Origin of the sequence: Planomicrobium sp. CPCC 101110 (genome assembly GCF_007859395.1) — a bacterium.
Lineage (GTDB): Bacteria > Bacillota > Bacilli > Bacillales_A > Planococcaceae > Planococcus.
This window is the reverse complement of sequence record NZ_VOHD01000002.1, coordinates 1-50,920: the sequence shown is the minus strand read 5'-3', so window position 1 is coordinate 50,920 and position 50,920 is coordinate 1. Positions and strand designations below refer to the sequence as shown.

Annotated in this window: 47 protein-coding genes, 1 tRNA gene and 1 rRNA gene; 5 read left to right on the top strand and 44 right to left on the bottom strand. The window is 45.2% G+C overall.

What is annotated here, in order from left to right:
- Positions 1–614: 614 nt before the first annotated feature.
- From lysS to tilS, 11 genes are all read right to left on the bottom strand, one after another.
- On the bottom strand, positions 615–2,099 hold the full coding sequence (gene lysS, locus FQV30_RS00290) for a lysine--tRNA ligase (protein WP_146498158.1): 1,485 nt from the start codon (positions 2,097–2,099) through the stop codon (positions 615–617).
- A gap of 287 nt (positions 2,100–2,386) precedes the next feature.
- The gene (gene folK / locus FQV30_RS00285; protein ID WP_146498157.1) at positions 2,387–2,875 is read right to left on the bottom strand and encodes a 2-amino-4-hydroxy-6-hydroxymethyldihydropteridine diphosphokinase; all 489 of its coding nucleotides are present in this window, start codon (positions 2,873–2,875) and stop codon (positions 2,387–2,389) included.
- Positions 2,872–3,237 carry a dihydroneopterin aldolase gene (folB, locus tag FQV30_RS00280; RefSeq protein WP_146498156.1) on the bottom strand — a complete coding sequence of 122 codons (366 nt, stop codon included), beginning with the start codon at positions 3,235–3,237 and terminating at the stop codon, positions 2,872–2,874. The genes folK and folB overlap by 4 nt, the downstream gene beginning before the upstream one ends.
- Entirely contained in the window at positions 3,237–4,049 is an 813-nt protein-coding gene (gene folP / locus FQV30_RS00275; RefSeq protein WP_146498155.1) for a dihydropteroate synthase, read from the bottom strand. Before folP ends, folB begins: the two co-directional genes overlap by 1 nt.
- 135 nt (positions 4,050–4,184) lie before the next feature.
- Positions 4,185–5,126 carry a cysteine synthase A gene (cysK, locus tag FQV30_RS00270; protein WP_146498154.1) on the bottom strand — a complete coding sequence of 314 codons (942 nt, stop codon included), beginning with the start codon at positions 5,124–5,126 and terminating at the stop codon, positions 4,185–4,187.
- Positions 5,127–5,260: 134 nt separating this feature from the next.
- Positions 5,261–6,205 carry a peptidyl-prolyl cis-trans isomerase gene (locus FQV30_RS00265; protein WP_146498153.1) on the bottom strand — a complete coding sequence of 315 codons (945 nt, stop codon included), beginning with the start codon at positions 6,203–6,205 and terminating at the stop codon, positions 5,261–5,263.
- A complete protein-coding gene (hslO, locus tag FQV30_RS00260) occupies positions 6,189–7,070 on the bottom strand; it encodes an Hsp33 family molecular chaperone HslO (protein ID WP_146498152.1) in 882 nt (293 codons plus the stop codon). The genes FQV30_RS00265 and hslO overlap by 17 nt, the downstream gene beginning before the upstream one ends.
- 17 nt (positions 7,071–7,087) lie before the next feature.
- Positions 7,088–7,855, bottom strand: coding sequence for a type III pantothenate kinase (locus FQV30_RS00255; RefSeq protein ID WP_146498151.1), 768 nt, complete (start codon positions 7,853–7,855; stop codon positions 7,088–7,090).
- Positions 7,856–7,971: 116 nt separating this feature from the next.
- On the bottom strand, positions 7,972–9,981 hold the full coding sequence (gene ftsH, locus FQV30_RS00250) for an ATP-dependent zinc metalloprotease FtsH (protein WP_146498150.1): 2,010 nt from the start codon (positions 9,979–9,981) through the stop codon (positions 7,972–7,974).
- 122 nt (positions 9,982–10,103) lie between these two features.
- Complete coding sequence (gene hpt, locus FQV30_RS00245; RefSeq protein WP_146498149.1) at positions 10,104–10,655, bottom strand: hypoxanthine phosphoribosyltransferase; 552 nt, start codon at positions 10,653–10,655, stop codon at positions 10,104–10,106.
- Positions 10,656–10,665: 10 nt separating this feature from the next.
- Entirely contained in the window at positions 10,666–12,078 is a 1,413-nt protein-coding gene (tilS, locus tag FQV30_RS00240; protein WP_146498148.1) for a tRNA lysidine(34) synthetase TilS, read from the bottom strand.
- A 118-nt stretch (positions 12,079–12,196) separates the two neighbouring features.
- Here tilS and FQV30_RS00235 point away from each other — a divergent pair.
- Positions 12,197–12,270: transfer RNA gene (locus FQV30_RS00235), tRNA-Met, on the top strand.
- 48 nt (positions 12,271–12,318) lie between these two features.
- Here FQV30_RS00235 and FQV30_RS00230 read toward each other — a convergent pair.
- From FQV30_RS00230 to FQV30_RS00220, 3 genes are all read right to left on the bottom strand, one after another.
- On the bottom strand, positions 12,319–12,783 hold the full coding sequence (locus FQV30_RS00230; RefSeq protein ID WP_146498147.1) for a DinB family protein: 465 nt from the start codon (positions 12,781–12,783) through the stop codon (positions 12,319–12,321).
- 119 nt (positions 12,784–12,902) lie between these two features.
- Positions 12,903–13,331: a S1 domain-containing RNA-binding protein gene (locus FQV30_RS00225; RefSeq protein WP_146495057.1), complete on the bottom strand. Its 429-nt coding sequence runs from the start codon at positions 13,329–13,331 to the stop codon at positions 12,903–12,905.
- Between the two features lie 115 nt (positions 13,332–13,446).
- Complete coding sequence (locus FQV30_RS00220; protein ID WP_146498146.1) at positions 13,447–13,857, bottom strand: septum formation initiator family protein; 411 nt, start codon at positions 13,855–13,857, stop codon at positions 13,447–13,449.
- A 290-nt stretch (positions 13,858–14,147) separates the two neighbouring features.
- Here FQV30_RS00220 and FQV30_RS00215 point away from each other — a divergent pair, with 290 nt between their 5' ends.
- The 3 genes from FQV30_RS00215 to argF are packed head-to-tail and all read left to right on the top strand — an operon-like array spanning position 14,148 to position 19,253.
- Positions 14,148–15,218: a carbamoyl phosphate synthase small subunit gene (locus tag FQV30_RS00215; protein ID WP_146498145.1), complete on the top strand. Its 1,071-nt coding sequence runs from the start codon at positions 14,148–14,150 to the stop codon at positions 15,216–15,218.
- Positions 15,211–18,306, top strand: coding sequence for a carbamoyl-phosphate synthase (glutamine-hydrolyzing) large subunit (locus FQV30_RS00210; protein ID WP_146498144.1), 3,096 nt, complete (start codon positions 15,211–15,213; stop codon positions 18,304–18,306). The genes FQV30_RS00215 and FQV30_RS00210 overlap by 8 nt, the downstream gene beginning before the upstream one ends.
- A complete protein-coding gene (argF, locus tag FQV30_RS00205; protein WP_146498143.1) occupies positions 18,303–19,253 on the top strand; it encodes an ornithine carbamoyltransferase in 951 nt (316 codons plus the stop codon). The genes FQV30_RS00210 and argF overlap by 4 nt, the downstream gene beginning before the upstream one ends.
- Positions 19,254–19,305: 52 nt before the next feature.
- Here the strand turns inward: argF and FQV30_RS00200 are convergent, their stop codons facing one another.
- The 18 genes from FQV30_RS00200 to metG all read right to left on the bottom strand — a co-directional run bounded on the left by FQV30_RS00200 (position 19,306) and on the right by metG (position 39,410).
- Entirely contained in the window at positions 19,306–19,596 is a 291-nt protein-coding gene (locus FQV30_RS00200; RefSeq protein WP_146498142.1) for an RNA-binding S4 domain-containing protein, read from the bottom strand.
- On the bottom strand, positions 19,593–21,062 hold the full coding sequence (yabN, locus tag FQV30_RS00195) for a bifunctional methyltransferase/pyrophosphohydrolase YabN (protein WP_146498141.1): 1,470 nt from the start codon (positions 21,060–21,062) through the stop codon (positions 19,593–19,595). Before yabN ends, FQV30_RS00200 begins: the two co-directional genes overlap by 4 nt.
- Positions 21,063–21,068: 6 nt before the next feature.
- Positions 21,069–22,646, bottom strand: coding sequence for a putative polysaccharide biosynthesis protein (locus FQV30_RS00190; protein ID WP_146498140.1), 1,578 nt, complete (start codon positions 22,644–22,646; stop codon positions 21,069–21,071).
- A 42-nt stretch (positions 22,647–22,688) separates the two neighbouring features.
- Positions 22,689–26,222, bottom strand: a complete 3,534-nt coding sequence (gene mfd / locus FQV30_RS00185; RefSeq protein WP_146498139.1) for a transcription-repair coupling factor — start codon at positions 26,220–26,222, stop codon at positions 22,689–22,691.
- A 140-nt stretch (positions 26,223–26,362) separates the two neighbouring features.
- Positions 26,363–26,926 carry an aminoacyl-tRNA hydrolase gene (gene pth / locus FQV30_RS00180; RefSeq protein ID WP_146498138.1) on the bottom strand — a complete coding sequence of 188 codons (564 nt, stop codon included), beginning with the start codon at positions 26,924–26,926 and terminating at the stop codon, positions 26,363–26,365.
- A 105-nt stretch (positions 26,927–27,031) separates the two neighbouring features.
- Complete coding sequence (locus FQV30_RS00175; RefSeq protein WP_146498137.1) at positions 27,032–27,679, bottom strand: 50S ribosomal protein L25/general stress protein Ctc; 648 nt, start codon at positions 27,677–27,679, stop codon at positions 27,032–27,034.
- A 91-nt stretch (positions 27,680–27,770) separates the two neighbouring features.
- Positions 27,771–28,733, bottom strand: a complete 963-nt coding sequence (locus FQV30_RS00170) for a ribose-phosphate diphosphokinase (protein WP_146498136.1) — start codon at positions 28,731–28,733, stop codon at positions 27,771–27,773.
- A gap of 15 nt (positions 28,734–28,748) precedes the next feature.
- Positions 28,749–30,119: a bifunctional UDP-N-acetylglucosamine diphosphorylase/glucosamine-1-phosphate N-acetyltransferase GlmU gene (glmU, locus tag FQV30_RS00165; RefSeq protein WP_146498135.1), complete on the bottom strand. Its 1,371-nt coding sequence runs from the start codon at positions 30,117–30,119 to the stop codon at positions 28,749–28,751.
- A gap of 196 nt (positions 30,120–30,315) precedes the next feature.
- On the bottom strand, positions 30,316–30,600 hold the full coding sequence (spoVG, locus tag FQV30_RS00160) for a septation regulator SpoVG (protein ID WP_146498134.1): 285 nt from the start codon (positions 30,598–30,600) through the stop codon (positions 30,316–30,318).
- Positions 30,601–30,740: 140 nt separating this feature from the next.
- Positions 30,741–31,118, bottom strand: coding sequence for a RidA family protein (locus tag FQV30_RS00155; RefSeq protein WP_146498133.1), 378 nt, complete (start codon positions 31,116–31,118; stop codon positions 30,741–30,743).
- Position 31,119: 1 nt separating this feature from the next.
- The gene (gene purR, locus FQV30_RS00150) at positions 31,120–31,947 is read right to left on the bottom strand and encodes a pur operon repressor (RefSeq protein WP_146498132.1); all 828 of its coding nucleotides are present in this window, start codon (positions 31,945–31,947) and stop codon (positions 31,120–31,122) included.
- Positions 31,948–32,003: 56 nt separating this feature from the next.
- Entirely contained in the window at positions 32,004–32,867 is an 864-nt protein-coding gene (ispE, locus tag FQV30_RS00145; RefSeq protein ID WP_146498131.1) for a 4-(cytidine 5'-diphospho)-2-C-methyl-D-erythritol kinase, read from the bottom strand.
- Positions 32,868–33,011: 144 nt separating this feature from the next.
- Entirely contained in the window at positions 33,012–33,275 is a 264-nt protein-coding gene (gene veg, locus FQV30_RS00140; RefSeq protein WP_106534684.1) for a biofilm formation stimulator Veg, read from the bottom strand.
- 163 nt (positions 33,276–33,438) lie between these two features.
- Positions 33,439–34,317: a 16S rRNA (adenine(1518)-N(6)/adenine(1519)-N(6))-dimethyltransferase RsmA gene (gene rsmA, locus FQV30_RS00135; protein WP_146498130.1), complete on the bottom strand. Its 879-nt coding sequence runs from the start codon at positions 34,315–34,317 to the stop codon at positions 33,439–33,441.
- Positions 34,314–34,874: a ribonuclease M5 gene (rnmV, locus tag FQV30_RS00130; protein ID WP_146498129.1), complete on the bottom strand. Its 561-nt coding sequence runs from the start codon at positions 34,872–34,874 to the stop codon at positions 34,314–34,316. Before rnmV ends, rsmA begins: the two co-directional genes overlap by 4 nt.
- A gap of 109 nt (positions 34,875–34,983) precedes the next feature.
- On the bottom strand, positions 34,984–36,288 hold the full coding sequence (locus tag FQV30_RS00125; protein WP_146498128.1) for a G5 and 3D domain-containing protein: 1,305 nt from the start codon (positions 36,286–36,288) through the stop codon (positions 34,984–34,986).
- 87 nt (positions 36,289–36,375) lie between these two features.
- On the bottom strand, positions 36,376–37,143 hold the full coding sequence (locus tag FQV30_RS00120; protein WP_146498127.1) for a TatD family hydrolase: 768 nt from the start codon (positions 37,141–37,143) through the stop codon (positions 36,376–36,378).
- A gap of 299 nt (positions 37,144–37,442) precedes the next feature.
- Positions 37,443–39,410, bottom strand: coding sequence for a methionine--tRNA ligase (metG, locus tag FQV30_RS00115; RefSeq protein ID WP_146498126.1), 1,968 nt, complete (start codon positions 39,408–39,410; stop codon positions 37,443–37,445).
- Positions 39,411–39,743: 333 nt separating this feature from the next.
- Between metG and FQV30_RS00110 the strand changes: the two genes are divergently transcribed.
- The gene (locus FQV30_RS00110; protein WP_146498125.1) at positions 39,744–40,022 is read left to right on the top strand and encodes a transition state genes transcriptional regulator AbrB; all 279 of its coding nucleotides are present in this window, start codon (positions 39,744–39,746) and stop codon (positions 40,020–40,022) included.
- Between the two features lie 42 nt (positions 40,023–40,064).
- On the opposite strand, the gene rsmI is transcribed toward FQV30_RS00110, so the two are convergent.
- The 12 genes from rsmI to rrf form a co-directional block, all read right to left on the bottom strand.
- The gene (gene rsmI, locus FQV30_RS00105; RefSeq protein WP_146498124.1) at positions 40,065–40,934 is read right to left on the bottom strand and encodes a 16S rRNA (cytidine(1402)-2'-O)-methyltransferase; all 870 of its coding nucleotides are present in this window, start codon (positions 40,932–40,934) and stop codon (positions 40,065–40,067) included.
- Positions 40,931–41,200, bottom strand: a complete 270-nt coding sequence (locus FQV30_RS00100; protein ID WP_146498123.1) for a GIY-YIG nuclease family protein — start codon at positions 41,198–41,200, stop codon at positions 40,931–40,933. Before FQV30_RS00100 ends, rsmI begins: the two co-directional genes overlap by 4 nt.
- Positions 41,187–41,924, bottom strand: a complete 738-nt coding sequence (locus FQV30_RS00095) for a tRNA1(Val) (adenine(37)-N6)-methyltransferase (protein ID WP_146498122.1) — start codon at positions 41,922–41,924, stop codon at positions 41,187–41,189. Before FQV30_RS00095 ends, FQV30_RS00100 begins: the two co-directional genes overlap by 14 nt.
- An 87-nt stretch (positions 41,925–42,011) precedes the next feature.
- Positions 42,012–42,371, bottom strand: a complete 360-nt coding sequence (gene yabA, locus FQV30_RS00090) for a DNA replication initiation control protein YabA (protein WP_146498121.1) — start codon at positions 42,369–42,371, stop codon at positions 42,012–42,014.
- Positions 42,372–42,381: 10 nt separating this feature from the next.
- Positions 42,382–43,194: a PSP1 domain-containing protein gene (locus FQV30_RS00085; RefSeq protein WP_146498120.1), complete on the bottom strand. Its 813-nt coding sequence runs from the start codon at positions 43,192–43,194 to the stop codon at positions 42,382–42,384.
- A 3-nt stretch (positions 43,195–43,197) separates the two neighbouring features.
- Positions 43,198–44,190 carry a DNA polymerase III subunit delta' gene (holB, locus tag FQV30_RS00080; protein WP_146498119.1) on the bottom strand — a complete coding sequence of 331 codons (993 nt, stop codon included), beginning with the start codon at positions 44,188–44,190 and terminating at the stop codon, positions 43,198–43,200.
- 108 nt (positions 44,191–44,298) lie between these two features.
- A complete protein-coding gene (locus FQV30_RS00075) occupies positions 44,299–44,628 on the bottom strand; it encodes a cyclic-di-AMP receptor (RefSeq protein ID WP_146498118.1) in 330 nt (109 codons plus the stop codon).
- Positions 44,629–44,750: 122 nt separating this feature from the next.
- Positions 44,751–45,398: a dTMP kinase gene (gene tmk, locus FQV30_RS00070; RefSeq protein WP_146498117.1), complete on the bottom strand. Its 648-nt coding sequence runs from the start codon at positions 45,396–45,398 to the stop codon at positions 44,751–44,753.
- An 83-nt stretch (positions 45,399–45,481) separates the two neighbouring features.
- Positions 45,482–47,605 carry an RNA degradosome polyphosphate kinase gene (locus tag FQV30_RS00065; protein ID WP_146498116.1) on the bottom strand — a complete coding sequence of 708 codons (2,124 nt, stop codon included), beginning with the start codon at positions 47,603–47,605 and terminating at the stop codon, positions 45,482–45,484.
- A gap of 58 nt (positions 47,606–47,663) precedes the next feature.
- Positions 47,664–49,196, bottom strand: a complete 1,533-nt coding sequence (gene ppx, locus FQV30_RS00060; protein ID WP_146498115.1) for an exopolyphosphatase — start codon at positions 49,194–49,196, stop codon at positions 47,664–47,666.
- Between the two features lie 70 nt (positions 49,197–49,266).
- On the bottom strand, positions 49,267–50,691 hold the full coding sequence (locus FQV30_RS00055; RefSeq protein ID WP_146498114.1) for an aminotransferase class I/II-fold pyridoxal phosphate-dependent enzyme: 1,425 nt from the start codon (positions 50,689–50,691) through the stop codon (positions 49,267–49,269).
- A 154-nt stretch (positions 50,692–50,845) separates the two neighbouring features.
- Positions 50,846–50,920: ribosomal RNA gene (gene rrf / locus FQV30_RS18400) — 5S ribosomal RNA — on the bottom strand; the annotation flags it as partial.

Genomic DNA, 50,920 nt, shown 5'->3' with positions numbered 1-50,920 from the left:
ATGTATTAGGCACGCCGCCAGCGTTCGTCCTGAGCCAGGATCAAACTCTCCATTATAGAAGCTTGATTGCTCATGCTGGCGCTCGCCGTCCCGAAGGACGCACGAATCGCTTGATCTAGCCAGGCTTGATCAGTAGTTGTTTGCTCAAGCCGCCAAAGCGGCTCTCGCAGAAATTTTATTGCCGCGTTCGGAACGCGTCAATAAACTTTTGTTGACGTTTTGCTGTTCAGTTTTCAAGGTTCATTTTTCAGTTGCTTTTCTCAGCAACTTTATTAGTATATCTTTTCTCGTTTTACATGTCAACAATAAATTTGAGGTAATTATAGATTTATTAATCTAAGGTTATACCTGCCTTTATAGCAACTTTGTTATTCTATCATTTCCAAGAAATAATATCAACAACAATTTTCATCTGGTTCACCGCTTCTTTCAGCGACCTTAATAATACTAAAGCATCGCCAATTTCTTGTCAACTTATTTTTCGTGTTTTTTTGAACACTTCATTATTTACTAAATGTAAGGACAAATCCATTGCACATAGCCTCTTCTGTTTGTCGTTTCTTCATCATAAAAAAAAGACTTAAAACATGAAGTTTTAAGTCGTTAGCATGATCTCAGTCGCGTGGGCGCATTTGCGGGAACAAGAGAACGTCTCTAATAGAAGCAGAATTAGTCAATAACATAATCAATCGGTCAATACCAATTCCCAATCCGCCTGTTGGAGGCATGCCATATTCTAATGCTTCGATAAAATCATCGTCCATTTCATGCGCTTCATCATTCCCGGCAGCCTTTTCAACTAATTGGGCTTCGAAACGTTCACGCTGATCAATCGGATCGTTCAACTCAGTGAATGCATTTGCATGTTCACGGCGCACGATAAACAATTCAAAGCGGTCTGTGAAGCGCCCGTCTTCCGGATTTTTCTTGGCCAAAGGAGAAATCTCAACAGGATGGCCATAAACAAACGTCGGCTGGACTAATTGTTCTTCCACTTTTTGTTCGAAGAATTCATTTAGAATATGCCCAGTTTCCATAGTAGGCTTGATTTCAACATTGTGTTCTTTTGCTAGGTTTTGAGCTTCTTCTTTTGTCAGTGGTTGCCAGAAGTCTACACCCGTATATTCTTTAACAGCGTCAGCCATATGTAGTCGTTTCCAGCCTGGCGCTAGATTGATCTGGTCTTCCCCGTATTGGACAGTAGTAGTTCCCAGAACTTCTTGAGCTACATGAGCAATCAAGTTTTCAGTGAGTGCCATGATGTCTTTATAGTCGGCATACGCTTCATAGAGTTCCAGCATCGTAAATTCCGGATTGTGGCGCGTCGAGATTCCCTCGTTACGGAAGACACGGCCAATTTCATATACTTTTTCTAACCCGCCAACAATCAAGCGCTTCAAATGAAGTTCGATTGCAATGCGAATGTAAAGTTCCATATCTAATGCGTTATGGTGTGTAACGAATGGACGTGCAGCTGCTCCTCCGGCAATAGAATGAAGCATCGGTGTTTCCACTTCCAAAAAGCCTTGGCCATCTAAATATCTGCGCATCGATTGGATAATACGGCTGCGTAAGATAAAAGTTTCTTTACTTGACTCGCTTGTGATTAAATCCAAGTACCGTTGACGATAGCGCTGCTCTACATCTTTCAAGCCATGGAATTTCTCAGGAAGCGGGCGAAGTGATTTTGTTAAGAATTCAATTTCTTGCACTTTAACGGATAATTCTCCGACATTAGTTTTGAATACCGTCCCTTTTACTCCGACGATATCACCTAGGTCCGCACTGTTGAAGTAACCATAAGCTTCTTCGCCAATCGCGTCTTTTCGTACATAGATCTGAATTCTGCCTTTCAAGTCTTGAAGGTGCGCAAAGCCTGCTTTCCCTTTTCCGCGTTTTGTCATGATGCGGCCGGCAATTACAACTTCACGCGCCGTTTCTTCCAGTTCTTCTTTTGAAAGTTCGCTGTACTCGTTAACGATGTCTTCTGATGAGTGAGTGCGTTCGAACCGCGAACCAAATGGATCGATTCCATTATCTCGGAACGCTTGCATTTTTTGGCGCCTTACTACTATTTGATCATTTAACTCTTCTGTCATTTCCTACACTCCTTTATCTTTAAAAGCCACGCTCATTGGTGTATTTCTCTATTGTACACAATTTCTGTAATGTCTACATAAAAAAGCTGCCGCGAATTTGTGACAGCTTGCTTCTTTATCTCAAGCTGCCTGGCTTACCACTTCGAGTTCTGCCGATTCTCTCTAGCGCCTCTTCAATAATAGCTGTTGTTTCCGCTTGGTTGATCGTGGCGATGCCGCCAATTCAAAGCAGCCTCTCATTCGCAATAATTTTTATGTTCTTCCGTTTTCAGCACTAGTGCTGCTATTCAGCTCTTTCGAACAAATGAATCGACTCCGTCATATGTCTTCCATAAACGAACGTCTTGGCCCTCGAGCCTTTCAAATCCCCCAAACTTAGGATTGAGTTCTAACAAAGGCACAAGGACAAATGCCCGCTCGTGCATCCGGGGATGCGGAACAACAAGCCGTTCCGATTTCATATTTTCTTGGTTATAAAGCAGAATGTCAAGGTCTATCGTCCGGGGTCCCCAGCGCAAAACACGTTTACGGTCAAGGCGCTGTTCGATTTCTTGGCATATATCAAGAAGTTCAAGCGCGGGAAGATCGGTCTTGACGTGGACCACCATATTCAAAAAAGGGGATTGTTCGGTGAACCCGACCGGTTCCGTCTCGTAGAGAGAAGAAATACCCGCAACTTCAATCGATGGGTGTTCCACCAAAGAGCGGACAGCTTGCTTTAACATTTCGAGGCGGTCACCCATATTCGAACCGAGGGAAAGATAACTGTCGTTCATGCAAATTCTCCCCGCGTCAGTTCGATTGCAACTGATTTATAATGGCCTGGAATCGGCGGATCCGGTTTAATCAACAAAACACGGATTCCCTTGACTAATGGAAAACCTGCAAGAATAGCCGCTGCCACATCCTCAGCGACTGCTTCCACTAACTTTTTCGGTTCCCCTTCAATGATTGAGCGGCACGTTTCATATACCTCTCCATAATGGACAGTGTGTTCCAGTTCGTCCGTTTCACCGGCCCGCTTCAAATCAACCGCAAGGGAAACTGTCAGCCGGAATCGCTGGCCCAACTTTGTCTCCTCCGGAAAAACGCCGTGGTATCCGTAAAACTCCATATCATTCACATGAATAAAATCCATTATGCCATCTCCTCATAGTTTGTTTTGCCGAGCAAGACATCCATCATGCGTATAGCTTGAAACGTTTCTTTCACATCATGGACTCTGACGATTTGGCAACCTTTCTCAACCCCGTAGCAAACCGTTGCCAGAGAACCCGCCAACCGCTCAGAAACCGGAACATTCAACACTTTGCCGATCAACGATTTTCTGGAAGTCCCCAGCAAAACCGGATAGCCTAATGCGACAAATTGCTCAAGCAATTGCATCATCTCAATATTATGAGCTGTTGTTTTCCCGAACCCAATACCTGGATCAAGCCAGATCTGATCGGATTTCACACCTGCCCCCAATGCAATTTGCACACTTTCTTCCATATCTTGGCGAACCTCTTTCCAAAAATCTACGTATGACGTATCGTTACGGTTGTGCATCAAAATAATTGGCACCTTATACTTGGCGGCGACTTCCGCTATGGCTGGTTCGTGCTTTGCCCCCCAAATATCATTGATGATATGGGCCCCCGCTAAAACCGCCGCTTCTGCCACTTCCGATTTGTACGTATCTATGGAAATTGGCGTATCCAGTTGGTCCACTAGCGCTTTTATCACCGGTACAACTCTGGATATTTCTTCTTCTGCCGTTATCCGGATATGGCCAGGACGCGTCGATTCTCCACCGACGTCTATAATATCCGCACCTTCTGAGACCATTTGTTTTGCATGGGCAAGAGCTCGGTCTATAGCGGTATAGTTGCCGCCGTCAGAAAAAGAATCGGGTGTAACGTTTAAGATTCCCATTATCAATGTTTTGCCATTCGTATTAATGTTCATTATTTGCACCACCTGTTTGCATTTATGTATTTCCCGGGAAATCGATTGTTCTATTGTCTGTTCCATCTTAACGCTAATGGACTGGATTTCGCCATAATAAAAGAGCATGCTTCAGCATGCCCTTTTGGATCACCATTAATTGTTTTCTTCAAATTGGTAAAGAGGCGTACTCAAGTAACGCTCCCCGTTTGACGGAATAATCGCCAATACTTTTTTGCCTTTGCCGAGACGCTTCGCCACTTGCAGTGCCGCGTAAATTGCCGCTCCTGAAGAAACACCGCCTAAGATACCTTCTTCACGTGCAGCTCGACGAGCTGTTTCGTAAGATTGGTCATTGGTTACTTGAATAATTTCATCGTAAATCTCTGTGTTCAAAACAGCTGGGACGAATCCGGCGCCGATTCCTTGGATTTTATGGGGGCCAGGTTTTCCGCCTGAAAGCACCGGAGAATCTGAAGGCTCTACTGCTACGATTAAAATATCTTTGTATTTTTCTCTAAGCACCTGTCCAGCTCCCGTGATTGTGCCGCCTGTTCCAATTCCTGAAACAAATGCATCCAATTGATCGCCCATCGTTTCAACGATTTCCGGACCTGTCGTTAAACGGTGCACTTCCGGGTTTGCTTCGTTGTTGAACTGCTGCGGCATGAACCAGCCATTTTCAGCCGCTAATTTCTCAGCTGTTTTGATCGCACCGTTTGGACCATTCATTCCGTCAGTGCCAGGCGTTAAAATGAGTTCCGCCCCGTATGCACGAAGCAAGTTGCGGCGTTCCATACTCATCGTTTCCGGCATAACCAAAACAGATTTATACCCTTTTGCCGCTGCAATCATCGCAAGGCCGATTCCTGTATTTCCGCTTGTCGGCTCAATGATCGTGTCGCCTTCTTTTAAATTTCCGGACTTTTCAGCCGCCTCAATCATCGCTAACGCAATTCGGTCTTTTACGCTGCTTCCCGGGTTGAAATACTCTAATTTCAAATAGACTTCCGCATCTTCCGGTCCTGTAAGACGGTTCAATTTAACAATAGGTGTTTGCCCAATCAATTCGGTTATAGTATTTCCAATACGAGTCATTATTCAACACTCCTAATCCCCACTAATTTTATCGGCATTACTCTTTAATCATCCTATCAATCTTTAGCAGAATGTGTCAAATTGTAAGAACTATCAAAAAAAACGCTTCTGGAATAAGAAGCGTTTCACTATATTTATTCGCCATAGAACCATTTGGCGTCGAATTCCCGCCAAAATGCTTCTGGAGTAACAGATTGCGGCAATTGCTCGAGCGCCAATTCACGGCTTATATGTTCTTTGACGTCGTTATACGAAAAGGTTTGGCCTTCCGCTTTTTCCGTAACCGAGAGAATGGCGATTCGGCCATCTTCCATTTCAAGCGGATCGGACCAGCCGTCGACATCAATGGTCGCGACCGTTTCCGCTATTTTAGAATCGACTGATGATTGACCTTTTGTAATATAACCGATATCGCCACCTAAACTTCCGGTAGCCGTATCGATGGAACGCTCCTTGGCCAATGCTTCAAAAGACGTGCCATTTTCTAATTCGGAAATAGCCTTATCCGCTTCTGCCGCAGAGTCCACCACAATGATGCGGGAGCGGTAGGCATCTTTGATATCATAAAGGGATTGATTTTCCTGATAGAAAGATTCCACAGCTTTGTCATCAATGACAATGTCTTTTGTAAGTACTTTTTCCAAAATCAATTGGGTTTTCAAGTTATCGCGCAGCTGCTCTTCATCTGCTGCGTAAAGCGTTTTGTCGACGCCTTCTTGCGCAGACCGCAGCATAGCGAGTTCCAAGTCGATTTCTTTGTCGCTGACCTTGATATTGTATTCTTTAGCTGCCGTTGCCATGACTTTTTCATTGACCAATTCGAGCAAAGTGTCCCTCCCGTGCAGCTCTTCCATAGCAGCCATCCATTCTTGGCGCGTAATCTCTTCACCATCTACGGAAGCCACTTCTTCAGCACCGCCGGGCTGGTTTGGAATCAGCCACGCGATAAACCATAGCAGATTGCCGACAAATAAAATCACCAAAAGGACAAGAAGCGGCTTTGTTTTTAAACGCCTTCTAGGGCGTCCTCCATCTGCCGGTAAAGACGGAGGACGGGTACGATTATGATTGGAGCTCATCGATGAACGTTTCTAATTCCTCTTTAGAGTAACGGTATGTCTCCAAACAAAAATGGCATTGCGCTTCAGCCATTCCATCTTCGTCAATCATTTCCCGAATTTCTTGTTGGCCAAGCCCCAGGATACCATTAGCAAAACGATCTTTTGAACAGTTGCATTCAAAGCTCACCGGCATTTTATCTAAAATTTGGACATTTCCTTTTCCAAGCACTTCTTCCAGCACTTCTTCTGGCGATAGCCCGCGCTGGATCATTGTCGAAACAGGCTGGATTTGAGAAAGCTGCTTTTCGATCAGTTCAATCGTTTCTTCATCTGTATTTGGCATCAATTGGATGATAAATCCTCCAGCAGCCAAGACAGAGTTATCGGTATCAACTAATACCCCTAAGCCAACTGATGAAGGCACTTGTTCCGACACAACAAAGTAATACGTAAAATCTTCAGCAATTTCACCTGAAACAATCGGGGTTTGACCGGTGAAATTATCACGCAGCCCCAAATCCTTGACCACAGATAACATTCCTTCTGTTCCGACTGCACGGCGGACGTCCAGCTTGCCGCTTTTATTCAAATCAAAATGTGTTTGCGGATTGGTGACATAACCCCGCACGCCGCCTTTTGCATTACTGTCTACAAGAATGGCTCCGATCGGGCCTCCGCCTTCAATCTTAACCGTCACTTTGTTGTCGCCTTTTAGCATGGCCCCCAACATGACGCCTCCCGTCATCGCTCGGCCTAACGCGGCAGAAGCAGTCGGCCATGTCATATGGCGGCGCTGCGCTTCGCCAACCGTTTGCGTAGTGTTCACCGCAAAAGCGCGGACGCTGCCGTTGAATCCGAGGCCACGAACTAAGTAATCTTCCATGCTTATCTTTCCTTTCCTTACGCTTGGTTGCGTTTATATATATAGTATAGCCCTTTCAAGGTTAAAAAAGGATCGACTTTGTCAATCATATTCGATTCCCTGGCAATTAAAGGCGCGAGCCCTCCAGTTGCAACCACAGTCGGCATTTTTTTGCTTTGTGATTTCATTCGGCTCACAATGCCTTCCGCTTGGCCTACATAGCCGTAGACAATCCCAGCTTGCATGGCGGATACTGTATTTTTGCCGACAACGCTGTCCGGCCGAGCGATTTCAATGCGCGGCAATTTTGACGCCCGATTATATAGCGCTTCTGTTGAAATAGCAATTCCCGGCGCAATGGCACCACCCATATATTGCTGCTTTTCATCAATATAACAGTAAGTAGTGGCGGTTCCAAAATCCACAATGATTAATGGGGCACCGTAATCCTGAATAGCTGCTATTGCATTGACGATCCGGTCCGCCCCTACTTCCCTCGGATTGTCATATTTGATATTCAATCCTGTCTTTATGCCCGGCCCTACGATTAACGGCTTTAGGTAAAAATATTTTTGGCACATTTTTTCAAGCGAAAACATGATCGGAGGAACAACTGAAGACATAATGATTCCGTCAATATCGGCCACCACTACGTCTGCATCATTTAAAAACGCCTTGATCTGGATGCCGTATTCATCTTCGGTTTTGTGCCGAAGCGTTTCCATTCGCCAATGATGCATTAGCTGCCCCCGGTCGAAAACCCCTAACACAATATTGGTATTTCCTATATCCAATACTAAAATCATAATCCGACCTCATTTATCGACGATTTTCCACCACATCATACCATAATTACCGGAAAAGAAAAAAGGCTGATTGCCTTTCCCTTTGCAGGAAATAGGCAATCAGCCTTTGTTGTTTCTTATTTACGGTTTTCTTGAATCGGGCCTCTAGTTCCGCTTGCTTGGCCTTCTCTTGGCAAGTCGCCAGACGAAGGATCGCTCGGAGCTCCCGTGATATCAGGATTAACCTTTTCTTTTTTCAAGTCGACATTTTTTTCGAAATCGCCATTCAATGATTCGTATGAACGTTCAGGAAGCGTACCGTGTTCTTTCAAGTGAAGAATCTGGGCAGCGTCCAGTGTTTCAACTTCAAGGAGCGTTGTCGCAATCAATTCAAGAAGCTCTTTGTTTTTCGTCAAAATTTCTTTTGTGCGAATATACTGCTCTTTGATGATGCGCTGGATTTCCTGATCGATTTCGAATGCAATAGCATCTGAATAGTTTTGGTCAGAGTTGAAATCGCGGCCCAAGAAGACATTTCCGCCTTGCGCCTGGCCGAATTGAAGCGGTCCGATCTTGTCACTCATTCCATATTCAGTCACCATGCTGCGGGCAATTGCGGTTGCACGCTGGAAATCATTATGGGCGCCAGTAGAAACTTCGCCGAATATGATATCTTCTGCAACACGTCCGCCAAGCAAGCCGGCAATTTTATCCAGTAATTCTGGCTTCGTCATAAAGTAACGGTCTTCTCTTGGAAGCATTACTGCATACCCGCCAGCTTGTCCGCGCGGTACGATTGTCACTTTATGGACGATATCAGCATCGTCTAAAATTAGGCCGACCACTGTATGCCCAGATTCATGGAATGCTACGATATTGCGTTCTTTTTTCGAAATGACACGATTCTTTTTAGCAGGACCAGCAATAACACGGTCTGTCGCTTCATCGATATCGGACATATCAATTTTCAGCTTGCTGCGCCGAGCAGCAACAAGGGCAGCTTCGTTCAACAAGTTTTCCAAATCAGCACCGGAAAAACCAGGTGTACGTTGAGCGATTGCTTTCATGTCTACTGACTCGTCAAGCGGTTTGTTGCGCGCGTGGACTTTCAATACTTCTTCGCGGCCTTTTACATCCGGACGGCCAACTGTGATTTGGCGGTCAAAACGTCCCGGACGCAGAAGGGCTGGATCCAAAATATCCGGACGGTTTGTTGCTGCAATAATAATGATTCCTTCGTTTGCGCCGAAACCATCCATTTCAACCAATAGCTGGTTAAGTGTTTGCTCTCGTTCATCGTGTCCGCCGCCAAGGCCTGCGCCACGTTGGCGTCCAACTGCATCAATCTCATCAATGAAAATGATACAAGGCGAGTTTTTCTTAGCGTTTTCAAACAAGTCACGGACTCGGGACGCCCCGACACCGACAAACATTTCAACAAAATCGGAACCACTGATAGAGAAGAAAGGAACGCCGGCTTCTCCAGCAACTGCACGGGCTAAAAGAGTTTTACCGGTACCCGGAGGTCCGACAAGCAAAATCCCTTTTGGAATGCGGGCGCCAATATCGGCAAATCTGCGAGGGTCTTTTAAGAAATCAACAACTTCAACAAGTTCTTGTTTCTCTTCGTCTGCTCCCGCAACATCCGGGAAGCGGACTTTGTGTTTCTGGTCATCGTACAGCTTCGCTTTACTTTTACCGAAGTTCATCACACGGCCGCCACCGCCGCCTTGTGATTGGTTAAGCAAGAAGAAGAAGAGGATGAAAATGATAATGAACGGAATGATCCCAGTAAAGAACTGAACCCAGCCGCTTGTTTGCGGAGCGGGCAAATAGTCTACTTTGACATTAGTATCAAGAGCGGCATTGTCTATCTCTGTGAGCAGTGCTTCATTTTCCATTGGAATATTGGTGACAAAGGTGTCTTCATCACTTTCAGCATTAGACAATTTCCCGGTCACTTCATAAACCATTTGGTTTGGCTGAATGGTAACTTCATCAATATTACCAGTAGTCAAAGCCGTCAAAAATTCATCATATCCTATATTCTCGGTTGGTTGGTTGCTGTTGTTAAACGTCCCCAAAATCCCGATAATAACAAGGAAAATCAGCAGATAAAATATAGTGTATCGAAATATTCGGTTCATCCCGAGCCTCCTCACAAAATTTCCCTTAAAACTATACTAAATACTAACACAGTAACATTTGAGCGTACAACGAAAAGCCCTTGTCCATCAAGCTAAATTAAGAGACTGTGAACGTCTTTTGTCTATTCTTGTTCACCGCTGTAAACCGAAGGCTTAAGAATGCCGATATAAGGCAAATTGCGGTATTTCTCCGCGTAATCCAAACCGTATCCGACAACAAAAGCGTCTGGAACTTCAAAGCCGATATAATCAGCTTCCAAATCCACTTTGCGGCCAGAAGGCTTATCAAGAAGCGTAACGATTTTTATCGAATTTGCTTTCCGGTATTTGAACAAGTCCACCAAATAACTGAGCGTCAATCCACTGTCGATGATATCTTCGATAATGAGAAGGTCGCGCCCTTCAACGCTCGTATTTAAGTCTTTGACAATTTTAACTTCTCCTGAGGATACAGTTGCGTTGCCATAACTTGAAACATCCATGAAATCCATTTCAACATAGCTATCCATGCGCTTCATCAAATCGCCCATAAATGGCATTGCACCTTTTAGTACGCCAATTGCTAATGGATACTTGTCTTGATAATCACGCGCTAACACTTCTCCAAGCTCCCGCGCTTTCGCTTGCAGGCTCTCTTCAGAGATTAATACTTCTTCAATGTCTTTCTCTAACATGGTGGACCTCCTATAATCCGCTTTTTGCGGCCTTGACCTGTTGCTCGATCAATACCCAGTTATCTTCAATGCGCTCGGTTCGGCTAACAAGTTTGGACGGGCGAATCCCGGGCACGAGCAATATTTCACCACTCGTTGACGCGATGACTGGCCAGCCATCCCTTTCAGAAGCCGGGATTTTCTCGTCAATCATCAAACGGGCCACTTTTTTCGCTCCTGCCATCCCTGAAAGATGGATGCGATCGCCCGGCTGCCGGTTTCTGATTGTCAGCACAATCTCATCCGGAGCGGAAAAGTACCAAGAAACCGCCTCGCCTTGCTGCCTCGCTTTTTGGAGCGGCATTGCTTTGTAACGAAAGCCGTTCACTTCTGAAGACCAATCGTCTGTAATGATTAAAGATTCTTTTATTACCGTTTCGCCAATCGGCTGCCGGCTGAAATACACCCGGTCATACTGGCGAATCATCATACAATTTCGCGGCAAGTGCAGAAAAACCGTGCCCGCAGAACTGCGCATCATTTCATGCGCTTGATCGGCGAGCTGCTTGGTAATCGCTACTTGCTTCTCATTATATAGATAGTTTAATAGTAGTAGAACCAGTCTTTTTTGTAAAGCAAGTGCCTCTCGTTTGAATTTTTCAACCGACAATGAAAAGCCCCTTTTTTCGTGCTCAATCAGTTGCCGCATTTTCTCTTCAGCCAATTCCATCAAAAACCGCTGGTCTTCTTGCATCGTTTCCGCAAGTTCCACAAATTGCGCTGAAACATCTTCGTTTTCTTGCTTTAGCAGCGGCACCAATGATCGGCGGATGCGGTTTCTTGTGTAGACCGGCTCACTGTTGCTCGGGTCTTCCCGGTACGAAAGGCCGAACTCCAAAGCATAGCGGTTGATCTCATCTTTTGTAACAGCAAGCAGCGGGCGGACCAAGCAGCCATCACCAAACGGCCGACTAGTCGGCATGCCGAAAGAACCGGACTGAAGCGTCCCTTTTATGCCAGCCATTAGAATGGTTTCAAGCTGATCATCTGCGTGGTGGGCAGTCGCCAGCTTGGTCGCTTTCGCCTCCTGCATAACTGCGGAAAAATAAGCGTAACGCTCTTCTCGGCACACCTGCTGTTTATTGCCGCCGCCAAACTTCAGAATATCCGGGACCGGAATATCGCGGCTAAAACAAGGAATCTCCCAGTCCGCACAAAGCTGCTCTGTAAAAAAGCGATCACCGAGCGACTCTTCCTCCCGAAGCATGTGATTAACATGAACTGCCGCTACTGAAATGCCAAGAGCCTCTTGCTGCGATATCAGAAAATGCAGCAGCACCACAGAATCTACCCCTCCAGAACAAGCGACGAGCACACGGTCCCCCGGAACAAACAAGTGATGCTTCGAAAGATGACGGTGCACTTTATCTGTAAAACTTTTCATTTTTTCACCTCTAAAACCGCGTTCCTTTTCATAGTGCCAAATGACAAACAAAAACTTTGTAAAATTCCGTTGACACATTTCTCGTTCGATAGTATGATATTAAAGTTCGCTTGAACAAGGCGGCGTAGCTCAGCTGGCTAGAGCGTACGGTTCATACCCGTAAGGTCGGGGGTTCGATCCCCTCTGCCGCCATCTTAATAGCTCTTTAAAGCAGTATTCCTTTTGGGATGCTGCTTTTTTTCATGTCAAAAAAGAGTTGATTTGTTCGAGATGGTGGTGGTCATGCTCAAGCATCCCGGCGAAATAATCCGCCAGCGACGTATCTTTTTCGCCAGCTGTAAAGCGGGCATGCCAACTAGACTCATCCAGCCCTTCAATAGCTTGCCGCAGCAAAGCCCGTTCTTTCTGTGCGTGATTCAAGATTTCAGGAAACTTCATCTTTTCAACGCCTTCTACGGCTTTTCGGTTAAATTCATCCACATCTTCAAACCCTTCGACGCTTGCGCCTTCTTTCATATGAGGAAGCCTTTCCTCCCGCACAAAGCGGTCCCATTCGGCAAGATGCATGACGATCTGGGCAACAGACCATTTTCCTTCTGTACACGGTGTATGGGCGACTTGTTCATCTTGAATTGCTGTTTGAAGCGACGCCAAATAAACTTCGTATTCTTTGTAAGCTTCAAGCACTTGAGTTTTTTCCATCATTGCCACACTCCCAACAAATTTTTTGATAAAAAAAACGCTTCCCTGGTGAGAAGCGTTCTAATTTAAATTTGTTCAGCTGTATTGAAGCATTTTCCTATGCCATTAAAACAGCTAGCAAGTTATCCTCTTCTTGCACCACGGCCGCCGCGCTTAGATTCTGTAGCACGTTTCAAAGTCGAAATGTTTTCTTCACTGTCTTTTAAGAATTTCGCCATTTTGGTTTCGAAGTTTTCTTTTGGCGCGCGCTCAAATGAACGGTTATTGCTTGGGCGTGGACGTTGTGGACGAGCAGTTGTTGTTGCACCTTCTGGCTGTGGTTTCGCTTTGCGAATGGAAAGGCCGATTTTGCCATCAGCTTCTACATTCATTACTTTAACTTCAACCATTTCGCCAACTTTCAGATGGTCGTTGATGTCTTTGACATAATTGTCAGCGACTTCACTTATATGCACGAGGCCAGTTGCACCAGTCGGAAGCTGAACGAACGCTCCGAAATTTGTAATACCTGTAACTTTTCCTTCTAACTTGCTACCTACTTCAATCGACATAAAAAAAATGCTCCTCCTTAAAAATTAAGATGACTCTGTTCCAGTGTCATGTAAAGGTTATAGCGGGACTCTGCCCACTTTCAATTATAACCATGAAAAAAAGAGTGTCAACTGACTACTCTTTTTCCTCGGCTTTTTCTTCTGTTTTTGGAACCGTAAAAATAATTTCCCCTTCTTCAGATAAAAAGTATTCTTTACGGGCTAATTTCGCCAAATATTCTTCATCATTCAATAGAATAATCTGCTCTTCCAATTTCTCCTGCTCCTGCTCCACTTCCTGAAGTGCGACCAGCGCTTCTTTATGCAGCTGTTCTTTTTCAGATAGGGTCTGCGATTGAGCATGAAGCGTCGAACCGATCCAAATGCTCGCCAATACAACAAATAGTCCGAAAACCGACAGCCGTCTGTATAGCCGGATTTTATGAGCTTTCTGGCGCTGCTCTTGGCGTTCGATCGAGCGGACATAGTCATTGCGAATTGAAGTGACTTCGCGACCTTCCGCTTTTGTTTCTTTCTTCAAACCCATGACTTGTTTCCCCCCTTCCGACTGACTTTGATGCCATTATACATGAAAAGATGAATTTTTATAAGTTTTTTTTGCAGTTCTTACTATTTTTCCCGCAAGCAGCCTGGAAAAGCACTTTTTACTTTATTCATATACATTAATAAAAATACTGTTGACTTTATTTTTATGCAGTCTTATAATACAACATACTATGAGAAACCTTTTAATTTATGAATAACATTCAGTTTCAATAAAATAACAGTCTTATAAATATGCAATATGGATGAATAAAAAGAACGGAGCGTGAGTTTATGGCAGGTGTACTGACATTCTCAAACGGCCAAGCATTTACAGGGCATTGGGACGGAGAAGAGAAGGAAATTCAAGGCGAAGTTGTGTTTTACACAGGAATGACCGGTTATGAAGAGGTATTGACTGATCCGTCTTACAAAAGTCAAATCGTCGTTTTTTCATATCCGTTGATTGGACAATATGGAATTCAGAAAAAACATATACAATCCAAAGAAATCCAAGCCGCTGGCATCATCGTTGCGGAATTATACGAAGGACCGATTGAAAAAGGCGCCATGGCGCTTGCTGAATTTGCCAAATGCTCTGGTGTTCCGATATTGAGTGGCGCTGACACACGTTCCATTATTAAAACAGTGCGTGAAGGCGGCACAATGCAATCGCATTTGAGTCCTGCCGGATCGCTTCCTGACGTTTGGGAACCTATACAGACCCATTTTTTTGCCGATGGGCAAAAAAAGCAGCAGATTATTCAATTAGGAGAAGGACATCCACATATCGGACTGATCGACTTTCACTACAAGTCTTCTATATTAGAGGAATTACTGAAGCGAAACTGCAAAGTCAGCATCTTGCCTCATACCATATCGACTGAAAAGTTGGATGCCTTGCAAGTGGACGGTTTGTTGTTTTCAAATGGCCCGGGAGATCCCGCCGCACTCGAAGCTCTCTTTCCCGTTTACCAGGATTGGGCAGAACGTTATCCTTCATTCGGCATTTGCCTCGGACACCAAGTATTGGCTTCCGCTTTTGGGGCAAAAACAACGAAATTGCCATACGGCCACCGAGGAGCCAACCATCCGGTGATGAATCTGAAAACCGGACAAGTCAGCATGAGCTCCCAAAACCATAGTTATGTAGTAGAGGAAGCAAGCCTTGGGCAAACACCGCTCGCTGTTCTTTATACAAACGTCAATGACGGCAGCATTGAAGGCTTGTATCATCCGGAGCTCCCTTTGATGACGGTGCAGTTTCATCCGGAAGCAGCGCCTGGCCCTGCTGAGCATCTTGAATTATTCGACCAATTTATAACGGCGATCCAACAGAAAAAGAAGGTGAAAATTCATGCCTAAACAACAAGGCATTAAAAAAGTATTGGTAATCGGTTCAGGCGCCATTGTCATCGGACAAGCCGCTGAATTTGATTATTCCGGTACACAAGCTTGCAGAGCATTAAAAGAAGAAGGCCTTCACGTAGTATTGGTCAATAACAATCCTGCCACAATCATGACTGATAAAACTGTTTCAGACAAAGTTTATTTTGAACCATTAACCGTCGAAAATGTAACGGCCATCATTGAAACAGAACGCCCGGATGGACTGCTTGCAACAGTCGGCGGCCAAACCGGACTGAATCTCGCGATGGCTTTGTCCGATGCCGGTATTTTATCGGAATATGGAGTTGCGCTTCTTGGCACCAACATCGCTTCCATCAAACAAGCAGAAGACCGCGAACAATTCCGCTCATTGATGAACAAGCTCGGTGAACCGGTACCAAGCAGCGACATCGTCTATTCCACTGACAGCGCATTGGAGTTTGCCTCCCAAGTCGGCTATCCGCTCATCGTCCGTCCAGCCTATACTCTTGGCGGTTTTGGGGGCGGCATCGCTCAAGATGAAGAGACCTACATATCTCTTGTCACACAAGGACTTAGCGCTAGCCCAATCAAGCAATGCCTTGTTGAAAAAAGCATTGCCGGCTACAAGGAAATCGAATATGAAGTGATGCGCGATGAAAATGGCACTTGCATCACTGTCTGCAATATGGAGAATATGGATCCAGTCGGCGTCCATACCGGTGATTCGATTGTAGTTGCACCAAGCCAGACGATGACAGACCGGGAATACCACATGCTGCGGACTTCTGCCATCAACATTATTGATGCACTAGGCATTATCGGCGCATGCAACGTCCAATTCGCTCTGCATCCGGAAACCTCCGCTTATTATTTGATCGAAGTCAATCCCCGGGTCAGCCGCTCTTCAGCCCTTGCATCTAAGGCGACTGGCTATCCGATTGCCAAAATTGCTGCAAAGCTCGCGGTCGGCTACAATCTTGCCGAATTGAAAAACCCGGTAACAGGTACAACATTCGCAAGCTTTGAACCGGCACTGGACTATGCGGTGGTGAAGATTCCACGCTGGCCATTCGATCAATTCCAAAACGCCAACCGCAAGCTCGGCACGCAAATGAAAGCGACCGGTGAAGTGATGGCAATTGAAAGAAGCATGGAAGCAGCATTTCAAAAAGCCATCCGTTCTCTTGATATTCCTCTCGATGGCTTCCGGCTTCCTGCACTTGCCGATGTACCGACTGAGGAACTGGAACAGCTGGCCATCGCGGCAGATGACCGCCGGCTTTTCGTCTTGCTTGAATTGCTGATCCGCGGCAAAAGCAGGGAAGACTTGCATGACGCAACTGCAATCTCCCCGTACTTCCTGTTTGTTTTGTCACGCATCGTAGATGAATGGCAAAACTTGCAGAAGCTGACATGGAACAGCATGACGCCTAAGCGGCTGCTTGAAGCGAAGGCACTTGGATTCAGCGACCAGCAACTGGCGGACATATGGGGCATCTCCGCTTCTGAGATTTGGGGACAGCGAAAATGCTGGAACTTGCTTCCCGCTTACCGGGTTATCGACACGTGTGCAGCGGAGTTCCGTTCGCAGACCAACTATTTCTATTCCACATGGAATGGCTCTTCCGATGAGCGATCCGCAAACCGAAAAAAGGTGGCTGTTATCGGATCTGGACCAATACGCATCGGCCAAGGAATCGAATTTGACTATTGCTGTGTCCATAGCATCCTAGCCTTACAAAAGTTGGGCTATGAAGCCATCATGATCAACAACAATCCCGAAACCGTAAGTACGGATTATGAAGTGGCGGATGCACTGTATTTTGAACCATTGACGACGGAAGACATTTTGAACGTTCTTGATTTTGAAGGCATCACTCAAGTTATCGTCCAATTTGGCGGCCAGACATCGCTCAATGTGGCGGCGGAATTGGAACAAGCTGGCATCACCATTCTCGGCTCTGCTGTTGACATTCTTGACCAAATGGAAGACCGCGACCGCTTTTACGCCTTCCTTGAATCAGTCGGACTGCCGTCCATCCCTAGTTTTACAGCAAATGAAGCGTCCGAAGTTGCTGCCTATGCCGAACAGCTCGGCTATCCGGTGCTGCTGCGCCCGTCATATGTGATAGGCGGCAAAGGCATGACCGTTTTGCATAATGAACAACAACTTGCTGCATGGCTTCAAAAAACGGCAGTGGCATTCCCGGTATTGGTGGACCATTTTATCACCGGAAAAGAAGTGGAAGCGGATATTCTATCGGACGGCGAAAACGTATGGGTGTCTGCTATCTTTGAACATATGGAAGGTACTGGCGTCCACTCGGGTGACAGCATTTCCATCACGCCGCCGGTTTCTTTAACACAAGCCGCACAGGACAAACTGGCTGACACGGCCCGGCATATTGCGAAAAATATGGCATATAAAGGCTTGTTCAATATCCAATTTGTTTACGAGCAAGACCAATTGTTTGTCATGGAAATCAACCCACGGGCCTCGCGAACGGTGCCGATCAGCTCTAAAGTAACAGACGTCCCGCTCGTTCAGATGGCTACCGCCCTGATGCTTGGCGCGTCTTTCGAGGAACTTGGCATCGGAAAACTGTATAACGGACAGCCTGACTTCACAGTCAAAGCACCGGTTTTTTCGCACATTAAGCTTCCAGGGCTTTCACCGGTTCTGTCTCCTGAAATGATGTCTACGGGAGAAGTGATCGGTTCAGATAGCGATGCTGCCATCGCTATGTACAAAGCGTTAAAAGGCGCCTCTCAGCAACTGGCAGATTTGCAGTCTGGCGGGACCGTTTTTGCAACGGAGCCGTCACTCGGCTATATCGATAAACCTTTCTGGGAATCCCGCGGTTTTACATTTTTTACGGAAGCCGACTTGCCATTCAAAGAATGGCTGAAAACCGATTCGAAAACTGCTTATATTGATTTGACGCCGAACCCGGATAAAGTCCAAGCGTCTCTTGCCGCTATTCATCGCCTTCATGTGTGGACACGCGGGGAAACGGTCGACGCTTTTGAAAATTATGTCCATGCGGTGCATGGCCCAACCAAAGGAGTGCTTGTAAAATGACAATGACTTCAACGTTTGCCCCAAAAATCAGCCAAAAACACCTATTATCGCTGAAGGATTATAGCTCGCAGGAAATATTGGACTTGCTGTCGCTTGCTGCGGAACTGAAAAAGCCTGAAAACAAATATGCACCTTTATTGAAAAACAAAGTGCTTGGCATGATTTTTGAAAAATCGTCGACACGTACACGCGTTTCTTTTGAAGCCGGCATGCTGCAGCTTGGCGGGCATGCCATGTATTTGAGCACACGCGATATTCAAATGGGGCGCGGGGAAACAATCGCCGATACAGCGCGCGTTTTGTCAGGATATTTGGACGGCATCATGATCCGCACGTTTGAACAGGAAACAGTCCAGGAACTGGCAGATAACAGTTCTATCCCTGTCATCAATGGATTGACCGACGACTTCCATCCGTGCCAAGTTTTGGCGGACCTTTTAACGATTCAGGAACAATTCGGCTCGTTGCAAGGCAAGAAAATGGCATATATCGGAGACGGCAATAATATGGCAAATTCCTTGATGATCGGTGCGGCAAAAGTCGGTATGCACATTATAGTCGCCGCACCTGCTGGATACAGCCCGAAACCGGAAATGGTGTCATTGGCACAAGAATTTGCAAAAGAAACAGGTGCCAACGTTCACATAACGGCCGATCCTGTTGAAGCGGTTATGGGAGCTGACGTTATTTACACCGACGTTTGGGCTAGTATGGGCCAAGAACAAGAAGCACTGGAGCGCTTGGAGCATTTCAAAAACTTCCAGGTCAATGAAGAGCTTGTCAAGCACGCAAATCCAAATTACATTTTCATGCACTGCTTGCCTGCCCACCGTGAAGAAGAAGTAACAACTGGCGTATTGGAAGGTCCGAATTCGGTGATCTTCCAAGAAGCCGAAAACCGCCTGCATGCACAAAAGGCTTTGCTTGTCGCTTTGTTGAACAATTAATAGAAAAAAGCAGCCGAGAGTTTCTCGGCTGCTTTTTCAGTTATCTAAACCCTTACGCTTCGTCATCGATAAATTGCGGTTCAACTTTTTCAAGTTTCTCTTCTTTTAAGATGGTGTACATATTGGCGGTTTCTTCTTTTTTCGCGTTTTCTTTCAATAAGTCAACGCGTACGGTCACCACTTTTTGGCCAAAGCGGATTTGCAGTTCGTCGTTTTCCTTGATGACGGAGCTGGCTTTCGCTTTTGTACCGTTTACAGTAATTCGTCCTTGGTCGGCTACCTCTTTCGCTAAAGTCCGGCGCTTGATCAAGCGCGAGACTTTTAAGAATTTATCGAGTCTCATTTGTCCTCTTCCTTTCGTGCCATCAGTTTGGCTTCTTTCCAAAATCCATCAAGCTGTTCCAGCGTATAATCGCCGAAGTCACCAGTACCTTCGTTCACCCGTTTTTCCACGTAGCCGAAGCGCTGCTGGAATTTCCGGTTCGCGTGAAGCATTGCTTCTTCCGGCGACAAATCGAAGAACCGGGCAATGTTAACCAACGTAAACAATAAATCTCCCAGCTCATCTAATTGACGATCTTTTGACCCTTTCGCCACTTCTGCCTGGAACTCCTGCAGCTCCTCCTGGAATTTTTCCCAGGCACCTTCCGCATCCGGCCAGCTGAAACCGACTTTCGCCGCTTTTTTCTGGTAGTTGTATGAGGTCATAAGCGAGGAACTAAAACGTTCCTGCCCTTCAAGCAATGAAGCGGATGTCGGCTTTTCCTCCGCCTTGATGGCTTGCCAATTGGCGAGCACGTCATCAGAACTGGAAACTCGGACATCGCCGAACACATGGGGATGCCGGCGGATCATTTTTGCACTGACCGCTTCAAGCACATCTTCAAGCTGGAAATAACCATTGTCCTGGCCTATTTGCGCATGCAGGAAAATTTGCAGGAGCACATCGCCGAGCTCTTCTGCCATCGCTTCATCATCTTCCTCGCGGATAGCTTGCAGCAGCTCATGCGCTTCTTCAATCAGATACGGGCTCAAGGATTCGTGGGTCTGCTCCCGGTCCCAAGGACAGCCGTCCGGGCTTCTGAGCACTGCCACAATATCACGGAACGTCTGCCACTCCCGCAAGCGCTGCATATAGTCTTTTGCCGGCGGCACATAAATGGTCGTCAAATTGTTCACTTCTGTGCTGCGGTCAAGTTCATAAAGCGGTACGGTGCGAAGCGATTCTGCTGCAGAACCTGCGGCGGTGACGATCGTTACCGCATAATCGTCCGGGTATTTTTCCATCAGCGTCAATTTGACCTCAGACGCACTGAATGAATCATACACTTGGGCAATTAGAATATGCTGCGTCATGTTCAACTGGCCGCTTTTCATTTCCGTGCCATCGACCAATTGAAATCCTTCAATTGGATCGATACGGAGCGCACCGAACAAGGCATCCAAAAAGCTGTGTCCGCCTTCGATGCTCAAACGGCAATCGCCGTTTTTTTCAGCTTCGATCAAATTTTGTACGGTTTGTTCGGCAACAAGCGGATGACCAGGCACCGCGTAGACGACCTCTTCTTCTCTTGATAGCCCAATGAGCGTTTCTGCAATTTCTGCATAAACCGGTTCAAACGCATCATGTTTTTCATAAACGGTGTCAAAACTGGAAAACGTTACACCTTCCTTGGCCAGTTCCGCTAATACCGGATGGTCTGCTGTGCGAACATAAAGCCTTTTCGCTTTTTTCAAGCTTTTATAGACGCCGAGCGGCAATTGATCCAAATCCCCCGCCCCGAGGCCGATGATATGAATGGTATTCATAGGTGATCACCTTTTTCTTCTAGAATTTATAGCTAACTGAAGGCCGGCCATTTTACGCCCGAACGGAATGATGTACCATTCCTTTTCCGTAACAATGCGGCTTTTTGCGATGATAAGGAGAAAGACGAACGCTCCAAGCGGAACTGCCGAGAGCGTCGTAAATAAAGCGGCCATCCGGTTCGGCAGCCCATCAAACAACACCCAGTCGGATAATAGAGCCCATAAGACTACAACTGCAGACATCACAAAGGCGGCAGTAAACAGCCAACTGTAATAACGGAGCGGTGCAAAACGCAGCGGCCAGACTTTTTTGAAGTACCAAATCAAGCCGGCTACGATAAGCGCAAGCGCTATGTTCCCCGCAAGCGATGCTCCCAAGACGCCCCATATCGGTATCAGCAGCCAGTTGCAGCCGATTTTGACCAGTATGCCGCTAATCAAAAACAGGGCCGGCACTTTTGCTTTGCCAAGACCCTGAAGGATGGCGTTTAGTACAAGCAACAGGGACATCCAAACAATCTGCCAACTGAACACAATAAGCGCAAACGATTCTTCCTGTGTTTGAAACAGTGTTTCATTGACGTAAGGCATTACAAACGTCAACCCCGTTGCCGCTGCAAAAGCAAAAAGGAACGACGTACGAAACGCTAACTGCGCATATAAATCGGCTGAGCGGCCGCTTTGCTTTTTGGACATATGGGCAATAAGCGGAACAATTGCAAGCGACAGTGAAGTCGCAATCAATAAGCCGAATTGGACAAGTGGCTGGCCACGGTCGTAAATGCCCTTTTGCTCCATTGCCTCTATGCGTTCAACGCCGCTTTCTGACAATAGGCGGAAGACAGTAAAGGAATCCACCAGCTGGAAAAACAAGAGCAGGAGCGAACCCATACTAACGCTGAAACTGATGGACAATATTTTCTTCAGAATGGGTCCTGCTTCAACAGAAGCAGGTTCCGGCAAAGCGGCGAAGCTTCGCCGAAAGTGCCGCATCAACAGCAAAAGACCTGCAATGCCGCCTGCTACTGCACCGAACATCGCCATTTGTCCTGCGGCATAGAGAGAAGCGCCGCTTGAAACAAGCAGCCACGTACCGACTAAGATGATCGTTACTCGAACGGCTTGGTCCCATACTTGTGAATACGCCACCGGTTCCATTTGATTGTTTGACTGAAAATAACCTTTCAAGACGGCTAGCGGCGGCATGAGCATGACAGCAAAGGCACTGACTTTCAATAAGCCGCTGAGTTTGCCGTCCCCCATCCACCCCGCCAGCAAATCCGCACCGAAAAACAATACCGCAAAAACCAGCACAGAGATGGCGGCAATACAGCCGAATGCTGTACGCAAAATCACAGAGTGGTGATGCGCTTCATGATCCGCCATCACTTTCGACACTGCCACCGCAAAGCCGTACGATGTCCAGATGCTGAAAATGCCGATGAATGGATAAACTTGCTGGTAAATGTAAAAACCTTGGTCCCCCACCATGTTTTGAAAAGGCACCCGGTATACCGCGCTGAGAAGCTTGACCATCAAGCCTGCCAGCGTCAGAAGGACGGCGCCTTTCATAAACGATTTCATTATGCCTTCATTGTTCACCGGATCCACTCATTCCATTGATGATTAACTGATTGACTTTACTTCCCGAAGCGATTCCGGAAGCATCTGCATCATGCCTTCAAGCACGTCGAATGGATGGTGCTTTGTGGTTTTGTTTTCGTCAATCGTCATGACCAATTGCTGGCCGGACATGCTGAAGCCGACAGCCCGGCCGTATTTGGCGGAATCCTCCACCAGTTTTCCGCCATTTACCGCAGATGTTCCTTTTTCGCTCAGACGGATTGAAACAATTTTGCCGTTTTGCTTGATCGACTCTACTCCCACCATACGTGCCCAGACTTTCATGCGGGCAATACGCAAGAGGCGGTCTGTTTCAAGCGGCATGTCGCCGAAACGATCGATCAGTTCGTCTTGCAGCTCATCCACTTCTTCTGCTGTTTCGATGCCTTTTACCCGTTTGTACATCTGGATTTTCTGGTAGCCATCGCTAATGTAAGAGTCCGGAATATAAGCATCGATATCCAAAGAAATCTCGATTTCCGGAATTTCTTCTTTTTTGATGCCTGTCTGGCGTTCTTCCACTGCTTCTTTCAGCATTTGCGAATATAAATCAAAACCGACCGAATCAATAAACCCATGCTGTTGCGAACCTAGCAGATTGCCGGCGCCTCGGATCGTTAAATCCCGCATGGCAATCTTGAAGCCGGAACCGAGCTCCGTAAATTCTTTGATTGCCATCAAGCGTTTTTCCGCTACATCGGTCAGTACTTTATCGCGCTGATACATGAAATAGGCATAGGCTACCCGGCTTGACCGGCCGACGCGCCCCCGCAGCTGGTAAAGCTGGGACAAGCCCATCCGGTCTGCGTTATGGATGATTAATGTATTGACATTCGGAATATCAATCCCGGTTTCGATAATCGTCGTCGTCACAAGCACGTCATAGTCGCCGTCCAGAAAACTCAGGATAACTGATTCCAGTTCCCTCTCCGTCATTTGGCCATGGGCATGGCCGACGCGCGCTTCTGGCACCAATGCCTGGATTTCTTCCACTTTCCGCGTCATATCATCTACCCGGTTGTACAAGAAGAACACTTGTCCGCCGCGAGCCATTTCCCGTTCGATCGCTTCACGCACGAGCGTCCCGTTGTATTCCATCACATAGCTCTGAACCGGGAAACGGTTTTCAGGCGGCGTTTCGATAACCGACAAATCGCGTACACCGATCATCGACATATGCAGTGTCCGGGGAATCGGCGTTGCCGTCAGCGTTAATACGTCGACGTTGGTTTTCATCTGTTTGATTTTTTCTTTATGGGTTACGCCAAAGCGTTGCTCTTCGTCAATAATCAGCAATCCCAGATCTTTATAGACCAAGTCTTTCGACAAAATCCGGTGTGTTCCGATCACGATGTCCACCGAACCGTTTTTCAGCCCTTTGACCGTTTCCGTCTGCTGCTTTTTCGAACGGAATCGGCTCATCAGGCCAACTTCGATCGGATAATCTTTGAACCGTTCACTCATCGTTTCGTAATGCTGCTGGGCAAGAATCGTTGTCGGCACCAAGAAGGCCACTTGCTTTCCATCGAGCACCGCCTTGAATGCGGCGCGGATCGCCACTTCGGTTTTCCCATAGCCCACATCGCCACAAATCAAGCGGTCCATCGGACGTTCTTTTTCCATGTCCTTTTTCACTTCTGCAATCGACCTCAATTGATCGGCCGTTTCTTCATATGGAAATTCCGCTTCGAACTGGCGCTGCATGTCCTGCTCTTCGGAAAACGCATAGCCTTTCTGCGCTTCACGCTCTGCGTACAGCTTGATCAAATCATCTGCAATATCCTGAACTGCAGCCGATACTTTCTTGCGGGTTTTTTGCCATTCCGCTCCGCCCATCTTATGCAGTTTTGGCTCTTTCTCCTCGGAAGCAATGTACTTTTGGATCAAATCAATTTGATCGACTGGCACAAACAATTTATCATCGGCTTTATAAACAATATGCAAATAATCTTTATGGACACCGCCGATTTCAAGCGTCTCAATCCCGACATAGCGGCCGATGCCGTGATGGACATGAACGATATAATCGCCGGGCTTGATTTCGGAATAACTTTTGATGCGCTCGGCGTTCGTCATTTTTTGCGGGCGTGATTTTTTCTTCGCTTGTTTGGTGAAAAGTTCGGAATCGGTAAGAACCGCAAAGCGCTGAAGCGGCATTTCAAAACCGTTCGACAAATCTCCGTCAACCAGGTAAACTCTGCCGCCCTGCAGTTCGGCGGATGGATCCGCTATTTCCGCTTCCATGCCATAATCTTCAAGTACAGAGCGAACTTTTTTCAAGCGCTCCTCGCCTTGGGCCACGATAAAGACGCGGAACTTCGCGAGCTCCCAGCGCTCGATTTCCGCTTTCAACAAATTCATCTGGCCGTGGAACGACTGCATTGGCTTGCTTGAAAAGGCCACGGATTTTTTCACGGACACCATGGGGAAAGTCCGGACAAAAAGCGATAAAAATGTCATTTTCTGTTTTGAACGAGAAAGGACTTCACGGAATGAGTAAGCCAAGTGGACATCGTGAAGGAACTTGCCTTCTTCAAGCAGCGAGACAATCCAGTCGCCTTCTTCCCGCTCCAGCGTTTCCGTCATTTCCTGGATGCGCCCCAGTTCGTCATAAAAGACAAAGCCGTCCTCAGGAAAATAATCGCCTAAAAAGGCGGATTGTTCTTCAACCAAAGCCGCGTATTTCGCCACACCGTCCGGTATATCTCCTTGGCGCAGCATGTCGATATCATGTTGGATATGCATAAGCAAAGCTTCTTTTGTTTCTTCGGCTTTTATTTTCTTCAGTGTATGGGCCAACTGGTCTTCTAATTGATCTGCCAACTTTCGTTGCTGAAGCGTTGACAGTACCAGCTCGCTTGCCGGCAGAATGCGCAAGGACCGCAATTTTTCGAGCGACCGCTGATCCTCCGCTGAAAACAGGCGGATAGAATCGACTTCGGTGTCGAACAGCTCAATGCGGGCCGGATGCTCAAAATTCAATGGATATATATCGAGTATCCCTCCGCGCAAGGCGAATTCTCCTGGTGTGGTCACCATCGGCGTACGCGAATAGCCCATCGCTACCAATTTCGACAGCCACTCCTGTGTATCGAGTTCTTCTCCTTCCGCGGTATGGAGTGTGGAAGCATCCCATTTCGCTTTTGAGGGCAGCAGCTTCCGCATGCCGGCAACCGGCGTGACGTATATGCCTTTGCCAATGTTTTTCATGTGGTCAAGCGTATCGATCCGATGCGCCCTAAGTTCAGGTCCTGAAAAGGAAATGTCTGCCGCAATCAATTCATCTGCCGGGTATAAACGGACATTGTCTTCACCGACTAATTTAATCAAATCATCATAAACACGCTGCGCATGCAGCAAATTCGGCGTAACAATCAACAAGGGCTGTTCCATTTGCGACCAGACCGTCTGATAAAAAATCGACCGGGCACTGCCCGAAAGTCCTGAAATCAACTGGTGATCCTGCCCTTTTTTCAAATCTGCAATAAATCGCTTTGTATGAGAATCCTCTGAAAACGCTTGTAGAATATGTTCCATGAAGATTCCTCCTCTCCGGTTAAAAGTGAAACTTACTATATTAAGGGTTATACCTCTTGTCAGGCACTTCGAATCTTGGCCAAGCAAAAAGATAGAAGAAACAGAAAAAAGCTCTGGACGCAATTTGCGCCAAAGCGAGATTATGTTCCGTTGAACTTAGTCATGACTTCTATGAACGGTTTCGACAGCCAGAATTCGCATGCCTCAGCACTTTTTCTAACTGCTTCCTCCACTTCCGGGGCTTCATCTTTAGAAAACCGCGATAATACATAATCAGGCACTTTCATGCCTGCCGGCGGCCGGTCGATGCCGATGCGCATCCGGTTGAATTGCTGGCTGCCTAAATGATGAATAAGCGACTTGATCCCATTGTGGCCGCCGGCACTGCCTTTTTGGCGCAGCCGAAGCTGTCCTGTCGGCAAATCCAAATCGTCATAGATGACTACGATATCTTCAATGGCAATATCGTAATAGTCCATTAAAGCACCTACCGCTTCCCCTGACAGATTCATATAAGTAAGGGGCTTCAAAAGCATAACTTTGCCTTCAGGCCGATGGATAACAGAGTACATCCCTTTGAATTTTGATTGCGTCAAAGGAGAGTTCCATTTGTCCGCTAAAAAATCTATCACTTCAAATCCGATATTGTGCCGTGTTCCGGCATATGTTTTGCCAGGATTTCCTAGCCCGATTATCAATTTCATCATAACTCTTCCTTTGCTTTTCACTGCCCTCTATTTTACCATAAGCCTCCGCTAAATAAAAAAATAGGGACTGTCGACTGACAGCCCCTTATTTCATTGTGTCATTTATGCTTCGTTTTCTTTGCCTGGAGCATCTTCCCCGATTACTTCCGGTTCAGCGTCTTCGCCAGTCGGCGTTTCAAGGCTTTCAAGCTCTTCATCCGTACGCGGTGCTGTAACGGAAACCAAGATAAAGTCATCATCTTCTAAAATCTCATACGAGACGGTGTTGCGAATGTCGCCTACAGTGATATGATCGCCAATTGCGAGAGTGGTCACATCAATTTCCAAAGCATCTGGAATATCCGCTGGTTTTACTTTGATTGTTACTTCACGGTTTGGCTGGTTCAAAACGCCGCTTTCTTTTTCGCCCGCAGATTCACCAATTGTATGGACTGCTACCGAAACTTCCAGCTCATCGGACATATTGACTGCCAAGAAATCGACATGCTTGAAACTGCCTTTTAATGCATCCATTTGGTAGTCGCTCAATACAACGTTAATCGTTTTTCCGTCTACTTCTAAACTAATGACTCCATTGCGTCCAGATTCACGCAAAGTTTTGATCAAATCGATTTCAGAGACTGAAATCGGCGTAGTTTCTACTTGATAGCCGTAGACCACGCCCGGGACTTCCCCTTTTCCTCGCAAATCAGTTAATACTGAATGTGGTTTTCCGCTTTCTCGTTTTTGTGCCGTTATTTTTCCAGTCATTTAAGTCACCCTCCATTAGTTAAGTACATAATGGATAAATACCCTAACGCCTAGAAGCGCAAACATAGTTTAGGCACAGCCGAGCTGGTAGTCAATCGAAAAGGGTGCTTACAGATTTTTGTTCATGGACGCGGACAATCGTTTCCGCCAGTAATTTCGCTACAGACAATTGCTTGATTTTCGGGGATTTCTTGTGTTCCGGCAGAGCGATGGAGTTAGTGATGACCAATTCCTTGATCACCGAATCGTTGATCCGTTGAACGGCCGGTCCTGAAAGAACCGGGTGCGTAGAACATGCATAAACTTCTTTCGCTCCGCTTTCAATCAACGCCCCGGCGGCAAGCGACATTGTACCCGCAGTATCGATGATGTCATCAATGATGATGGCCGTTTTGCCTTCGACATTCCCGATAATGTTCATCACTTCTGACACATTCGGCCGAGGTCGGCGCTTATCGATAATAGCGATTGGCGCTTTTAGGCGATCCGCCATTTTCCGGGCGCGAGTCACTCCTCCGTGGTCCGGCGACACAATGATGACGTTCGACAAATCAATGCCGCTGTCATTTATAAAGTATTCGGAAAGAAGGGGCACAGCTAATAGATGGTCGATCAAAATATCAAAAAACCCTTGAATTTGAGGTGCATGCAAGTCTAAAACAATTGCACGCGTCACCCCTGCAGTTTCCAACAAATTCGCAACAAGTTTCGCTGTAATCGGTTCACGTGAACGGGCCTTGCGGTCTTGGCGTGCATATCCGTAATAAGGAATCACTACGTTGACTGTGCGGGCGGACGCGCGTTTTACTGCATCCACCATAATCAGTAGCTCCATCAAGTTTTCATTGACCGGTTCAGAAGTCGATTGTACGATGAACACATCACAGCCCCGAATACTTTCCTCAATATTGATTTGGATTTCGCCATCACTGAACTTTGTTACAGAACATTTTCCTAATGGAATACCTACGTTTTGCGCAATTTCTTCTGCAAGCTGCTGATTCGAATTCAATGAAAAGATTTTCAGCTTATCATCTGTATTTTGATAACCCATCGAGTGAGAGCCCTCCTATTTTTTCCCGTTTAATTTGGCGACATAGCCTTCTTTGTTTTCCTGGCGAGCCCTTGCGATTGCCAATGCATCACTTGGCACATTTTTCGAAATGGTTGACCCTGCGGCTACATACGATCCTTTGCCGATAGTTACAGGGGCAATCAGGTTCGAATTGCATCCGATGAACGAGTCATCTTCAATTGTAGTCATGTACTTGTTTTTGCCGTCATAGTTGACTGTAATGGTTCCGCATCCGATGTTGACGTTTGTGCCAACTTCTGCGTCGCCAATATAGCTTAAATGGGAAACTTTGCTGTTGTTGCCAAGAGACGCTTTTTTCACTTCGACAAAATTGCCGATTTTCACATCATTGCCCAAGCTGCTTTCGGGACGGAGATGAGCAAACGGCCCTACCGCTGCATCTTCGCCTACTACGCTGTCGTAAACATGCGAGGAGCGGATGCTTGTACGGTCTCCAATGACGCTGTTGGAAATCGTTGTGCCAGAAGAAATAAAGCAATCTTCCCCGATTTTCGCGCTGCCCTCGATCATGACATTGGGTTGAAGAACCGTGTCTCTGCCGATTTCCGCTTGCATACTGATATATGTGGAGGCTGGATCGATAATCGATACGCCGGCGCGCATATGTTTTTCAGCAATGCGCGCGCGCATGATGCGCTCTGCTTCACTTAACGCTACACGGTCATTGACTCCCAGCGTCTCTTCAAAACTGTCGGTTGCAAACGCAGCCACCGTTTCGCCCTGTTTTTGCAAAATCTCAATAACGTCCGGCAGATAATATTCGCCCTGTACATTGTCATTTGATACAAGCTTGAGAGCTTCGAAAAGAGATTCATTGTCAAAGCAATAAGTTCCGGTATTGATTTCTGTCACAAGCTGCTCTTCAGGCGATGCATCTTTTTGTTCTACAATTCGTTCAACACTTCCCGCTTCGCTGCGCAAAATACGGCCATATCCTGTCGGATTGTCAGCAATAGCGGTAAGGATTGTCGCTTTTGCTCTCTCTGCATTATGGTGATCAAGCAAAGCTTGCATCGTTTCCGGCCGGATAAGCGGCGTATCTCCGCAAACGACCAAAGTCGTGCCAGGCTTTCCTTCTATCAACGAAGCTGCCTGTTGGACCGCATGGGCTGTTCCAAGCTGTTCGGCTTGCAGCGCATATTCACTTTTAGCCCCTAACTGCTCCTGAACTTTTTCTGCGCCATGGCCCACGATTGTAACAATTTTTTCAACGCCGAGCTGGCTGACATTTTCTGTTACATGCTCAACCATCGGCATCCCGCATACAGGGTGAAGCACTTTATAGAGTTTCGACTTCATGCGCGTCCCTTGGCCTGCTGCTAAAATTACTGCATATGTATTCATCCCTAAACCTCCATCGTCTAATTTTAAAGTAGTTCTTTATCGTGATTATTTAGCTGATTAATGATTAAATTATTAATATTTCCTTATTGACTATAGCGGAAAAACCTTGACAATTCAAGGTTCCAAGGTCTGACATTGCGAGAGCGCAACAAAAAAAGAGCCCTATCCATGCAGAAGGCTCTTTGAGTTGCAGTAGTCAAACGCCGGCTTCTTCAAAAACCGGATCATTTTCACTTTGTTCGTATGCAGTTAAAACGGCGTCTTGAAGTTTGCTCCGTGTACCTGAGTTGATCGGATGGGCTATATCCCGGAATTCGCCATCAGGTGTCCGTTTGCTTGGCATTGCCACAAATAACCCCTCATTGCCATCAATCACTCGAATATCATGGACTACAAACTCATTGTCTAATGTGATAGAAGCGATTGCCCTCATGCGGCCCTCTGTCTGTACCCGCCTTAATCTCACATCGGTAACTTCCATTTCTTCTCACCTCTCCCAGATGTTATTTATGAAGCTCTGTAAAGTATTCGCCGGAAAGGACTAATCTCCTTCATAAATTACAAAATTTATTAGAAAATTTAATTAACATTCCCGAAAAATAAAACCGCCTAAAAGGCGGTTTAGTTTGTCACTTTTGCGATTACTTCAATTTCCACTTTTGCATCTTTCGGCAAGCGGGCCACTTCCACTGTTGAACGCGCAGGTTTATGGTCACCGAAATAAGAAGCATAGACTTCGTTCAGCAAAGCAAAATCATCCATATTCTTGATGAATACCGTTGTTTTCACTACTTGTTCAAGCGAAGAACCTGCTTCTGCCAGCACCGCCTTCAAATTAGCGAACACTTGATGCGCCTGGTCTTCGATAGTGCCTAAAACAATGTCGCCGGCTGGCGTCAGCGGAATTTGTCCTGAACTGTAGAACAGGTCCCCTGTTATAATTCCTTGCGAGTAAGGTCCGATTGCTGCTGGTGCTTTGTCTGTCGCTACATATTTCATCTCAAATTCCTCCATTAGAAAAGTAGTTTCCTTCTTCTAAAGCGATAGTCCGTTCTTTTTCGCTCACTTCATGCAGTTTGACCAATGATAAATAGTTTTCGACAAGCCGTTCATCCGCATGTTCCGCCTCTACCAATACTGCGACACCCGCCAATGTACATTCAAACTCCTCCAGCAAGTTTTTCATGCCATTCATCGTGCCGCCGACTTTCATAAAGTCATCTGTGATCAATACGCGCTGTCCGCTTTTCATGCTGCGCTTGGACAGCACCATCGTTTGAATGCGCCGCGATGAACCGGAGACATAATTGATGCTCACAGTAGACCCTTCCGTCACCTTGCTGTCTCGCCGCACAATGACAACGGGAACATTCAAATGGCGGGCAATGGCGTGGGCAATCGGAATTCCCTTAGTGGCCACTGTCATAATGACATCAATTTTCTCATTGGCAAACGCGGTGGCAAATACTTTGCCGACCCGGTTCATCATATCCGGGTTGCCTAACACATCGGTCATATAAAGATACCCACCGGGCAATAGACGGTCTGAATGGCTTAACTCGTCCATTAATTCATCTATAATGGTTTTGATCTCATCCACATGAAGTTTAGGGACATACTTTACCCCGCCTGCTGCTCCAGGCACAGTCAGCAGCAGGCCAATGCCTTTTTCTTCAAACGTTTCCTTAACAATCCCCAGGTCTTCGCTGATCGACGACTTGGCAGATTGATACAAATCCGAAAAATATGTAAGCGGAATTAGTTTATGTGGATGTTCTAACAAATAATGCGTCATGTCAACTAATCGTTCGCTTCGTTTCCACTTCATCTTGCACTCTCCTAAACACGAATAATTTAATGAAAACTTACCATAAATATACGTGTTTAGGCAAGAGAATCTCGTTCGCCAATCAAACGGACAGCATAAACTTCGGAACAAAAGCCTCTTAATCCGTTATAGATGCGGGGAATGCGGGCTTCTTGGTGTACCAGTCCGAATACAGTGGGTCCGCTGCCGCTCATCAGCACAGCATCAGCGCCGAACTTTTTCATCTGCTCTTTGATTTGCGAAACTTCTGGATAAAGATTTAAAGTTACGCTCTCAAGTGCATTGCCAAGATTGTCGCACATCGCCTCATAATCGCCTGTCTCCAGTGCTTTGATCATTTGCTGTGTGTTCGGGTGCTCCGCTTTGGAGGGATCAAAAGCGCCATATACGTCGGCAGTAGAAACTCCAATGGTCGGCTTGGCTAAAATAACCCAGCAATTCGGCGGTGCAGGCAACTCCTGGATGATTTCCCCGCGTCCTTTTGCTAAAGCTGTTCCCCCGTACACACAAAAAGAAACATCGGAGCCGATTTTAGCGCCGAGTTCCGCTAATTCATCCAGTGACAAGTTCAGCTGCCACAATTTGTTTAACCCTTTCAAAGTAGCAGCCGCGTCACTGCTTCCACCGGCCAATCCAGCAGCCACAGGAATCTGTTTGTCTAAATGGATGATGACCCCTGTTGAAATATTATATGTGTCTTTGATCAATTGAGCGGCTTGGTAAGCCAAGTTCCGGGAATCATTCGGAACAAAACGGTCTGCCGATTCAATATGTATGCCTTTTGCCGTCCCCATCAACCCTATACGGTCAGACAAGTCGACTGTGGTCATAATCATCTCGATTTCATGGTAATTGTCTGGACGCTTGTACAACACGTCCAATGTTAAATTGATTTTGGCAGGCGCCTTCACGTAGAGCATCCCACTGCCTCCTTTTATAGTCTAATGAAAACTATTTTAACACAACACAAGGAATTGGGGAGAAATGCAGTAAAGAAACAAAAAAACCCGCGAACTGATGAAAGTAACAGTTCGCGGATTTGAAAAATATGAAAATAAAGTTCATTATCTAACAACAAGTTCGTCTGCTGTTCCTTCTTCTACAGTAATTTCTACTGCTTCTGTTAAAATGTCTGCGTAGCTGTAAGACACACGTTCAAATGCATGCTCATCTTGATCTAGTTCAATCACGAACACGGAGTGATACGTTTCGCGCAAAATTCCACTGCGTTCGACCGTTTTCTTGCGACCTCCGTTTGCCTTCAAAAGCAATCGTTTTCCTACATGTAGATCCAACGATTTTTTAATATCCGCCAAAGTTTTGGGCATCTTGTCTACACCTCACTATAGACAAACATTAACATAAATCAAGTAATAAGTCAAAATAAATTTATAATTTTATCAGCGTGCTATAGGAGCTGTCAATATTTTTTTATCCGAAATATCTCCACAGTTCGAAGGTCTTTGACAAATCTGCAACAAAGCCTAATATTTAACGGAAATATGCATGCAATTTGTTTGCTAATTGCCCAAATTCTTCGATGGATAAGGTTTCGCCGCGGCGTGCCGGATCGATTTCCGCTTCAGCCAAAGCTTTCAGGATCAAGTCTTTTTTCGCTTTGCCTTCTGGCATGCCCACTTGCAAGTTATTCAAAATCGTTTTGCGTCGTTGTGCAAACGAGCTGCGTGTCACCGTGAAGAAGAAATCTTCATCAATCACTTCCACTAACGGCTGTGGCCTTTTGATCATCCGGATTACAGCAGAGTCGACATTCGGCTGCGGAAGAAAAACGGATTTTGGAACTGTCAATGCCATTTCCGCTTCTGTGTAATATTGAATAGCAATTGACAGAGAGCCGTAAGCTTTGGTTCCTGGTTTTGCGGTAATCCGCTCTGCCACTTCTTTTTGGAGCATGACCACTAAGCCTCTGATCGGCAAACTCTCAAGCAGCAGTTTTAAAATGATAGGGGTTGTTACATAGTAAGGCAAATTCGCTACCACCATAATGTCTTCATAGCCCGCCAATTCATTTTCGATGGCCGCTTTCACATCGGCTTTTAAAACATCCGAATGAATGATAGAAACGTTGTCATATGGAGAAAGTGTATCGTCAAGTACCGGCAGCAAGCGCTGATCAATTTCAAAAGCCAGCACTTTCCCGGCTTCTCTAGCCAAATGCTCAGTCAAAGCACCGATTCCCGGCCCTATTTCAATGGCCGCAGACTGTTTTGTCAATTTGGCTTGACCGACAATTTTCCGAAGAATATTAGGGTCGATCAAGAAGTTCTGCCCCAAGCTTTTCTTTACGGTCAATCCGTGCTTCGCCATTATTTCTTGCGTGCGTATGGGTGTAGCAATATCTTTAATCATGACAGTTCCTCCTGGTTTAATGCATGCACCGCTTTGATAAATTGGCTTTTGGAAATGCCGAACATGTGGAGCCGTTTTTGAAGCTGCTTTCCGTTGGTATAGCCAATCTGAAGCATGTCTCCCAATTGTGTCCGGCGTTGTTTAGCTTTTGGATGGGCAACCAACCCGGCATCGATCAAGTCTTCCATCGTGATTTCAACCGCTAGCTCTTTTTGCATTGGCGTATAAACCTTCGACAAAGCATCCCGGATATCTTCATCGCAAGCATGTTCAATTCCAAGCCCCTTGCCGTTCTTGGCGATCGTCTTTTCTTTAGCTAAAAACGCATGCTTCACCGCAGGCACATGTTCTTCAATAATAGCACGGATTCTTCTTCCCGGATAATCAGGATCGGTAAAAACTATCACTCCACGCTTTTGCTGAGCATGAGCGATCCGCTGAAGCGTTTCTGCCGACAAAGCCGATCCGTTAGTTTCAATAGTATCGGCTTCTACGGCCCGCTTGACAGCAACCGTATCATCTTTGCCTTCAACGACAATAATTTCGCTTATTTTCATTCGTCATCCTCATTTCCAGACTTCCTGTCTATTTTACACGTTGCCGAACAACCCTGTAAAAAGAAAAAGCTTTCCTGGGAATCCCCAAGAAAGCTTTTTCATCCTTGCATTAATTGAGTATTTTAATTTTCACCTGCTTGCGGCCAAATGCCAGCGCTGCTGATTGATCAGCTACAAACAAATCGATTTTGTTTCCTTTGATTGCTCCGCCTGTGTCGCCGGCAATAGCATGGCCATAGCCTTCCACCCATACTTTTGAGCCTAGTGGAATAACGTTAGGGTCCACTGCAATCACTTTGAGACCTGGGTTTGCTTTCAAATTGATGCCTGTTGCCGTAATGCCTGAACAGCCGGCACAGCTTGCCGTGTACGCTGTTGCAGAGACGATCATCTCTTTGCCAGCTGGCTCGGATGCTTGAGCCGCTTTAGGGGCTGCCGATACTTCTTTTTTGGCAGGCGCCGATGCTTTTACCGTCTTCGCTTGAGCAGTTTCTTTTTCAGCAGCTGGTGTTGTGTCTTTGCCACGGGAAACAGCAGCTACTACAACTTTAGTTCCGACTGCGGTAATTTGTTTTTTCGGCTCTTTAACGACTTTTTCTTTTTTAAGATCACGTTTTACTTCTTTGCCGTTTTCTTTTACAACTTCATATGTTTTCTTAACGATGCCTTGCTGCCCTTTTTGGACAAGCTTTTCTTTCCCTTTTAGAAGAGAAGAATCTTTTTTCGTTTCGACCGCAAATTTTACAGAATCTTCCACTACATCGGTGACCTTTTCGACGCGAACTATTTTGACTTCAGAATTCGGAAGGACCAATTCATCCATTCCTTTTTCAACTCGGTCAAGTTCGCTTAAAGAGACTTTTTGCTGTTTTAAAAAGTCAGCGACCGTAGTCGAAGTGGACCATGCCTGTTTCTTTTCCAAACCATCAAGGATCGTGACCTCAAATGCTTTTTCTACAGATATTGCTGTGTCCTCATCTACTTCTTCTTCAAGTGCAGGTGAAACTTTATCATATTCTGAAACTTCAACTTCAGCTTTAGCCAGAATATCCGCTACGGTATTTTTTGTGGTCCAAGCAGTTTTAGCTTCTCCATCGATTGTCACAGTATACTGTTCCGCTTTATCCCATTCGATTTTAGTATCGCTTTTGATCGCAGCACTTGCCGACTGGCTCAAGTAATCATCTTCTGCAACTTCAATTTCTTGTTCTTTCAAGAATTCCCCCACCGTCTTGGCATGGGTTTTCACTTCTTCGGTCTTGCCATTAGCGTTTATGGTAATCGTATTTTTTGTTCCTTCGTATATAGCGAAAGTTAAAACAGCTGCAAACATCAATACGGTAACAATTGAAACCGCCAGCGATTTGCCTTTAAAGGATTTTGCAGCTTTACTATTATTTGCTTCTTTTGACAAAATAACTCCTCCTTATTCACCTGTGTGATTGTATAGCTCCAAATTCAAGGTGTCAACTTATACGAGTCTTTCATATTTTGTCACTTTTTAAAATAACTTGAAAAACTTCTCTGCATTGCGTGTTGTTGCTTCAGCCACTTCTTCTACCGAAATCCCTTTTAAACGAGCAATTTCTTCAGCTACAAGCGGCACATACGATGGCTCGTTGCGTTTTCCTCGGTAAGGATGCGGCGCCAAATAAGGTGCGTCTGTCTCAATCATCAAATGATCAAGCGAAATCATTTCTGCGACTTTTTTCGGTTGTTTGGCATTTTTGAATGTTACCGGTCCACCGAGCGAAATCATGAAATTCATTTTTATACTTTCGTGTGCCGTTTCAACGCTGCCGCCAAAGCAATGCATAACACCACCCGTTGTTCTTGCGTCTTCTTCTTTTAAAATGCGTAAAACATCTTCTGTTGCATCCCGGTTATGGATGATAATAGGCAAGTTCACTCGTTTTGCGAGGCGGATTTGTTTGCGGAATACTTCTTGTTGAACCTCTTTCGGGGATTTGTCCCAGTAGTAATCCAAGCCCGTTTCTCCAATGCCTACCACTTTCGGGTGAGCTGACAGTTCTTCGATCCATCGTAAATCTTCATCCGTACAATCTATGGCATCTACTGGATGCCAACCGACGACCGCGTAAATAAACTCATATTTTTCTGCAAGCGCCATCGCCCGTTGGATCGTTTTGCGGTCAAAACCGATGACTACCATTTTTGTTACCTTGTTTTCTATTGCCCGTTCAATGACTTCTGTTAAATCTTCATCATATTGGTCTGCATTCAAATGCACATGGGTATCGATAAACATTCATCATTCTCCTCACATTAAAATCTATTTTAATGGTTTCCCTTGTTTCTTTCTTCACATAAACATTACATTTGTATAACAAAAGATGTTATCTTTGTGTCAAACCTCAAAAAATAGAATTTTAAGTATAACTAAATACCCATTAAACTATTTTCTTTTCAAATTTTGATAAATATATTTGATTGGAAAACTTTCATATACATTTCACACTGGCATTTTATCTTTTTTTTATAGGAATGAAAAACTGCTCCAAACTAAAAAAAGCAGCCTGCTCTATGAGCAGGCTGCTTTTTTGAAGCTTATTTGATTTGAGCGCCGTTTGGCAGTTTTTCATCAACAGCTGTCAACGTTAAATACCCATCTTTTTGGCCAGCTAAAATCATGCCTTGCGATAATTCGCCGCGCAACTTGACCGGCTTCAAGTTGGCAACAACGACTACTCGCTTGCCGACCAATTCATCCGGCTTGTAATGTTCCGCAATGCCCGAAACCACTTGCCGCTGCTCATAACCCAAGTCCACTTGAAGCTTCAGAAGCTTTGTGGTTTTCGGTACGGGTTCACAAGCAAGAACCGTCGCTGCCCGCAAGTCTACTTTCATGAATTCATCAATCGTGATTTCTGGTACATCTGGAACCTCTACAATTTCTTCTGCCGCTTCTTCCTCTGCAGCAGGAGATGCACCTCCGCGCATTTGTTCCCGGATGTATGTTACTTCCGGCTCGACTTCAAGACGCGGGAAGATCGGCGTTCCTTTTTCCGTTACTTTTGTGCCGGCAGGAATATTGCCGAATTTCTCAAGCGTTTCCCACGCCAGCTGGTCAGTTGTTAAGCCGAGCTGTTCAATAATCTGTTTTGGCGCATTCGGCAAAAACGGCTGGAGCATAACAGCAGTCAAGCGCAGGCTTTCAGCAAGATGAGCCATTACTGAAGCAAGCTGGCCTTTAGAGGCTTCGTCTTTTGCCAGTACCCATGGCTGTGTTTCATCGATATATTTATTGGTTCTAGAAATCAATGACCATACTTCGCTTAGAACAATACTGAACTGCATTTTCTCCATATGTTCTTCGTATGTGCGGATTGTTTGTTTTGCCACATCTTGCAGCGTTTCGTCAAACTCTGTTTGGTAACCCTCTACTTGCGGGATAGTTCCGTCAAAATACTTGTTGATCATTGATACAGTACGGTTCAACAAATTTCCAAGATCGTTGGCCAAATCAAAATTCGTCCGTTCAACAAAAGATTCTGGTGAGAAGACACCGTCCGAACCAAACGGCAATTCACGCAATAAGAAGTAACGCGTTGCATCCAACCCATATCGATCAACCAGCATTTCGGGATATACAACGTTGCCTTTGGATTTCGACATTTTTCCATCTTTCATCATGATAAAACCATGGGCGAAAATCTTCTTTGGCAATGGCAGATCGAGCGCCATCAGGAAAATCGGCCAATAAATCGTATGAAAACGGACTATGTCCTTTCCAACTACATGAACGTCAGCCGGCCAATATTGATTGAACAACGATTCGTCCTGGGAACCATAGCCGAGTGATGTAATGTAATTCGACAAAGCGTCAACCCACACATAAATAACATGCTTCGGATCTCCAGGAACTGGAATCCCCCAATCGAAAGAGGTGCGGGAAACCGACAAGTCTTCCAATCCCGGTTTGATGAAATTGTTGATCATTTCATTTTTGCGGGATTCAGGTTCGATAAATTCAACATGATTCTCATAATAATCAAGAAGGCGATCCGCATATTTCTTCATATTAAAGAAATATGATTCTTCTTTCACTTTATGGACAGGCCGTCCGCAATCCGGACAATTGCCATCTGCCAATTGCGCCTCCGTATAAAACGATTCGCATGGTGTGCAATACCAGCCTTCATACTCCCCTTTATAAATGTCTCCGTTGTCAAGGAATGTCTGGAAGATCTTTTCAACGCCTTCTTTATGGCGCGTTTCCGTTGTCCGGATAAAATCGTCATAGGTGATATCCATCAACGACCATACTTTCTTCGCCGCTTCTGCCATTTCGTCCACATATTCCTGCGGGGCCATGCCGGCTTCTTGCGCTTTTTCTTCGATCTTTTGGCCATGTTCATCCATTCCAGTCAAGAAACGGACATCAAAACCTCTTAACCGTTTATAGCGGACAATTGCATCAGAAGCGACCGTCGTATACGCCGTTCCAATATGGAATTTTCCGCTCGGATAATAAATCGGGGTCGTCAAATAAAAAGTATTTTTTTTTGCAGTCACGAAAAATTCCTCCAGTTTTTTTGTATAGTTCTTATTTTAACGAAGTCGCCAATTTTGTACAATCTTTCAATTTCAAGCGTTTTTTTTCGACAGATTATTTCAACTGTCGAAATATATTATCTTCAATATTTTTCCTTTCATAAATTTTATATAAAAAATATGGAAAAAGTCATTATTAATAGCATAATTATGTTCTGAAATCATAAAATTTATTATGATTTCGATAGTTTTTTATTGACCTAATTGCCAGTACTTGGTATGATTTATGACAAGAAGTGGTAAATGTCGAATTTTGACGAATTCTTGCAAACAACATTAAAGGGGGATATTTAGATGAAATCAACAGGTATTGTACGTAAAGTCGATGAATTGGGTCGCGTGGTCATTCCAATCGAATTGCGCCGTACGTTAGGAATTGCAGAGAAAGATGCTTTGGAAATTTATGTAGATGATGACAAAATTATATTGAAAAAGTATTTACCGAATATGACTTGCGCAGTAACAGGCGAAGTTTCGGATGAAAATATGCAGCTGGTCGGCGGAAAATTGATTTTAAGCCCTGAAGGTGCAGAAATGCTAGTAAAAGAAATCCAAAACAACTTGAAAAAGTAAGTTTGATATAGAAAAACGGAGCGCTTTCATGCGCTCCGTTTTTTATATGTGGTAAGCCTGGTAGATTTCCCGCTTTGACATTTTACGGGCAATCGACACTTCTTTAATCGCTTCTTTTGAAGTCAGGTTGTTGCGTTCCATCAATTCATTTACATGTTCTTCAATCGACAGCTGCTCCCACCATTCTTCGCTTTCAATAAGATCAGGAGAACTGTTTCCTTCTATTACAATGCAGAATTCTCCACGGATTTCGTTTTGCTCTGACCAAGACACAGCTTCTTCGACAGTGCCTCTTAAAAATTCTTCAAACTTCTTTGTTACTTCTCGGGCCAAAACGATTTTCCGTTCGTTTCCGAAAGCCTTTTGTAAGCTTTTTAAACTTTCTTTCAAGCGGTGCGGCGCTTCATAAAAGAGAAGCGTTTCTTCTTTTTGGCTCAATTTCTCAAGCTCCGCCTGCCGGTCTTTTTTGTTCCGTGATATAAATCCGTAAAACAAGAAAGGCTGGGGGGAAATTCCGGAAACGATCAATGCACTGAGTGCTGCGTTTGCGCCTGGAATCGGCACTACCGGATATCCTTCGGCGATCACCCGTTTAACCACATCTTCGCCGGGGTCAGAAATGCAAGGCATCCCGGCATCACTGACCAATGCCACCGACTTGCCCTCGCCTAAATAAGAAAGGATCTTAAACCCCCCGCTTTCTTGATTGTGTTCATGATAACTTGTCAGTTTTGTTTGTATTTCAAAATGATTGCATAGCTGCTTTGTATTTCGCGTATCTTCCGCCGCAATCACATCGACTTCTTTCAAGATCCGCAGCGCACGGACTGTTATATCTTCCAAGTTGCCGATAGGTGTGGCAACTAGGTATAGCGTTGGGCGCTTTTCCTGAAAGCTTTTTTGAGATTTCATAGGGTGCCCTTCTCTCCTTCCGCAATGTAACGGACTTTTTGTGGTTTTGATAATTGCTTGAAAGCATACTCCGCTTTCATCGCTTGTGGTTTCGTATCGAAAGCTTCCTGATGAATCATTCGGACAGGGCCTTTAGCGCGTGTGTACTTCGCGCCTTTTCCAGCGTTATGTGCCGCAAGCCGCTTCTCCAAATTATTCGTATATCCGGCATAGTAGGAACCATCCACACATTCCAGTACATAAAAAAAATGCTTATCGGTTTCCATAAAGCAATTCTCTCACTTCTTCTGTGTATTCACCGTCTTCCCCATAGACCACTAAAGGCGGAAGAATCTTTAAATCCGGTTTTCCGTCTTTGATTCCTTCAATCAGCAATGTATTGGCTTCTTTACCTGCTTTCGGATAAACCAAGCGAATGCGTTTAGGCTCCAGCCGATTTGCACGCATTGCCGCAATCAAATCAATGAGCCGGCCGGAACGGTGGACAAACGCCGCTTTTCCGCCTTGTTTCAGCAATTGGCTCGCAGCAAGGACCGCTTCATCAAGTGTCAAATGCAGTTCATGGCGTGCAATGGCCATATGTTCGCTCAAATTTTTATCGCTCATTTCATGTGCTGGAAAATAGGGTGGATTGCAAGTCACAACATCATGCTTTTCAAATCCAAGCAGCGCTGGAATCTTTTTGACGTCCCCATCGACAATTTCAATCTGTTCCGATAGGCCGTTATAGTCCACGCTGCGCCGGGCCATATGGGCGAGCCGCTCCTGGAGTTCCACCCCGATAATGCGCGATTCGGTCCGGGCGCTTAAAAATAACGGGATGGCTCCATTGCCGGTGCATAAATCCACAATACTTCCCCGTTTAAGCGGAACATATGCAAAACGGGCCAATAAGACAGCATCCAGTGAAAACGAAAATACGGACGGACTTTGGATAATCCGCAAATCTTCCGCCAGCAAGTAATCCAGTCTTTCGTCATCCAATAACATTTGCTCAACTCCTCTTACATAGCAAAAGGCTGCCGCCACACAGTGTGTCGGAAGCCTTTCATTTTTCTAATCGTAATCTATCAAACGTCAATTTTGCTTGTTTAAGAATGACAAGCAGAACAAACAATCATCGCCTTTTCTTGAACTGCCGAAATGCACATGGCACACATGATATCCTTCATGGTATAAGCGGGCCAAGTTATCATAGCCTTCACCTATATCCATAACGGCTTTTTTCAGTTTTACCGGATCCACTGCCGCAGTTTCCGGAACTGCCTTATGAAGCTCGTCAAGGCGTGTGCGCAGATGGTGATTTTCAAGCTGCAAAGCGTGATGCTCCTCCATTGTATGGGCCACCACCGCTTTCAATTCGCGGAATTGCTGCTGCATTGATTCGAGCTGCTGCTCGAAATCCATGACCGTGTCCAAAAAGTTTTTATCTTTCACACAAACCACCTCACGCTCTCGTTCCTTGGTCCAATATCTCGTCTAACGTATATTCCAATGTTTGTTCTTGCTCAGCCAAGCGGATTTTTAATACCCGCTCCAAAATGTTCATGCCTACAACACGGCCTGCACCGTCTGGAGTCGATACATGTGTACCTACATCCGGCATTTCTTTTTTCGCCAATTCATACTCATCGTTTTCGTATTTCAAGCAGCACATCAAACGGCCGCATAAGCCTGAAATCTTCGATGGGTTTAACGATAAATTCTGGTCTTTCGCCATTTTAATGGAGACCGGTTCAAAATCGCCCAGAAACGTCGAGCAGCAAAGCATTCTGCCGCAAGGTCCGATGCCTCCCAGCATTTTCGCTTCATCGCGCACACCGATTTGACGAAGCTCGATCCGTGTACGGAAAATAGAGGCCAAGTCTTTCACCAAATTCCGGAAATCCACTCGCCCTTCTGCTGTAAAGTAAAAGATGACTTTGTTTCGGTCAAATGTATACTCAACATCGACAAGTTTCATATCCAATCGATGCTCTTCGATTTTTTCGGTTCCTTGCTCAAAAGCCCGTGCTGCTTCCAGCCGGTTTTCTTCCACTTGTTGGCGGTCGCGGTCACTTGCTACGCGCACCACTTGCTTCAGCGGCAAGACAACGTCATTTTCCCCGACTGATTTGACTGGGACAACCACTTTGCCGTATTCCACGCCTCGTGTTGTTTCGACGATAACATAATCGTCTTTTTCGATCACAAATTCTCCTGGATCAAAATAATATATTTTACCCGCTTTTTTAAAACGGACACCTATTACATTATACACTTGCTACCCCTCCTGCAGATTCAGCATTAATTGCTCCATCAGCAGCGTCCGGTTCATGTTGCGCTGCAATTGCTGCTTGGCCTGCAATATGGCCTGCAACTGCTTGGATAATGCGCTAAATGAACGCTGAAGCGCCATCTGCTTCCAAATTTCTTCCATATCAGGATATGTGCATACAGTTTCGAGACCTGCTTTTACTGTAGCGATGTCCCGATATGCAAATAATAACATGTCCAGCCCTCTTTCGGCATCTTCTTTTTCTTTAAAAAATGGAAGCCAGTCCGCTTGGACCATCAACAAAGCTTCATGGACATTCGTTCCTGCAACTTCAATCATTCTTAAAACCAGTTTTCTGGCTTGCGCAAATTGATCATCAGCACTAAGTTCGACTGCTTCTTCCGCGCTTTGAGTCAACATACTGACCGTCGCAGCCATGGATGCAGTCATGCCGTCGGCCATTAGCTTTTCCATCAGCTTCGGTCGGGACAATGGCTGAAAAGAAACCAATTGGCAGCGGGAGCGAATGGTTGTCATAATGGCATTCAGCCGGTCAGTCAAAAGAATTGCCGTTACGTTCATTTCCGGCTCCTCTAGAAATTTCAACAGCGCATTCGCGGAAGAATTGTTCATCCGATCCGCTTCTTGAATTACATATATCTTACGGCCAGTATTCAAGCCGGTTTTATTCATTGTCAAAATCAGGTCCCGTATCTGGTCAATTTTTATGTTTTGTCCGTCTGGTTCAATAAAAACAATGCTCGGATGGTTCCCCGAATTGTAAAGCTGGCAGCTGCGGCATGTTTCACATGGAACATTTTCTACCGGAGTTTCGCATAATAAAAGCTTAACGAAAAAATGAGTTATTTCTTTTTTGCCTGCGCCTGCTGGGCCTTCAAAAAGGTAGGCATGTGCCAGCCGGTCTTTTTCATAGGCGCCTTGCAGTCTTTTCATAACGACTGGCTGCATTTCTTGAATCTCTTCAATTGTCTTTTGCACATTTTCACCTTCAGCCTTTGTAAAAAATCCCGTGTTCCGGATGGAGCACGGGTATCACGCAGAACCTTTGCCAAGAGCTGCATGAGGCATTGCTATCGTTCTTACGGTTTAAAATTGGTGGAATTGTTCGATGGGTAAGACGAAAATCGTCGCACCACCTACTTCGACTTCCACCGGATACGGAATATAGGAGTCCGCATTGCCTCCCATTGGAGATACAGGTGCAACCATTTGTTCACGCGCACGGCAATTTTCCCGGATTAAATCCATCAATTTCGGCACGCGGCTGTCATCTACACCAATTAAAAAAGTTGTATTTCCTGAGCGCAAAAACCCTCCTGTACTGGCCAATTTGGTAGCCCGGAAATCATTTTTTGTTAAGGCATTGGATAAACGGTTACTGTCTTGGTCCTGTACAACTGCTACGACGAGTTTCATCAGCACTCACTCCTTTTCTGTATTTCTTCCATATAAGTATAACATGAACAGGAATTTTCACCCTGTTCACAGCAGGATTTTTTTATTTTCTGTTGCTTGCCATAAAAAATAGAGGGCCGCTGTCAGCGATCCCCTTTTTCTTTGTTTTTTTCGAGAAAAGCAAGAACCGCTTCTTGGGCAGCTTGCACTACCGCATCTATTTCATTGTCTGCATCGATCACTTGGATGCGCTCCGGATATTGTTGGACCAGCATTTGATAGCCTTCCCAAACTGCTTTATGGAACTTTATCGACTCCACATCCAAACGGTTCACTTCCCGGTTTCCATCACTCTCGATGCGTGACAAGCCCACTTCCGGCTGAATATCGAAATACAATGTCAAATCGGGCATGTACTTGTCAATGGCAAACTTGTTGATGGATAAAATTTCTGGAATGCCGAGTCCTCTGGCATGGCCTTGATAGGCAAGGCTGCTGTCTATATAGCGATCGCATAATACCACTTTCCCAGCCTCAAGCGCCGGAATGACTTTTTCAACCAAGTGCTGTCTTCTGGCAGCAGCATATAGGAGCGCTTCTGTCCGGGCATCCATTTTCATATTGTTTTGGTCCAGAATCACTTTCCGGATCTGCTCGGAAATTTCGATGCCGCCCGGCTCTCTTGTAGAAACAACCGGGTGCCCCAGCTGTTCCAAAAACGGAACCAGGCGCTTTAAAATACTGGTCTTCCCAGCACCTTCTCCGCCTTCTAGCGTAATTAAATAACCCATTACTTGATCCACCCTATTCCTGTTAATCTAGCTTCTTTAACTATACAGGAATTCGAACAGCATTACACCGCTGACCTGATCCTTTATTCCTCTTCCTCTGCCGATCGGTAAGCTTCCGTATATAAAACCTCCTGACACTCGATTTCAGGTTCTTCTTTTTCTCTTTTCACATAGTGATACACGCCTGCTTTGTCTTGTTCCCGGGCTTTTACATTGTCCAATAAGGAAACTTCTAAAATGTGCCTGATTTTAGCTTTGATGCCTTGGTCGCACACCGGAAACAAAATCTCAATCCGATTTTCCATATTGCGGGTCATCATATCCGCCGACGATAAAAACGTCTTTTCTTCACCGTTCTGGTAAAAATAATAAATGCGGCTATGCTCCAGTAAACGCCCAACAATGCTCCGGACTTGAATATTTTCACTAATTCCTTTTATGCCGGGCCTCAGGCAACAGATGCCCCGGATGATCAACTGGATGCGGACCCCTTCTATTGAAGCTTCATATAGCTTTTTGATGATTACTTTATCTGTCAAAGAATTCATTTTTGCAATGATGCGCCCATTGCCGTACTTTTTATGGCATTCAATTTCCTTTTCGATCAATTCCAGAAAGTCTTGGCGAATGCCAAACGGAGCCACAGACAAATGGTGAAATTCCAGCTTATCGGAATAACCGCTTAAATAATTGAAGAAGTTGGTTGCATCAACTCCGAATTCCTTTTTCGCTGTAAACAAACTCATGTCTGTGTAAAGCTTTGCGGTTTGGTCATTGTAATTGCCTGTCCCCAAATGGACGAACCGCTGAATGCGATCTTCTTTTCTTCGCACCACTAACGTAATTTTGCTATGGGTTTTAAGGTGAGTGATGCCATAAATCACATGGCATCCCGCCTGTTCCAATTCTTTTGCCCACTGCACATTGTTTTCTTCATCAAACCGCGCTTTCAGCTCTACAAGGACCGTCACTTGCTTGCCGTTCTCTGCTGCTCGTTTAAGGGCTTTGATGATGGGTGAATCGCCGCTTACCCGGTACAGGGTTTGCTTGATCGCCAACACGTCCGGATCATCTGCTGCTTCTGAAACAAATTCGATGACTGGCTCGAATGAATCATAAGGATGATGCAGAAAAACATCTCTTTGGATCACTTGATCGAAGATGCTCTCGACAGAAACCAAGTCACGCGGCATTTGGGAAATCCTATTTTCATAGACCAGTTTCCGATTTCCTTTTTCCGATTTTTTGTAAAAATTAAACAAGAACGTAAGATCCAACGGACCTTCAAGTTCGTAAATATCGTTTTTCCCAATTTCCAACTCTTTCATCAAGTGAGATAAAACAGTAGGATCGAAACTCGGCTGTTGAATTTCAAGCCGGACAGCGGCTCCCCATTTTCTCTTCCTCAATTCCTTTTCAATTTCTTGCAACAAATCGCGCGCGCCTTCTTCATGTATGGTCATATCCGCGTTTCGTGTGATCCTGAAGACAGAAACGGAAACTGCCTTGAACCCATGAAATAACTTGCTGATAAAATGGCCGATGACATCTTCTAAAAGAACAAAATGCTTTTTGCTGTGTTTCCCTTCTAACGGCACCATCCGGTCCAATACAGACGGCATCTGTACAATTGCCGTCTTATACCGGTTTTCCGCCTCTTTGTCCTTGTCCTCCAACACCACAGCCAAGTTTATGGTTTTATTGAGCAGCATGGGAAAAGGCCGATAAGCATCGATTGCCATTGGAGTCAAAACCGGAAAAACCTGCTCATCGAAATAAGATTCCAGGCCTTTGAGTTCTTCTTTGCTTATGTCAGCAATGTTAAAAAGCTTGATGCCCTCTTTTTTAACTTCGGAAAGCAGCTTGTCTCTCAATAGATGATATTGAAGGTCCACCAATTGATGTGTTTTTTGGGAGATTTCTTTCAGCTGCTGCCTTGGGGTCATCCCTGCCTTGTTTTCCGGCTTCGTGAAATTCACTTTCACTTGATCTTGCAATCCGGCAACACGAACCATGAAAAATTCATCTAAATTCGAACTGAAAATAGCTAGAAACTTAAAACGCTCCAGCAATGGATTGCGCTCATCGAGGGCTTCCTGCAGCACTCTTTCATTAAATGCCAGCCAGCTAAGTTCTCTATTGTTGTAGTAAGAAGGATTATTTAGTTCCACAGTGTGTTTGTTTACTGTATTCAAAATTTCCGCCATCCTTTATTTACGAATAGTAGGTTTAAAACTATTGCTGTAACCGGCCCCAAAAAGCTTTTCAGGAGCTTGAAACAAATTGAAACTGAATAGGTTTCTTCACTAGTTTTTCAAGATGTTTTTTCTGCTTTTCCGCTTGATACTCTTCTGGAGTCCAATCGCTATTGCAATAAACCTTAAACAGGAGTTCCTCATCGGCAAAATTTATTTGAATCTCTTCGACTATATCCCGTTTTGTGGTATTCAAACTATATGCAAGCTTAATGACTGCACCGAGCAGACTGTACTTTGCCAGTTCCTCTTTTGTAAACCAGTCTTGGTAAAGAGCCGCATTGCGTTTAAAAACTTCCCTGTTTTTGAAAGAAGCAATCAAGGCGATAATGAGCCGGTCTTTATGGAGCAATCCGTCAATCGTACGGTTCGCCAATAAATAAAATGTATGCTGATGGCTTGCATCTGCATCGATATAGGAACCGAGATTATAAACGGCGCTTCCAAATTTGATATAGCGCATATCTTCAGGCGTTAAAGCAACTGCTCCAAATTTCTCCATCTCCTGCGAAATCATAATTGCATTATCGCTTACTTGGGCAGCATGTTCCAAATTCACATCATAATCAATTGCTAAATCATGGAAACTTTCTTCAATAACATTCGGAAAAAGGCCGTCTTCATAATTTTTTGTCAGCTCTTCATAAAACACTCCATCACGCAAACCTTTTCTGCTTAAAGCGAAAGTGTCTGTTCCAATACAGCGCATCAAGTGAGCAAAAACTTCAATAGCTGGAATAATAATATCCGCTCTGTCTTTTGATAGCCCTTCCACTTTTTGAACTTCGCTGAAGTCCATGGAAAGCAGCATGTTTTTTATCATTTGGACATCTTTTTCTTTCATAGTATATTGATGGATTCCCGCTAAAGGATACTCAATATGCTCTTGATGGATTTGCGCCATATTACGGGCACTTCCCCCAATGCCGATCAGAGGCAGCTTCTTGTTTTGAATCCATGGCAAGGTCTGGAACTGTTCCTTCAGAAAAGCACGAAGCGTTTTTAGTTCTGCAGAAGTCGGTGTATTGTTTTTGATGAATTGTTCTTTCAGCGACAACGCCCCAAACGGGAAGCTGTAAAAGTAGATTAATTTCCGGTTTTGAAAAAAAGTCAACTCGGTACTGCCGCCGCCGATATCCACCGAAAATCCATTCTCGAACGACATCGAGTTGACTACTGCCAAGTAGCCGTAATGGGCTTCTTCGTACTCCGATAAAATCCGGATTGAAAAGTCCGTTTTTTCTTTTACTTTTTCTAGAATTTCTTCCTGGTTGGTTGCTTGTCTGACTGCCGCAGTAGCCACACATTTTACTTCTTTCAAGTTGTGGTGCCTCGTTACCTCCTGGAAACTTTGAAGGGTATGGATCAATACGTCAATTCCTTCACTTTTCATTTTGCCTGATGCCGACAAATAGCTCCGCAGGCGGGCTACCGTTTTAACGTTTTCAGTTTCAGCTAGCCTTCCGCTTTTATCTCTTGTATAAATAACAAGTCTTATCGTGTTCGACCCAATATCCACAATTGCATACTTTTCTTGGTCCATGCTGATAGCCACATCCTATTCTTTTGAATATCGTATACTATAGCATACCCGCTTCGCAGAAATTATCGCTTCATTGACGGGGAACTACACAGATTAATTTTTCTGCCAGACGGTGCTCCCCTTGAATCTGTGCACCTGTCGCCAAGTAATCCATTAGTTGCTCAAGTTTGGCAACATTCCATTTTTCTCCAGGCAAAATTAGCGGAATGCCTGGCGGATAAGGCACGACCATTGCGGCCGAGATTCTGCCAAGCGCTTCAGTATACAAAATCCATTCACCGTCCGTTGTTTCTATCTCCTCAAAAGACAGTTCCGGCACACTAATTTTCCCCTGCTTAATCGGCATTTTCACTGACACGGTTTCAGGCGTTTCTGTTAAAGCCGAATGAACCGCCTCTTTGATGCGGCTTCGAATTTCAGCAAAAGGATAAGTTTGGGTTTTTTTCAATAAAGGTAAGATTAACATAACTTGGTAAAGATCAGTTAATTCTGCGTAAATCTTTACATTCTCTAAACACTTCTGCAACTGAAATCCGCTATAGCCCGGAATCCGAAGCATCACCTTTAGCGGATCATCTGATTGGAAGACTTCCAGACGTGGAATAGCGGCAAGGCTATCCAGAAACTGAGTGCGTTTCTCTTCAAAGTTCCGTATGTCTTCTGGGGCGTAACTTTGGACAAAAGCACGGGCATCGTCCAGCGAAGCCATAATGAGATAAGAAGGGCTGCTTGATTGCAGCATCCTCAAGTATTTTTTGATTTTCTTTCTATCCACCAAATTTCCTTTGCCATGCAAAAAAGATCCCATTGTCATAGCGGGCAAGGTTTTATGCGCAGAATGCACCACCACATCGGCACCAGCTGTTAACGCCGAAAAGGGATAAGGGCTTCCAATCTGGAAATGAGCACCATGGGCTTCATCAACTAGTACCGGAATGCCCTGCGAATGGCAAAAGGAAATGACTTCTTCCATATCTGCAGCCGCCATTCCATAATAGTTGGGATAGGTAAGGATAACTGCTTTAGCTGCAGGATACTGAGCTACAGCAGTTCGGATATCTTCTAAGGCGATGCCTATAGCCGATTTTGACCGTTCGTCCCATTCGGGCATGATATAGACAGGTTTAACTTTTGTCAGCTCTAAAGCATGGAAAATCGACTTATGAGAATTCCGCTGTACGATGACCACGTCGCCTTCTTCGCATACTGCGTACACCATGGCTAAATTTCCAACCGTCGAGCCATTAACCAAGAAAAAGCTTTGATCCGTTCCATAAACTTCCGAAAGCAGCTCCTCTGCTTCTTTAATTGCCTCTTGAGGATAGTGAAAATCATCAAGGCCGGTAAGTTCGGTGAAATCATACGCAAGGGCACTTCGCATCCCTTGCGGCAGCATCGACAACTCTCCATTTTTATGGCCCGGCACATGAAATGAAATAGGCTCCTGCTTTTGGAATTTGATTAAAGCTTCTACTAACGGTCTTTTCGGTTTCATATGATCATCCTTATAGTTTGTGATTAGCTTTATTATACTGAAATTAAAACTTTTGCTCTAACAAACTGCTGATACACTTCCTTTCTGCTTTATGGAAACTTCAAAGAACGCAAAAAAAGCCAGAACCGGAAACGGTTCTGACTTTCTTTCTGGTGCCCAGCGACGTCCTACTCTCACAGGGGGAGACCCCCAACTACCATCGGCGCAAAAGAGCTTAACTTCCGTGTTC

Excerpts from the sequence above, each read along its gene's own strand:
- mfd (WP_146498139.1), bottom strand. The coding sequence starts at position 26,222 with ATGGAACATATTCTACAAGCGTTTTCAGAGGATTCTCATACAAAGCGA.
- FQV30_RS00120 (WP_146498127.1), bottom strand. The coding sequence starts at position 37,143 with ATGTTTATCGATACCCATGTGCATTTGAATGCAGACCAATATGATGAA.
- tilS (WP_146498148.1), bottom strand. The coding sequence starts at position 12,078 with ATGAAAAGTTTTACAGATAAAGTGCACCGTCATCTTTCGAAGCATCAC.
- ispE (WP_146498131.1), bottom strand. The coding sequence starts at position 32,867 with ATGCTCTACGTGAAGGCGCCTGCCAAAATCAATTTAACATTGGACGTG.
- FQV30_RS00170 (WP_146498136.1), bottom strand. The coding sequence starts at position 28,733 with ATGGGTTATCAAAATACAGATGATAAGCTGAAAATCTTTTCATTGAAT.
- FQV30_RS00175 (WP_146498137.1), bottom strand. The coding sequence starts at position 27,679 with ATGACTGGAAAAATAACGGCACAAAAACGAGAAAGCGGAAAACCACAT.
- ppx (WP_146498115.1), bottom strand. The coding sequence starts at position 49,196 with ATGGACCAAGAAAAGTATGCAATTGTGGATATTGGGTCGAACACGATA.
- ftsH (WP_146498150.1), bottom strand. The coding sequence starts at position 9,981 with ATGAACCGAATATTTCGATACACTATATTTTATCTGCTGATTTTCCTT.
- FQV30_RS00155 (WP_146498133.1), bottom strand. The coding sequence starts at position 31,118 with ATGAAATATGTAGCGACAGACAAAGCACCAGCAGCAATCGGACCTTAC.
- rsmI (WP_146498124.1), bottom strand. The coding sequence starts at position 40,934 with ATGAAATCTCAAAAAAGCTTTCAGGAAAAGCGCCCAACGCTATACCTA.
- hpt (WP_146498149.1), bottom strand. The coding sequence starts at position 10,655 with ATGTTAGAGAAAGACATTGAAGAAGTATTAATCTCTGAAGAGAGCCTG.
- yabN (WP_146498141.1), bottom strand. The coding sequence starts at position 21,062 with ATGAATACCATTCATATCATCGGCCTCGGGGCGGGGGATTTGGATCAA.
- FQV30_RS00265 (WP_146498153.1), bottom strand. The coding sequence starts at position 6,205 with ATGAGCTCCAATCATAATCGTACCCGTCCTCCGTCTTTACCGGCAGAT.
- FQV30_RS00100 (WP_146498123.1), bottom strand. The coding sequence starts at position 41,200 with ATGGAAACCGATAAGCATTTTTTTTATGTACTGGAATGTGTGGATGGT.
- FQV30_RS00095 (WP_146498122.1), bottom strand. The coding sequence starts at position 41,924 with ATGTTATTGGATGACGAAAGACTGGATTACTTGCTGGCGGAAGATTTG.
- FQV30_RS00110 (WP_146498125.1), top strand. The coding sequence starts at position 39,744 with ATGAAATCAACAGGTATTGTACGTAAAGTCGATGAATTGGGTCGCGTG.
- FQV30_RS00225 (WP_146495057.1), bottom strand. The coding sequence starts at position 13,331 with ATGTCGATTGAAGTAGGTAGCAAGTTAGAAGGAAAAGTTACAGGTATT.
- purR (WP_146498132.1), bottom strand. The coding sequence starts at position 31,947 with ATGAAGTGGAAACGAAGCGAACGATTAGTTGACATGACGCATTATTTG.
- rsmA (WP_146498130.1), bottom strand. The coding sequence starts at position 34,317 with ATGATTAAAGATATTGCTACACCCATACGCACGCAAGAAATAATGGCG.
- veg (WP_106534684.1), bottom strand. The coding sequence starts at position 33,275 with ATGCCCAAAACTTTGGCGGATATTAAAAAATCGTTGGATCTACATGTA.
- FQV30_RS00255 (WP_146498151.1), bottom strand. The coding sequence starts at position 7,855 with ATGATTTTAGTATTGGATATAGGAAATACCAATATTGTGTTAGGGGTT.
- folP (WP_146498155.1), bottom strand. The coding sequence starts at position 4,049 with ATGAACATTAATACGAATGGCAAAACATTGATAATGGGAATCTTAAAC.
- folK (WP_146498157.1), bottom strand. The coding sequence starts at position 2,875 with ATGAACGACAGTTATCTTTCCCTCGGTTCGAATATGGGTGACCGCCTC.
- tmk (WP_146498117.1), bottom strand. The coding sequence starts at position 45,398 with ATGGGTTATTTAATTACGCTAGAAGGCGGAGAAGGTGCTGGGAAGACC.
- FQV30_RS00190 (WP_146498140.1), bottom strand. The coding sequence starts at position 22,646 with ATGAAATCGTTTATGAAAGGCGCCGTCCTTCTGACGCTGGCAGGCTTG.
- cysK (WP_146498154.1), bottom strand. The coding sequence starts at position 5,126 with ATGACTCGTATTGGAAATACTATAACCGAATTGATTGGGCAAACACCT.
- spoVG (WP_146498134.1), bottom strand. The coding sequence starts at position 30,600 with ATGGAAGTTACCGATGTGAGATTAAGGCGGGTACAGACAGAGGGCCGC.
- FQV30_RS00230 (WP_146498147.1), bottom strand. The coding sequence starts at position 12,783 with ATGATGGAAAAAACTCAAGTGCTTGAAGCTTACAAAGAATACGAAGTT.
- FQV30_RS00200 (WP_146498142.1), bottom strand. The coding sequence starts at position 19,596 with ATGAGACTCGATAAATTCTTAAAAGTCTCGCGCTTGATCAAGCGCCGG.
- FQV30_RS00075 (WP_146498118.1), bottom strand. The coding sequence starts at position 44,628 with ATGAAACTCGTCGTAGCAGTTGTACAGGACCAAGACAGTAACCGTTTA.
- argF (WP_146498143.1), top strand. The coding sequence starts at position 18,303 with ATGACAATGACTTCAACGTTTGCCCCAAAAATCAGCCAAAAACACCTA.
- rnmV (WP_146498129.1), bottom strand. The coding sequence starts at position 34,874 with ATGAAAATAAGCGAAATTATTGTCGTTGAAGGCAAAGATGATACGGTT.
- lysS (WP_146498158.1), bottom strand. The coding sequence starts at position 2,099 with ATGACAGAAGAGTTAAATGATCAAATAGTAGTAAGGCGCCAAAAAATG.
- FQV30_RS00215 (WP_146498145.1), top strand. The coding sequence starts at position 14,148 with ATGGCAGGTGTACTGACATTCTCAAACGGCCAAGCATTTACAGGGCAT.
- FQV30_RS00210 (WP_146498144.1), top strand. The coding sequence starts at position 15,211 with ATGCCTAAACAACAAGGCATTAAAAAAGTATTGGTAATCGGTTCAGGC.
- FQV30_RS00055 (WP_146498114.1), bottom strand. The coding sequence starts at position 50,691 with ATGAAACCGAAAAGACCGTTAGTAGAAGCTTTAATCAAATTCCAAAAG.
- glmU (WP_146498135.1), bottom strand. The coding sequence starts at position 30,119 with ATGAATACATATGCAGTAATTTTAGCAGCAGGCCAAGGGACGCGCATG.
- FQV30_RS00065 (WP_146498116.1), bottom strand. The coding sequence starts at position 47,605 with ATGGCGGAAATTTTGAATACAGTAAACAAACACACTGTGGAACTAAAT.
- folB (WP_146498156.1), bottom strand. The coding sequence starts at position 3,237 with ATGGATTTTATTCATGTGAATGATATGGAGTTTTACGGATACCACGGC.
- FQV30_RS00220 (WP_146498146.1), bottom strand. The coding sequence starts at position 13,857 with ATGGGTTTGAAGAAAGAAACAAAAGCGGAAGGTCGCGAAGTCACTTCA.
- pth (WP_146498138.1), bottom strand. The coding sequence starts at position 26,926 with ATGAAATTGATAATCGGGCTAGGAAATCCTGGCAAAACATATGCCGGA.
- hslO (WP_146498152.1), bottom strand. The coding sequence starts at position 7,070 with ATGGAAGATTACTTAGTTCGTGGCCTCGGATTCAACGGCAGCGTCCGC.